Raw genomic sequence first — 57671 nt, forward strand, 5'->3', positions numbered from 1 at the left:
TGCGGTCGATCAGAAGGTCGAATTGCGCGCCGTCTTTCCCCGTATATGTCCAACTGCATGGGGCACTTTCTATTCCAGAGATTCCGAGTGCATTCAGAATTTGCGGATAATGCTGAAGAGAGGGGGTGATGGAAGACTTGGCCTGGACCCTATCCCCTATCGCTTCGCTCCAGGGTCCAGGGTGACAACAGGCCAAGGCTGCAATCAGGGGGAGGCTTCCCCCACCTATGCCTTCAAAGCATATCTTTTATGCGAAATAAGTATTTGGGTTTGTTGCGGGATTTGGTTATTTTTAGGGCATGAGGTGGTTCAGTTTCTTGTTCGTTTTCCTGTTCATGGCGTGTTCGAGCGATGCCGCGTCGCAGGCGGTGCCGAAGGTTTCGGACAAAGGAGGTTCAATCGTGCAGAATGGCAAAGGGGCGGCCCCAACGGTCAAGTTGAATTCGGGTTTCGATATGCCGGTTCTCGGGCTTGGCACTTGGACTTTGCGCGGCAAGGTGGCTGAAGATGCGGTCTATGTCGCCATCAAGAACGGGTATCGATTGATTGATTGATACGGCAAAATATTACGACAACGAAGAAGCCGTGGGTAGGGGGATTCGTCGGGCGATTGACGACGGGCTCGTGAAGCGCGAAGATTTGTTCGTGACGTCGAAACTGGTGCCGTGGAGCAACTCCTTGGACGAGGACATCGACGACTCACTCGAAAAGCTGGGGCTCGAATATATTGATTTGATGCTGTTGCACCAGCACGGGAGCGACGCCGAGGACAAGGCGGTTTACAAGGCTATGGAACGTGCTGTGAAGGCGAAGAAAATCCGTTCCATCGGCATTTCGAACTACTACACCGAAAAGACGGCGAAGCGCTTTTTTGCTGATTTCGAAATCAAGCCTGCCGTGGTGCAAAACGAGAACCATGTGTTCTACCAGAACACGGATTTCAAGGATTACGCAAAACGCTTCGGCGCTGTGGTGGAATCTTATTACCCGCTGGGCGGGCGCGGCCACACCGAAGACGTCTTGGGGAACAAGGTTGTCGCAAAGATAGCGAAGGCTCACGGGAAATCGGCCGCACAGGTGGTGTTGCGCTGGCATGTGCAATCGGGCTACATTGCCATTCCGGGCTCCAAGAACCCTGACCACATCGCAGAAAACATATCGATTTTCGACTTCGAGTTGACAGACGACGAAATGAAGCAAATCGCCGCCCTCAATACGGGACACCGCTACGAGAACTGGTGAAAATAGCCAAAATTTTAGTCAAAATGGATAAAAAAGTACATTTTTTATCCAATACAGTGCATTTATTGAATAAAAAAAGCTATTTTTATGGGTAAAGGACGGTTCATCCTATGAAGATAGCCATACAAAACCAGCGCAAGGAGCGGGACAGACTTCTCGGTCTGCCGTATATCCCCCGTCAAACCATATACAACTTTGACGAATTGCTGAAAAGTCCGAACATCAAGCTTTTGACGGGGCCGAGGCGTGTCGGAAAATCCACCCAGGCCCTTTTGATGTTGCGGGGCAAAAACTTCGCCTACCTGAATTTTGACGACAACGAACTATTGAACAAGTGGGACGAACAGCAGGCCGAGATGTTGCTTGGCGAAATTTATCCGAATTACGAGTACCTGCTGCTGGACGAAGTGCAGAACATTGACGGTTGGGACGTCTGGGTTAATAAACTTTATCGACGTGGTGTAAATTTGGTCATAACCGGCAGTAACGCCAAAATGCTTTCTGGAGAAATGGCAACCGTACTAACTGGCCGCTACCTTGAAATCAACATGCTGCCATTTAGCCTTGCCGAAGCATCGCAGTTTGCAGACCGCTTGGGTAATGCAGAAAAAATACAAGACGACTTCTTGAAAAACGGCGGTTATCCAGAGACTTTTACTCAAAGGTCTATTACCCAAAGTTATTTACAGATCCTTTTCGATTCCATTCTGTACAAGGATATTGTCAGAAGACATAAGATCAGAAACGCAACTGACTTGAACAATGTAGCCATGTTTCTTTTGTCCAATTTCACGGGAACATTTAGCTACAATGACGTGGCAGATGACCTTGGGCTCTCTAGCGTCAGCACAACAAAAAAGTTCATGGATTATTTGCACGAGCCGTTTCTGTTTTATTATCTGGACAGGTATAACAACAAACTAAAGTTGATGAAAAAAGCGCCTCGCAAGGTGTATGTGGTTGACAATGGTTTTGTTGCGTCGAAGGCTTTTAATTTGAGCGATAATCTCGGAAAACTGCTGGAAAACCAGGTCTTTGTGGAGTTGCTCCATCGCGGGTATGACACCGAAAAGACTTTGTTCTATTACCATTCCCGAAACGACAAGGAAACCGACTTTGTACTTCGTGAAGGCAACAAGGTCAAGGAACTTATCCAGGTTTGCTACGACATGTCCAAAGAAAAGACTATAAAGCGGGAAGTAGACAGCATCGTCGAATGTGCGGGAGAACTAGGCTGCGACAACCTGACTATTGTGACATGGAACGAGGAAAGGACTATCGAAAAAAAAGGCTACACCATCAAAGTTGTGCCTGTGGGTAAGTTTTAAACGTCCACTATTCACTTGGCGCATAGCGGATTTATTATATTCTCCCCAAAAGGGGCTTTTTATGTTTGTCGAGACCTACATTTTGCGATTGCTGGCCGGGTTCCTGGAATACGGGACGCTTTCGGCCGTTGCGGACAAACTCTACACTTCGCAGCCGGCGGTGAGCCGCGCGTTCAAGAAGTTGGAAGACGAAATCGGTGCTCCGCTCTTTGAGCGCAAAAAGAACCGCATCGAGCTGAACGAGAAGGGACGCACGGTCGCCGAATATGCGAAGCGCATCATGGATTTGCAAGGCGAGATGATGGAAAAGGTGAGCCCGCAGGGAGCGGGCACGCGCACGTTCTCCATCGCGTCGGTGGCCATCCTCCCCGCCATGCGGATGGTGCAGGAACTGCAGGAGAAATACCCCGGCGCGCAGGTCACCTACGAGATTATCGACAATGAGGCGGGCGTGCTGAAGGCGCTGAACGAAGGCACGGCGGATATCGGCATCACGCTTAAGGCCCCCCGTGCAAAGAAGTACCGTGCCGAAAAATATATGCAGGAGCGGCTCTCGATTGCGCTCCCGAAAAAGCACCCGCTTGCCAAGCGCAAGTCCATCCGGCTCCGGGAACTCAAGGGCGAAACCATCATCCAGCGCAGCAACGTAGGGTTCTGGGAGCAGGTCAAGCGCAAGAAGATTCCCGACGCCACCTTCATCAAGCACGACAGCACAAAGGGCATTTCAAAGCTCATCGAACAGTCTTCGCTGTTGACGTTCGTTTCGGACCAGAAGTTCGATTACGACATTCCCAAGAGCCGCAAGATTGTGCCGCTCGCCGACCGCGAAATGAACGTGGAATTTTTCAAAGTGACGCTGGCGTAGAATCTATTTCCCGCTGGTCGCCTTATCGCCAAACAGTGCGCGGGCATTGCCATCAAGAATCATATCGTAATAGGGCGCAAGGTCAGCCTCTTTTTTCAGATACGCCTTGAGCCGTTCGATGCTCGCGGTAAGCACCTTGGGCGCCACGTAGGGGTAATCGGAGCCGTAAAGCAGGTGGTCGGGCGTGGTGATGGTAAGCATCATGCGGATGGTCTCTGCGGAGTGTGCTCCGGCAAGGTCGTAATAGAGCGAGGCCAGGTTCTTTTCCCAGTCGATATTCCCGATGAGCTTGTTCTGCTGCATCACGGGAATCAGCGACTTCATGCGGGGCAACGCGAGCGGGAGATACGCGCCGCAATGGGGCACCACCACTTTCACGTTTGGGTAGCGAGCCAGCACGTTCCTAGAAATCATGTTGGTGACAGCTCGGGTCGTTTCGGAAAGGTACTCCTGCATGGCAAGCGGGGTCTGCTTCATTACGTCCTTGTTGACGGGCTCCGGCCTGTGAGGGTGCAAAATCACGACGGCGTGCTTTTTATTCAGGTAGTCAAACAGGGCGTCCAGTTCGGGCGCGCCCAGGTACTGCCCCTTTACGTTGGTCGCAAGCTTGATGCAGTCGGCCTTGAGCGTATCGAGGGCGTAAGCCGCTTCGGCGATGGACTTTTTCACGTCGGGCAGCGGGAGTGCCGCGCAGTACATGAATCGACCGGGGTGTTGCTTTTTCAGGGATGAGCCGACCTCGTTCACCTTGCGGATGATTGAGGCGCTTTCGTTCGCGTCGCCGAAATAGGGCTGCGGGGCAGCGAGCGTCAAAACAGAGGTTTGCACCTGAGCTTCGTCCATCCATTTCAGGTGGGCGCTCACGTCCCATTTGGGGAGCGGAAAACCTTCGTCCAACTGCGCGTTATGCTTTTGCAAATTGGCCAAATAATCCGCAGGAATCACATGGGAATGGACGTCGATGGCACCGCCGGCAAAGGCAGCCGCGGCCAGGGATGCGGTCAAAACAATGCTTGCAGTTAAGTAATTCTTAAAATTCATGGCAATCCCGATGATGGTCGACTATGGGTTACGGGCGCAGAACGTCTTCCAGCCATTCTTCGATTTCCTCGCGGCTGGTGCCGATGGCGAAGCGCTTGCTTTCGAGCCATGTGGAATTGGGCGTAAGTTCCTGCAGCAGCTTGGCGCTTTGGCCCAGCGGGCTTGAAGCCGACGTGCAGAAAGTGAGCAGGGTCTTGCCGGAAAAGTCGTAGCCTTCGAGGAACGTGCTTATGATGCGGGGTGCAATCCCGTGCCATATCGGGTGCGCGATGATGACGGTATCGTATTCGTCCATGTTCTCGACAGCGGTTGCGATTTCGGGGCGGGCGGATTCGTCTTTCTGTTCGCGGTCGGCGCGGCAGTCCGTATAATAGGCGATGTCTTCGTCGGTGTAGGGGATTTTCGCGGTGATTTCGAATAATGTTGCGCTTAGGTATTCCGCAGCGTATTCGGCCAGTGGCTTGGTGTTGCCCGTTCTCGAGAAGTAGGCCACGAGTGTTTTGCCACGGGACTTACTCGCCGGAGTGACCTCACCTGTCGGCGAAGACGAACTGTCGTCGGAACACGCAGCAAGGAGGCTCAAAAACAGAGCCAGGAGCAAGGTCGAAAACAACGCGGGCGATTTCATAGGGCTACTTCCTGATGAACTTTTCGTCGGTCTTGGGCATGGTGTTGTCGGGCGTGTAGCGCTCGACCGTCATTTTCAAGTCGTACTTGTCGCGGAGTTTCGCAATCGTCTTCATCATGGGCGAAGCGTGGTGCACGTCGATGGCTGCCTGGCTTTCCCACGCGTCAATCAGCAAGATAGTCTCGGGATCGTCCAGCGACTGGAAATATTCGTAGCGGATGTTGCCCTTCTCGGCACGGATTTTCGCCACCGTCCCGCTAGAGACCATCTCTTCGGCGAACTTCTTTGCCGCCCCGTTCTTACCCGTATAGCGCAGGTTTACCGTAATGTTGCTCATGGCACTCTCCGCAAACACGCTCGCAGCGAGCGCAAGGATTGAAAATAGCGTTAAAAACTTGAGTTTCACTTTGCCACTCCGAAATGTTTCGCATATAATATAAATTTTTTCGGAACATGCACAAAATGCTTAATTTTCATGCTCAGTATGCGTGAGACGCATAGTGAACGAGCTTTTGGGGAGGGGTCGTCTTCGGTTACAGAGGCAGGTCCTTGCCCATGCCGAGCTTGAGTTCTGTGCGCCTGCGTACGACCATCTCGTTGAAGAGGTCGGTGAGGCTGTCCTCGATGCTTATCATGGGTTTCCAGCCGATTTCGTTCACCTTGGTGGGGTCTCCCACAAGAAGCGGAATGTCGTTCGTGCGTTCGTAGGCGGGGTCGAAACGGAAGTCCACGCTCACGTCAGCAATCTCGACGAGCATGTCGACAAGTTCGCGGAAGGTATAGGACTTTCCGCTGCAGATGTTGTAGACTTGGCCGGAGGGGGCCGTGTTGAGAATCTGTATCATCCCGCGGGCAACGTCGCGAACGTCCACCACGTCGCGGCTGATATCAAGACTGCCCGAATAGACAACGGGTTCGGCATGGTAATACTTTATCTTTACCAGCTGGTAGGTAATGGAGGGGATTGCGAAACGCCTGCTGTGGTGCGGACCCGTGAAATGGAAGGGGCGCACGGCGACGATGTGCATGTCGTTTGCGTTGCGGAACTGGTTGCCGAGAATTTCCATGCACGCCTTCGATGTCGCGTAGGGAGTGAGCGGGTTCGGCAGGTCGGTTTCCTTGTGGAGGTAGGTGAGGTGCTGTTCCGTGCGGCCGTAAATTTCGCTTGAACTGAGCAGCATGATTTTCGCCTTCGGAACCACCTGCCTTGCGGCTTCCAGGAGCGTCTGCGTGCCGAGCAGGTTTATGTTCAGGGTCTCGTAGGGCTTCTTGTAGCTGAGCCCCACGGAGGATTGGCTTGCGAGGTGGTAGATGTGCGTAGGCTCGACCTTCTGCATCATCTCCAGCACGTCCTTGAAGTTCAGCATGTCGCCAGTGAGGTACTCCACGCCGTCCACCTTCTGCCAGGGCTGCGGCTGTTCATCGCTGAAACTGTAAAGTCCGCGGCTCGTGCCACTTAGTGCCGAGAGGATATGGAATCCGAGTCCTCCCGTTCCGCCTGTAACTAATATGCTCATATGCTATTCCTCACCTAATTGCATCCCATGCTTTCGTTACAATTTCTTTTTCGATGTTCGTCACTTTTTCGACCGCACCGATTCTGGTGGGCAGAATGTAGACGCGCGTGCCCTTTTCGGCCTTCTTGTCGACCGCCATCGCATCCCAGGCCTTTTCCGTATCCACGCCAAAGGTTTTCGGGAATCCGAGCGCATCGAGGAGCGCGTTCTGGCGGGCCTCTGCCGCGGCATCCATCATACCGAGCATTACGGCGGCCCTTGCGGCAACGCGCATCCCGAGCGAAACCGCGATGCCGTGGCTGAACATGTTGTAGCCGGTAAGTTTTTCGATGGCATGCCCGAAGGTGTGCCCGTAGTTGAGAATGGCGCGCAGGCCCGATTCCTTCTCGTCGATGCCCACGACCTCTGCCTTGATCTGGCAGCTGCGGAAAATCATGTGCTTGAGCGCATCGAAGTCACGGTTCTTGATGGCATTTACGTTGCCTTCCAGGTAGCGGAAGAATTCCTCGTCGTAGATGACGCCGTATTTGACGATTTCGGCAAGGCCCGCGAGGTATTCGGTGTCGTTGAGGGTCGAAAGTACCGAGATGTCGCAAACCACCGCGCGGGGCTGGTAGAACGCGCCTATCATGTTCTTGCCTTCGGGGTGGTTCACCGCCACCTTGCCGCCCACGGAACTGTCGACCATGCTGAGGAGGGTCGTGGGGAACTGGATGAACGGGATGCCGCGCTGGTAGGTGGCGGCTCCGAAGCCGGCCATGTCGCCAACGACACCGCCGCTGAACTGCAGAAGGCAACTCTTGCGGGTGTAGCCGCGGTGCAGCATGAACGTGAAAAGCTGGTTCAGGTTGTGGAGCGTCTTGTTGCGTTCGCCCGCCTGGAACTTGAATACGGGACACCTGCCGGCTTGGCCGCGGAGCATGTTCAGCATGTTGCCCTGCGCCTTCGCGATGGTCGTGTCGGTGCATACCAGAAATTCGTGTGAGGGGGAGAGCTGCAGGCCTTCGAGCAGGCATGCCGTCTCGGGGACGATATCCTTCCCGATAAAGATGGGGTAGCGGCCCCCGCTGCTCGGGTAAACATCGAGCGCGTGGCTCTTCCAAAACTGCAACATGCGCAGGATTCGCTCGATGATGTGGGAATCGTTCACGTCGTTCGTGCTTTCCACGCTGAAATCCGCCTGCGCGTAGTTCTTTTCGCGCTCCTTGAGCATCACCTTGATTTTCGCGAGGCGTTCCTCGTCGCTGAGGTTTGCGAGCAGCGGGCGCGTGTTCTTGCGGCCGATGCGTTCACTCAGTATTTCGGGCTTGGCCCACAGGCGGATGAGCGTTCCCGATTCGCGGATGACCTTCACGTTTTCGGGATTGTTGATGGCGCCGCCGCCGAGCGATACCACCTGGGGTGTCTCGTTGGCCGCGATTTCTGCAATCACGTCGCGTTCCATCTCGCGGAACTTCGCTTCGCCATCCTGTTCAAAGATCTCGCTGATGCTCTTGCCTGCGCGCTCGACGATAACTGCGTCGGTATCGACGAGCGGGCGGCCCAGGCGTTCGGAAAGGGTGCGGCCCGTGCGGCTCTTGCCGCTGGCCATGAATCCGGTGAGGAAAATATGCTCTTTCATGTTAGCCCTGCATCCCTTTGCGCATAATCGCAGTCAGTTCTTCGTTGGTGCGGCCCTCCGTCTCCTTCGGGAACCACTTGCGGAAACTTTCCAACCCCTGGTGTACGAGCATGCCTTCGCCCGTGACGACCTTGCAGCCCTTCGCCTCTGCCATCTGCAATAGCCTGGTGCGCGGCGGCGCGTACACGATGTCGCACACGACCTGCCCCTTGTGGAGGCATTCCGCGGGGAGCGGGCTTTCGCCTTCGTTCGGGGTCATGCCCACGGATGTCGCGTTGATGATGATGTCGAAATCGGCGGAGATGCTTTCGAAGTCGGCGAAGGTCGAAACCTTTACCCCGACCTCGACAAATACCGCATTAAGGCTGTCGGCGAGCGCCTGGCCCTTTTCTGCCGTGCGGCACACGATGGTGAGCGCGTTGCCCTGTTCCACGAGCGTAAACGCGATTGCCTTTGCGGCGCCGCCGTTCCCGAGGAGCGCCACGCGCTTGTTGCTGACGTTCACGCCGTTCTCTTCGAGGTTGCGGATGCAGCCGTACGGGTCGGTTGTCGTTCCGCGGAGGGTGCCCCCGACAATTCCGTCCTTCCAGTATAGCGTGTTCACGCTGCCGGTAAACTTGCTGATGTTGCTAAGCTCGTCTACGAGCCTGGGGGTTCCGTCGCAACCTACGAATTCGGTCTTGTACGGGATGGTGACGTTTGCCCCCCGGAAATTCATTGCCCTGAACCCGCGGATGGCGTCCGCGAATTTTTCCGGTTCTGGTGCATGGGGGAGGTAGCGTGCGTTGATTCCTAGCGCCTCGAAAAGGGCGTTGTGCATCGCGGGCGACTTGCTGTGCGCCACCGGATGCCCGAAGATACAGAGCGTCTCTGTTTTTCCGTCGATACGGTTCAATTTTACCTCTTTTGTCCGCCCACCTGGGGCTGAACTATAAATAATCCTTACAAAAGATATATAATATTTAGGGCAAAAGAGGATTTACTATGAAAAATTTTGTTGCCTTGTGTGTTTGTGCCTTTGCGCTGCTTGCTTGTGAATCGGATGAGCCGCAGAAGGCCGATAAGCAGGCGGTCGAGGCTCAGGCTTCAGTCCGGGAAAATACGGCCCAGCCGCAGAATTCCGCAGTGGATACGACAACCGACATGCAAGTTTTTGCTTACATCCTGGGCTCGGTCTACGGGTTGCCGTCGTACATGAATACGCCCCAGCGGGTCGGCGCAATGCTTGAACTCGATGCTATGATTCAGGGAATCGCCGACAACGAGAGGGCTCTGAAGGATTCAAGTTGGAAACTCCAGCTTTCGGCGGAAGAACAAAATGCGGTCAACAAGCACTACGACAAGGTGGCAAAGGAACGCAGGGAGGCGGGTGAAAACGCGTCGCCGATTGCTATTGCAGGGCCGATCACGGGCAAGAAGGTTGTCCTTGCGGACACGGCGTCCATGATAGTCAAGTATTCCTACACGCAGGGCGTGACAATCGATATTCTCTTTGATGGGATGAGAAAAAATTTCGGTGAGGATTTCGAGGCGAGATTCTTTATCCAGGGCGTGCGTGAATCCATCTACGGGATGATGGATTCGTCTTTCAAGAAGGCTTTTACGGATGAGAGGCTCAACGCGGTAAACACGAAGTACAAGGCCCGCATGGAAAAAATTCGCGAAGAACAGCGCCGTCGGTAAGATTTTTGTATTATATTTTCGCAAAACTTTAAAGGAGTAATATGAAAAACATGAAAATTCTCGTCATGGCTCTGGCTGCGGCCTTGTGCACGTCCGCCTATGCCGATACCTATTATGTTAGCAAGGAAACCGGTTCCAATCGCAAGGACGGCCTTTCTGCCGACAAGCCGATGAAGAACCTCCAGAAGGCGCTCGATGCCGCTCCGGCTGGTTCTACCATCCTCGTTGCCGAGGGTAACTACTTCGGTACGCTCGACTGCGGCAATATCCTTGTCACCAAGCCGGTGACTATCGTTGGCGGTTATTCCACCGATTTCAAGACCCGCGACGTGCTCAAGTACAAGACCCTGATCGAACCCACTGCCGAGTCCAACGGAACGGCAAAGGGCAATGGCACCATGCAGATCAAGCTGGACGGAGGCAAGGTCGTCATTGACGGTCTCCTGTTCAACCGCGGCAACTCCATCGCCTATAACGGTGACAAGGATCCGAACCGTGCGGGCAAGCCTGAAGGCGTGGAAAGCGGTATGATGCAGCCGATCGGGGCTGCCGGTGTCGGTGGTCCGGACCTGACCGGCCGCGTCCTCACGACCGAGACTTCCGAAATCTACCTCGACAACCCGACCGTCGACTTGGTCATCAAGAACTGCGCCTTCGTGAACGCTCCCAACTACGCTATCCGCGGCATGTTCAAGGGGACGGCCGAAATTTCGAACAACATATTCGTTGCGCTCCGTATGGCAGGTCTTGAACTCCGTGGTTCCAGCGCCAAGGAAAATGCCGTTGTCAAGTTCCATCACAACACCCTGCTCTTTGCATGGTCTCGTCTCAAGGACCAGGGCGACATGGGCTACGGATACCGCTACATGCCGGGTCTCAACGCCTACATCGACCACAACATTATCGGTTGCACCATCATGGCCGCCCTTGATCGTGGCCATGTCGATAGCGACAAGAAGAAGGAAGCTGCCCGCGTGACGACCGCGACCAACAACATCTTCTTCCTGAACAAGCAGGCCGACCTCATGATTCCGGGCGGTGGACAGTTCATGCGTATCTGGGCCAAGGACTTCGAGGATGTGGAACAGCTCGCCGAGGTCGAAGGCAACAAGACTCTCAAGGATCCGTCCGTGTTCAAGGGCAAGCTTGACGAAGCCTACCTGAACGGCTTCCTCAACGCAAGCTACAAGGAAAAGACCGATTACGATCCGAATTCTCCGGCGAACACCTTCCGTGCTGCGATGGGCATGAACATGGTCGGCAAGATGGAATCTTCCGCCACGATGTTCATGAACCGCTATCCGTTTGCGAAGGCGCTCGAACTGTTCGGTGCCGTGGAAGGCACTGGCGCCCAGGTTCCCAAGAACTAGAACTGCGACGGCATCCCGTCCGGTTTGAATGTGTCCCCGATTCGTTCGGGGGCTTTTTTTTATATTTGTTCCGTTAAAAACCAAAGGTTCAACTATGGAAATCCCTGAATCCTCGAATTTTGTACAGGACATCATCGTCAACGACCTCAAGACGGGCAAGCGCACCAAGGTGCATACCCGTTTCCCGCCCGAACCCAACGGCTACATCCACATCGGGCACGCCAAGTCCATCTGCCTGAATTTCGGTACCGCCATCAAGTACAAGGATTTCGGCGGCATCACGAACCTGCGCTTTGACGACACGAACCCCTCCAAGGAAGACGTGGAATACGTGGACTCCATCCGCGAAGATGTGAAGTGGCTCGGTTTTGAATGGAAGGGCGGCGAATACTTTGCCAGCGACTACTACGACCAGATTTACGCTTTTGCCGAAAAGCTTATCGAGATGGGCAAGGCCTACGTGGAAGACCTGACTCGCGACGAGATGCAGGAATACCGCGGCAACGATGCCGGCAAGCCCAGCCGCCCGAGCCCTTACCGCGACCGCAGCATCGAAGAGAACATGAAGCTCTTCCGCGAAATGCGCGACGGCAAGTACGCCGATGGCGAGAAGTGCCTCCGTGCGAAGGTGGACCTCGCTAGCCCGAACATGAACATGCGTGACCCGGTCATCTACCGCATCAAGCACTGCACCCACCACCGCACCGGCGACAAGTGGTGCATCTACCCGATGTACGACTTTGCCCACCCGCTCAGCGACTGGATCGAAGGCATCACGCACTCCATCTGTACGCTGGAATTCGAGGCGCACCGCCCGCTGTACGACTGGTTCCTGATTGAACTTGGCCTCGACAACCGCCCGCAGCAGATTGAATTTGCCCGCCTGAACCTGACCTACACCATGATGAGCAAGCGCAAGCTCTTGGAACTGGTGGAAACGAAGGCCGTGATGGGTTGGAACGACCCGCGCATGCCGACGGTTTGCGGTTACCGCCGCCGTGGCTTTACGCCCAGTTCCATCCGCGAGTTCTGCGACCGCATTGGCGTGTCGAAGGCCGACTCCATGGTCGACGTGAACCTCTTGTACTTCTGCATCCGCGAAGAACTGAACAAGACGGCGAACCGCGTGATGGCGGTTATCGACCCGGTGAAGCTCGTGATTGACAACTGGGAAGACGGCAAGGTCGAGATGATCAAGGTGGAAAACAACCCGAACGATCCCGCTGCCGGTACCCGCGAAGTCCCCTTCGGTAAGGAACTCTACATCGAGGCCGACGACTTCATGGAAGAACCGCCCAAGAAGTACTTCCGCCTCAAGCCGGATGGCGAAGTCCGCCTGAAGGGCGCCTACTTCGTGACCTGCAAGAGCGTCGAGAAGGACGAGAGCGGCAAGGTGACGGTCATCCACTGCGAATATGACCCGCAGAGCAAGGGTGGCGAGACTCCCGATGGCCGCAAGGTCAAGGGCACCATTCATTGGGTTTCTGCGGCACATGCCGTGGACGCCGAAGTGCGCCTCATCAATAACTTGTTTACGCTCGAAGATCCGGCTGCGGTTCCCGAAGGCGAAGACTGGCACGACTACCTGAATCCGGATTCCATGGTCATCAAGCAGGCCAAGGTGGAACCGAGCCTCGTCGACGCCAAGCTGGAAGACCGCTTCCAGTTCATGCGTCAGGGCTATTTCTGCCTCGATAGCGAAGATTCCAAGCCGGGCCACCTGGTGTTCAACCGCACGGTGGATCTTAAGGATTCCTTTGCGAAGCAAGTGAAGTAATTCGCCGATAAACTTCGCAATACTGTGTCACGCGAACTCTCGCTGTATGTCAATACAGCTTCGATTCGCGTTCCTTGTCTTGCTCGTTTCTAGGCGAATTACAGTTTGATTGATTACAATGTTTTTAATAAATTAAAGGGTGGCTTTTGTGTCACCTTTATCATTTTTTATATATACTTACAGTATGAAATTCAAGACACTTCTCATTTTCTGCATGTCTGCCGCAGTCGCCTTTGCGGAAGACGACAACCCCCTGAAGCGCGCGATGGAGACGCTGAACTCCTCCAAGATTGCCTATTCCGTGAAGGAACTCAAGAAACCTTTCCCGGAACCGGATCGCAGCAACTTGCTGAACATGCCCGCCTACCGCAGGTTTGTGGATGGAGGTTACAAGGTGACCGCCTTCGAGTTCAAGGGTGACGTGAAGAAGGCTTTAGACAAGGCGGAGGATCTCTTTTCCAAGAAGGAATACGCGAAAGCCCGCGATGCTTACAAGCGCGTGCTGCTGCTTGACCCGAATGCGACCATCGTGATGGCCTACATCGCGCAGACCTTCGGTATAGAGCAGAACTGGGACATGGCTGAGTCCTGGTACAAGAAGGCGATTGAGGCGAACTACATCGATTACCTTGCGCATTGGCTACTTGCCGACGTTTACCGTAACAAGGGCGACCAGAAAAAGGCCCTCGAGGAGATTTCTATCGCGAAGGTGTTGAACCGCAACAACCCGCGGCTCGAATCCCTGCGTCAGAAAATCTATGCGGCCAACGGGCTCGATTCAAGCCACTGGGCGTTCAACCCGCAGGCACGTGTCCTCCAGACACCCGATGGTTCCGTGGTGGTGGAGGCCGATACCCTCTGGATGTATTACGCGTTTATCGAGGCCGCGTGGAAGTTCGAACCCGAGTACAAGAAGCGTGCCGAGGCTAACAAGGACATGGGCGAGGCGATGATCAAGGAATGCCTTGCCGGCCTGTTGCCGAAGATTGATGAACGGAAGGCGAATTCAAAGACTCTTACCCGCCTGAACAAGGCCCTTTCGGCAGGGAAGATCAATTCCTTTATCATGTACGAAATCATTCTTCCGAATAAACCCTCGCTGGCGTACTACCTTGATAAAAAGCAGATAGAAGCCCTCGGGGATTACGTCATCTGGTCAAATCAGAAATAACTGGCGGAATTCCTTAGTCTTTTACACAACGGATGTAGTTTCCTCGATCCTTTAATTCGATTCCAACTTTCGCTATCTGGGTGTAGTGATGGAATTCCAACACATGCCCGTAATACACGCCATCTTCTGTGGGACTCCAGTAGTTGACGATTATCCCGTCAGAGATGAAAATCCCGTTTTCCTCTAGGTACCCGTCAGGAGATGCATTGAACCCGTACAAATTCGTTCCATTAGAACTGTTTCCCTCGTGATTGATTGCCCAACCTTCGGTGGATTTGAGGGCGGTTACGGCATTTTCTGCGCCGCCAACGGCTTCAATTAGCGTGTTGAATTCGCTATTATCGGGAAGGTGCCAACCGTCGGGGCATATGCCCTGTGCCGGATATTTGGGGGAGCACTTGTGCATCCAACCGCACCCGGTTTTTGCGGTGTCCATTGCGGCTGACCACAGGTAAATGCGCCCGAACTTTTCGCAGTTTTCAGGAACATTGTCAAAGCAGTAGTTCCCGTAACTTAGGGAGTCTATCTTGTAGTCGTAATTCAAGTTCTCGGCCATCCACATCTGACTCTTTATGCCTACGGTCTTGTAGGTTTTCCCGTCCCTCTTGTCTGTAAGCGTACCGAAGTTCAGGTGCTCGAAATCGAATGCCCAGCCATCATCGGTACACTTGTAGTAGGAATACTGATTCTCGAGTAGAACGTTTTCGTTTTTCAGGTAACTCACGCACCCCTTGTTCCACTTGATTTCTTCCTTTGTTGCCTGGCGAAGCGTGTCCTTGTCAAATACGTACTTGCTCCCGGAAATCGGTCCCGTCAGTATTGCGCCATCCTTGCTATTTTTCGGTTTCCATTCCAGAGTATCTTTCTCGACATTTGTGGCGAGTCTCCATTTGGAGTCGCCCACGCAGGTAAAGCGTTCCTTGGACTTGGCTGTGTCGGCGTATGTCTTGGCGAAAAATCTGGAATCACTGTTCGTAACTCTCTTTACGGTTCCTTTGGGAATGCTGTCGCTACCGCATGCGCCGAGCCCGTTTTCGATGCTCCAGTACTGGCGAATGATTTTGGCGAATGTTGCGTTTGATTTCATAAGGGTTGTGTCGGTTGCGTCAAAATCTCGGGCCCAGTCGGCTATGGTGGCTAGTTTTTTGGCGTCGTTCCATTTTCCATCTTCGCGAAAGTCCGTGGAAAAGTCGGTTAAAAGAATGCTTAAGTCGGATTCGTTTCGTTCTCCCTGCAACAATACAGATACGGCCAGCAATGCCGCATCGGCATCTGTTTTGCCGGTTACGTCAAGTTTTTCGGACTTGTCGAATTTTTCTGCATCGATATGGAAAGTCTTGAATATTTCGGATTGCGCAATTGCCTTGGCGGAATCGACACTCATCTTTTTCTGCGTAACAAGATATTGTATACGGTCGTACTCCAAATGTGTCAGGAGGTTTATGTTTGCGGTTCTATCTTTGGAAATGTCTACAAGACTCTTTAACTTTATCGTGGAAACAGTCCCCTTTCCCGTGATTTCGTTCTTGTACCGTCCATCGGCAAGGAGCATGGCGTATTGGCATTCCAAGTCGATATCTGAAAACTTGAAACGACCGTCATCGGATTCGATGGTTGTGATGTAATTCCCCTTTGTCTGTTTTAGTGTCTTGCCGTCGGTTAGTTCGTACAGGTAAACGGAAGAACCTTTTTGGAAGGGACCCTTCTGCGCAAAGCCTGTCAGCGAATCGATAGATACGGGAATCTTGTCGGAACGCCCTACGTAGAACGTGATGGAATCCGAACCACAGATAATTCGGGCGTTGATTTCGTCAATCTTTGTGATGGAACAGCCTGCACCGTCCTTACCGTCTTTGCCGTCGCGACCGTTGTACACGACGCCGACGGAATCCTCGCCACATAGGATTTTTAATCCGGTCTTGTTTTGCAGGGGTTCTGCCGTGCAACTCTTGCCATCCTTGCCGTCGGAGCCGTCTTTCCCATTCAGTAGAGTGGCGACGGAATCACCGTCACACAGGACCTTTACGCCCGATTCATCGGCGAGGGACTCCATTGAGCAACCTTCAAGTTCTTCGTCCTCTGGCGGAAAATATACATTTGGATCATCGGAGGTGGCGTTTCCGCAGGCGAAAAGCCCGAGCGAACTGATTATGCCGAATGCGGCAAGGATTCTTTGTGAAGTCATATAGGCCCTGCATTCTGTTTTACGGTAATATACATTTAAAGAAAGCAGGTGTGTATATGTTTTCGTTCTTGAACCAGCTATGTATGGGGCATATCACATAAAAAAGGGCATCCTTGCGCTGAAGATGCCCGTGCCATTAATCCGCGATCTCCGCGTTTTGCCTATTATTTGTATGCTAACAAGGATTATGCGAGCATGAGTAAGAACGTGAAACTCTTCGGTTGTTACGTTCGCTGCATAAAGGACTGATTGCCGGTCTGCTATCGAGAGAATGTGGAGAATAAGGTGGCCTTGCGCCGCCTTTTTTTGTTTCGTACTGCTCAAGGGAAAAATGAGAACATTTTGTAAAAAGTGAGAACATTCTTTATTAAATAATGGTAAAATTTTATTTAAAAACAATATATTTTATTGTAAAGATGTTATATTTTTTCCTAAAAATTGAGAACATTGTAAATGATCTCAGGGATGGATGTTATGGTGAATTGGGTAGAAAAGGCCAGGATGCTGGCCGTGGCAGCCGTCTTGACGATGGGAACGGCTCATGCCGAAAAGACGGTCGTTTTCTTTACGCCGTGGTCGAACACAAACGCGGTACTGTTCGTGGGGGGCGATTCCGTAGCCACGATGACGCCTCTCGAAAATTACTGCGGCTGGTTCAAGGCGACGGTGGATGCGCCTGCCGAGGGCTTCGGGGTCTACTTCAAGCAGACTGTCGGCCTCAACTACGTGGGTGCGGAGGGCATGGTTGCCGAGGAACCTTCGGTATCTAGCGAGATGATGCTGGATTCCGTTGCCGCCCTCTCCGATACGGTTTGGGTGCAGGGGTACAAGGCTGATGTTCCCGCGCTGTTTTCCGGTTACCCCGGCGTGCTTGGCGACTGCCCGCTCAAGAAGATTCCCGTGACCGTCTACGACTGGCTGCACGGTACCGATGGCGATGGCGACGGAAGCGGAAAAAACGGTGACCCCGCAAACGGCGTCAGCGCGGACTTCGGTTCGGGCGGGTGCTCCGGCAAGGACAAGGCTGTTACGGGTATGGTCGAATACAGGCTCGGTGCGAACGGGGTTCCCGTGCGTGCGGACCCCTTCCCGGAAAAGTGCAAGATTACGGAGCATCTCGACAGCTGGTTCCTGCCCGAAGTTGTCGCCAAGGACAGTGCGGGCAACGAATACACGAACATGACCTGCCGCGACCTGTATGTATCTATGGACGACGAGGGTTTCTGGCTTGCGGAAGTTTCGAAGGACCAGATATCGAAAGGCAACGAGGCCAATTCGGACGGTATGTTCCTGCTGGACGATTTCGAGTTTCTCGACGATGCGGAGAAGGTGCCGAACCCTTACTACGACCAGCTGAAGGGTACGAAGATAGGCAAGCACAACTTCGGGTATGCCGCAAAGATACAGGCGACGTTCGAGTATGTCCCGGGCCAGTACTTCGACTTTTATGGCGACGACGATGTTTGGGTGTTTATCGACAATCGCCTTGCGGTGGATATCGGCGGGCAGCATGGCCAGGTGGCGGGTGCCGTCGATCTCGATACCATCGGGCAGAATACCGGCGACATGCTTGTTCCGGGAAAGACGTACGACTTCCATATCTTTTACGTGGAGCGCCATACCGGTTCGTCTAATTTCCGCATGCGCACTTCCATCGACTTGCAGGTCGAGGCGTCGCTGTTCCTGACTTCGGACAGGCGCGGCTCCGGAATGAGCTACGAGGTATGGCAAATCAACAAGAAGAACAAGCTTTCCTGCAATTTCGACGCGAATTCTGCCGAGCGCGATACGACCGGTGGTGCGTCAACCTTCAAGCTTACCGGCGGTAACCTCGCGGGGCCCGAGATACTCGGGGTCGGTACCCATTACGAGGGAATCAAGATTACGAGCGATTCCACGTTCTTGATAGATTCTGCAGCGATTGTTTCGAACTACGCGCTTGCTCCCGGGCACTACTTCCTGGAAATTACCCTGAAGGCTGACCCGAGCCAGGTGACGAAGGTGGAAATTACCGTGCCGTCCTATTCCGTGCCGAGCGTCGCGTTCGCGAAGGAAGACTGGACTGTCCTCGGTACGCAGGTCTCTGGCGATACGGCGCAGATTGGCCCCTGGGCGTATGCGACTTACCAGGTGAATATCACGTTCTTCGAGGAATGGGCCGTCGTCAACAATTACAACCGCAAGATAAACCTATCGTTCTCGAATGCAGCGATAGATATCCTGGATGCGCCGGGCGGAAAGAAAATCAGCGCGGTGAACCTGGACGAGGATGGGCGTGCGACATTCTACGTGCATGCGAATGCTCCCGTGTCCGGAGCCGTGCTCACGGCGAAGGGCGCCGCGGCGGGCGTTTCGGTATGGACCGACCTGAAATTTGCCGAACCTCCCGCACCGCGCGTGGAGAAGGCTATTGCGATGGACCGGAACGGGGACGGGCGTGCCGACAGCCTGTACGTTCACTTTGAGCGCGCAGTCAATGGCAAGAGCCGTCTGGATTCTATCCAGCTGACCTTCGGTGAAACGTTCGTGGCGACGTCGAAATTCAAGATTGTGAACGAGACCGATATCGTGCTTACTGCCGAAGACCTTGGCGCGGAATGTACCGGGAAGGTTTGCGGTTTTGGTAGTAGGCAGTTTACCGGAGATGCGTCGGGAATCTATTCTGGAAGCCTGAACAACTGGTTTACCTACGAAAATGAGGGCGAGGTCAGCAACTTCTTTATCGAGAACGAGCAGGTCGCCGACGGAGTCGGGCCCATCGTGCTTTCGGCCTCGAAAAAGTTAAGCAAGGACGGGAGCAGGCTTATAGACATTACCTTCAGCGAGGCGATTTCTGAAGAGTCCCGGCACCTGTTTGCTGAAATCTTTGAATACACCTGCATGCGCTCGGGAATAAACGAGAAGCCTGAAAGGCCTCTGCAGCAGGGCGGAACGGGAGCGCGCATGACGCTCATCTATACCTCGGGCGGGAACGGGGCTGTACTGCCGACGGATGGTGACCTAATCAGGTTTGCACCCAAGGGCGGTGCGCAGGACCTTGCCGGGAATGTACCGCACAGGGACAATCCGTGGGTTGCCATTACGGGCGACCAGGAACTCGGTGTAGAGAACCCGGGCGTAGTCTCGCTGGGAGAAGACCCCTATGGCATTATCGGGAACGATACGGTTACGCAGGTGAAGCTTATTACGGACATAAGCCAGGACGTCCAGCAGATAGCGGATTCGCTCGGCGTGCAGGGCTCGCTTGTCGATTTTGATATCGCGAAGATTATGGTAGAGCAGACGAAGGATGCCGTCGAGAAGTTCGATGCCTTCGTGAAGTCTCGCGTCGGGAGCGAAACTGATTACGACACGACAATTGTCGGCATCAGCGAGCAGGAAGCCTTGACGCAGTTGTTCAACGACATTCGCGTGAACCTGGTGGATACCTCGTATGGTTTTAGCGAGCAGGCCATCAACGGGATTTTGGACGGTTCCATTACCGAGGACAATTACAGGTCCGTTGTCGGCGAGGGCGACCTGGAGCTCTTCGCGAAAATGGCGGAGGCGAATATCGAGGCGAGCCGCGATACGGTAATCACCATAGGGAACGTCCAGACCGTGACGCAGGCCGACCTCTTCGATGCCATCCGTAGCGGCAAGCTGGATGCGGAACTTGCGGAAGCGGGCGTTGCGCGTGAACTTGTCGATGCCGTAAAGGCGGGCGAGGTAACCGAATTCAATCTCGAAGAGTACCGTAGCGGCGAAAGGACGATTGTATCTGACGATGCTGTGGAACTGCACTACCGCACGTTCTATTACAGCCAGTTCGGCGAGTACGTGGGCGGAACGTCCAATACGATAAGGTGCTCCGATAAGGGCGTGTACGGCGAAGAGGGCTGCCTCAAGAACAAGGGAAATATCTTCCTTGCATGGAACATGCGTTCCAATAGCGGCCGCTTGGTCGGGACTGGCGTCTACATCTCGCGCCTAGAAATAAAAATTGTCGTGAACGGTAAAAATACACTTCACCAAGTTCACGACAGTTTCTGGGGCGTGCGCCGCGGTAAAAACTTTAGCGGCTTAGCATCTTCCCGTTGAGTGTTGCAATCCAGTGCTGGTTCTGGGCCTTTTCCGGCACCTTCAGTGTCGTGGTCCCTTTCTTGATTCTGGTCTTGAACAGCGTGACGCCGTTCAGGTCGATGAGCGCGAAGGTTCCGCCCAGATCGGTCTGGATTTCAATCTTGTCGCCGTTCACGTTGAAGAAGTTGGTCGGCGAGAGCCTGCTGAAATCGTCCAGGGCATCGGGAGGGGGCTCGACTTTAGATACGGTATCCTTCGCCCAGTCGGGAACGTGGATTACGGGCTCGGTGACGATGGGCTGCGCAGGTTCGGTAAATCCGAGCTGCTGGTCCATCCAGGCCATGCGTTCCTTCATCTTCTTGCGGAGGTGCTCGAACTCGCCATCCCAGGTATCGGCATTGTAGCCGCCCATGGGCATGTTCATGCCCCACATGCCTTGCTGACCACCGCCCTGGTTGCAGTATTTCATCGGCTGCGGGTCACTGTCACCCTGTCCACTGGATTGCCCGAGGTTCGGCCAACGCTTGAAGTTTCTGTCGGCCGCTTTGGTCAGGTACGTCTTCATGGAGTCGAGATACACGTCCATGGTCTTGGTGTGCCATACGCCGCTGCGGAGTTCTGCCCAGCGCTTCTTGAGTTCACTCTGGTAATGGCTGTCTTTCCACATGCCAAGCAGCCAGTTGGGAATCTTGAGCCCGCTCATGCCGGTTTTCATGGTACTTTCGATTTGCCAGCCGGTGGTGCCGGAACTTCCCATTCCGCCACCGCCCATTCCGCCACCGCCCCACATGTTCCAGTTGAAGCCGTTGTTGCCGCCGTTGTTGTTGCCACCGTTCTCGGGCTGGCTTCCGTTGCTCATGGCGAGGTTAAAGTCCCAAGCCGGGCCAAGCGTCACCTTGCCGCCCTTGCTTTCTTTGGGCTTGTGCAAGAAGAAACTGCACCAGTAGGAGTCGGAGTTGTTGGTCACTTCTTCGTGCAGCACGTAGTCGAGCGCGGAAGTCATGTCCACATAGTTCTCGTACCCGCTGCCGTTCTTGCCGTTCTTGAACAGGTTCTCGAGATCTTCCAGGTACTTTTTCAGGTAGGCCTGTTGCTGTTGCTGGAGGTTCTCCTTTTTGGGATAGTGCATGATGACGTTCAGACCGTCGGCGGTCTTGAAGCCTTCCTTGTTGATGTCTTCGGTGCCCATGCCGCCGGTATTGGTGCCGGTCTTGTCGAATGCCCAGATGTAGCCGCCGGTCACGTCGTCGCCGCTGACATCGGTTTCTTTGAGCTTGCTTACATTCACGCGATATTTGCCGCGCTTGATTTTTTCGATGAGCACGTACACACCGCGGTACACGCCGTTGATGTAGAGGTCAAAGTGCTTGGTACGGGGGCTGTAGTGGCCAGCCTGCCTAAACAGCCAGTGGGCGAGTGCGTTGCGCATCAGGCTTTTGTCCACGTAGGGGCCGTGGAAAACCCAGTCGTCGGCAGGGGGCAGCCCGAACATGCTCACGTCCATGCCTTCGCCCTTGTCGTCGCGGATTTCTACGCTGTAGCCGGGTTTGGGGAACTTGGCCGAGGATTGCCCGCGGACCTTGATGCCGATATTGTAGTGCGTGCCCTTGGCGCTGTCGGCTACGTTGTTCGTTGCCGCGTCCAGCACGCTCATCGTGGCGGGTATTTTCTCGGTGACGTTCTGGTCTAGACACTTGTTCTTGGTGTCGATGAATACGATTGGCAAATCGTAGGTCTGCGCGAAAGCGGCTGTCGCTATGCAGAAGAACAGTGCGGATGTGATTTTTTTACTGGACATGGGTGACTCCTTAACCATACCACCATAAAATAAATGTCGGAGATGTTTATATAATGTTAAATGTGTTTTACGTGTTGTTTTCGCTTACAACTTAATTTTTTGCTAAAAAACGATAATTTCATGTTTTTTTGCAACGTCACGATGGTTTCGAACATCAAAAAGTTGTAATTTGAAAAACAGAGGAGGTACTTTATGTTCCGTTTTTTGCGAAAACAGTCGAAAACGATCCGTGGAATCCTGATCCTAGCATCGGCGCTGCTATTCCTGCCGTCCCAGGGACTGGCGCAGGAATTTACGCCGTCGGAGCTGGATACGCTAGTTGCAAACATCGCTTTATACCCGGACCCGCTTCTGGTGCAGGTACTTGCTGCTTCCACATACGGAGATCAGATTGCCCCTGCGAATTCGTGGGCACAATCGCATCGTCACCTTTCAGGGAAGGATCTTTCAAACGCAATGGCGTGGGCGAAACTGCCCTACGATGCTAGCGTGCAGGCCCTGATTCCCTTCCCGTCTGTTCTTGCCATGATGGCGAAGTATCCGGCCTGGACCGACCAGCTCGGTGATGCGGTCTTCATGCAAAAAGACGACGTGATGTCTGCTATCCAGCGTTTGCGTCGTTCGGCCGCGAAGTACGGACACTTGAAGAGTGATGACCGAGTAAAGGTCTCGAAAGGAGACAACATAACGATTCTGCCGGTCCGTACGGAGTATGTTTACGTGCCTGTGTATAATCCGCATTACGTATACTACCGCTATTATGATGGCTACACGCGCATCACGTATGCACCGGGCATCTGGATAGGTGGTTTTACCTACTGGGGATGGGGCTCTTGCTGGTTCGATTGGGGGCCGCGCGTCATCTACGTGCGCGATACCCGTTGGCACGCGCCCAGGCGTCATTACCATCACCATCGCCATTACGCGCCTCCTCCGCGCAAGCCGCACCATGTTGGCCCGAACCTTGGCGATGGCCACCGCAACCCGCCTCCGCAGCCTAGGCATTCGCAGCCGAAGCAGTTGCGCAAGGACCCGCCTCCTCCGCCACCTTCTAGGACAAAGGCGGAACCCGCATCGGGCAATGTTCGCGTATACCCGCACAGGAGCCAGGAGGAAGAAGAACCTCGCAGGCTAGAAGACAGGCCCCGCTCCAGGGATGAACGCCGGGATGACCGCTCGTCGTTCGGAAGGGATGTACCGTCTCAGTCGGGAACTTCTTATCCGCCTCCGCGTAGGTCCGATGACGACGACCGCCGCGGAGGAAGCGTTGGCCATGGTTCTGGCATCAAGCCGTTCAACCGTCGCTAGAATGCGTTCAGGATTGTCTTGATTGCATCGGCTGGGTCTTTTCCGCTAAGGCTAGGGAACAGGTCGAGAACCTGCTGATGCGTTTCGGGGTAAGTTCCTGTTTGTATAAAGGACATCCCATAGAGAATGAAGAGAATTTCTTCGAAGGTTTCCTTTTGGGAAACCTTTTTTGCAGGTCCCTTTTGCAACTGTTCAAGGATGTTGCGGAGCTTGTGTTCGCATTCAGACTTGAGCGCATCCTTGCGGGGTTCAAATCCGTCGAGAGGCTTGATTCCGCAGAGGGGGGCGTTCCTGTTTGCGATGTGCAGGTATTCAAGCGCATTCGTATCGAGCGTGCGAACGATTTCAGCGGGGCTGTAGAAGTGTCCGAACTCAATGTTGTCCCTGCGGGCGCGTTTGTCATGAACGTGAATTTTGGCAACTTCCTCGGAAGAGTTGTCCTTGAGGATAAAGTTCACCGTCCAGGGCTTTGCGAGCGCGTCGAAGCCTTCCGTAAGGCACTTGCCGGAGATGAAGGCCGAAATGAGGTTGTCTCCAAACGTGTCCTCGAAAATTTTTGGCCACTGTGAATTCTCGACCTCGCGGACGCTGAGCAGTTTTTTCATGTTGTCGAAGAATCCGAATCTACGCCCCTTGCTCCCGAATGCGATAAGCAGGCCGAAAACGGCCGCGATGAATATCCATCCGCGTATGGTTAAGCCTTCTTCGGAGGGTTGTTCCTGCATGTCGATGTCGAACTTTTTTCCGGTGCTGTCGCTGATGGCGAAAGTGAGCCACCCGGCAAGTGAAAGGATGCCGTCGCCGTAGTGTTCCATGCGAAAGGAGGGGACAAGGAGATCCTGTTCTGCCTTCCGGATGGAGACTCTGTCAAGAATTTCGCTTGCGGTTCCCTTGGTCACGACCAGTTTTCGTCTTTGCTTCTGGACGACAAAAATAAGGACCTCGCCCTTGACGCCTGCATCTGCTTGCCATTTGTCTGCAATATCTGAAGCGTATTGAGTGACATCCCTCTCTCCGGTGTCGTCTAGAAGGACCGCATCGATGCTGATGCCGGTTTCTTTTGCAACTTCATCCGAGAGACGGTCGAAAAATTCAAGCTGCTGGGCGGAAACCAGGCGGTTCTCGTCGTAAACGTGGCTCTTTTCGGGACGGGTGGGAAGCCCGAACGTAGCGGAATAAAAAACGAGAAAAAACGCAGAGAGTATTTTGGCGTGCGGAATCACCTATTCGACATCCATCAGGATGAATTTCCGGGTGACGTTCACTTTCTTGGTGTCCGCCTTTCCCTTGAGCATGTTGCGGATAAAACTATAGACGCTCTGCGAGTCGGGGAATTCTGCAGGATCGGCGTAGACGATCATGTCGATGGTCTTTGCCGTCATCACGTTCACGTTCACCCGCTTGAAGGTCTTTTTGAGCCCGGAGGCGATGTAGTCATGGAGGTTTTCGATCTGTTCTTCGTCGAAATCCCCTTTGAGGTTCATGACAATCTTGTATTGTGTCCCCTGGTTGAGGTCCTGCTGCCAGTAGGCGAGAATCTTCTTTTCGAGCAGGGGCAAGCCGCGTTTAGCCGCGTCATGGAGACAGGTCTTAATCGTCGTCTGGTCGGAAGCGCCGCAGTCGGGATCCTGAATGGTTTCGCTGCCGAGAAGCCTTGCCGTGGAGGATTCGTAGGCGTTCAGTTCCACGGTGATGGATTTCATTTTTGCATTTCCGGCGAACTTGATGTAGACATCGGCACCGAGGGAGAGGCTGGCGAGATACGACAGGTCTTCGTCCGTTTCTGCAATGTCGTTTTGCATCTGGACCAGGTTGTCGAGATCGGCTTGGCCTTCAAGGGATTTTACGTCGTATTTCTTCTTGGTGAGGTATTCGTTGATGGATTCCATCAAGGCACGGGCGAAGGGGTTGTTCTGCACGACCTGGAATTCGGAAATCCCGTTTCCGTTGTGGGTGGGAGTAACGAGGATGGTCGGTTGCGGCAGTTCTGCTGTTGCGCCTTGCTCGGGGGCCGCCTGTTCGACAATCTCGACCGATTGTACCTGGGGCTCGGTTTCGGGGGCGTCTCCTCCGGCGCAGGCCACGAGGATGAACGGAATTGAGAGCAGGATAGAGGTATATCGCATAAAAACCGCCTATTTAGATTTTTTTCTGTTATTTTTACAAAAAAAATCAGAGATTACTATTCCAAAATATAGTATCTCGAAAAAATGTTTGTTTTTTTCTTTAAAAATGTTTCCTTTTTTTGATTTGCATATATACATTTAGATTTGAAGATGTAAAGAGGTGTGCTTTTTGAATTTGTGTTTGGAGTATTGTTATGAAGGAAAAATGGATTTGGTTGCCGGACTGGGCTTCGGAACTGTCCCTCTGGGAAGATGATTTGACGGATGCCTGCGCATCTGCCTCCCATACCTTTGTGCCTTACGAGAAAATGTCTCAATCCCTCGAAGACGTCTATGAGATAGACGGGCTCTCGAAGGCCGACACGGTGGTTGGCTGGGGAATGGCTTGCCTCCTGCTCATGCTGGGTGCGTCGAAGCGCCCGAAAGGACAAAACTGGATTTTTCTTTCGCCCTACGCGGACTTTTGTGATGACGATGGCCCCTGGAATTCGGAAAACCTGCTGTTCAAGTCCCGCGAAATTTTCCAGACCCCGGATGTGGTTCTCGATGCCTTCAAGGAACAGTTTGGCGAGGAGTATAGCGAATGGCCCGACGAATGGGCCGATGCTGCGCGGAAAATGGACGCGGCAAGCCTCTCGGAGGGGTTAAAGTTCCTTGCTTCCCATCGGATTGAATGTCCGATTGCAAGTGGTGAAGGTATCCAGGTCCTCTATGGTCGCATGGACCAGGACGTGACGCCCTCCATGACGCTCAAGCTAAGGGAACTTTTGCCGGGCGCGACATTCAAGGAGCGGCCCAAGTCGGGCCATTGGCCTCCGATGATGCTATTCTAGTTTTCTGTTCGACCCCGGTCTTTTTTTTGCTTCGCTAAATACTATATTAGCGGAGCATTTTTAGTGTTTTTAGCGGAGCTTTTTGCGGAGCTTCCTTAATTGTCTGGAGATTTTGATGGCGCGCATTGTTGACGAAGAAGTTTTGGACAGGGAGCTGAATCCGGAGCAGGCGGCTGCCGCAAAGAAGATCGATGGCCCGATGCTTATTCTGGCTGGTGCAGGTTCGGGAAAGACCCGCGCTATAACCTACAAGATTGCGCATCTTGTGTCACGCCACCATGTTGAGCCGGGTCGCGTTCTTGCGGTGACGTTCACGAACAAGGCTGCCCGCGAGATGACCGGGCGTATCCAGAAGCTGCTCGATTGCGATATGCGGTTCCCTTGGATGGGGACGTTCCATTCGGTTTGCCTTCGATTGCTGAAACGTTGCCTGAACATGGAAGCGGTGCTCAGGGCTTTTGGTGGAAAGTGGTATGATGCAAATTTTTCTATCTACGATGACGACGACCAGAAGCGCATCCTGAAGCAGATTCTCAAGGAAGACCTGGGGGACGAATGTGATGCCGCCGAAATCAAGCGTGTGCATGGTGCGATTTCGCGCTACAAGAATACGGTGCTCTATGTGGGCGGCTGTGCAGAACTGCAAACTCCGGATGTGGCGCTCTCACGGGCCGAATTCGCAGATGAGGAACGCTACGCCCGCTATTATGCCGAATACCAGAAACGTCTCCTGGAATCGAATGCGATGGATTTCGACGACCTGCTGTTCAATACGGTTCTCATGCTCCAGAGAGTTTCGAACCTGGCTGAACAGCTCCAGTCGCATTTTGATTTTGTGGTGGTGGACGAATACCAGGATACGAACGATGTGCAGTATGAACTCTTGAAGTTGCTGATTAATGACCAGCGTAACGTGACCGTGGTCGGCGATGACGACCAGAGCATTTACGGTTGGCGTGGCGCGAATATCAAGATTATCCGCAACTTCCACCGCGACTTTGCGCCGGTGACGATTGTGAAACTCGAACGCAACTACCGTTCCACGTCTAATATTGTGAAGGGAGCGGGTTCCGTAATTGCACATAACATTCGACCCGCCGAAATGGAGAAGAACGTGTTCTCGAAAGAAGAAGCGGGCGACCCTATCCGCGTGCGGCATTTGGTGGATGACCGTTCGGAAGCGCAGCAGATTGCGGAAAATATCAGTGTAGCGGGCGAGGCGAACTTTTCGAAGACGGCAATCTTCTACCGCACTAATGCTCAATCCCGCGTGATAGAAAAGGCTTTGAATGACTTGCGTATTCCCTCGGTTATTTTCGGGGGAACGCGCTTCTGGGATAGAAAGGAAATCAAGGATATACTGGCCTACTTGCGTCTCCTTGCAAACGAGAAGGACGATGCAGCCCACTTGCGCGTTATCAATACGCCGCCACGCGCCATTGGTAAGACCACGGTGGAAACGGTGCTGGAACGAGTCCGTAATGGCGATGGTACATTCTGGCAGGTGCTTGTTTCCGAGGCGAACGGAACGGGTCGTTCTGCTCCGAAACTCAAGGGCTTTACGGATCTGGTCCAGGGCTGGAAGAATCTTGTTGCGGCGGGAGAGACTCCGCTTCCGATTCTTGCGGAACACATCATCGCCGATACGGGATACAAGGAATTTTTACGCAAGGAAGATGAGCTTACGGCGGACGAACGCATTGCGAACATCGACGAAATGGTGAACGCCATCCGCGAATTCGACGAGGAACATCCCGATGCGACCCTGGATGCGTTCTTGCAGGACATCTCGCTATTGACGGATGCCGACAAGAAGGTGGATGATTCGAAGGGCGCCGTGACGCTCATGACCATCCACATGGCGAAGGGACTTGAATTCAATACGGTTCACATTGCCGGTTGTGACGAAGAAATCTTCCCGCTGGTGCGAGGTTCATCGTTTGCGACGGACAAGGAAATGCGCGAGCAGATGGAAGAGGAACGCCGCCTGTTCTACGTGGGCTGCACCCGCGCCGAAAAGAAACTTTATCTGTACCACGCCGAAAGACGCTTCTACCAGGGAACCGTCAGGCCGTTTTTGCCGTCGAGGTTCCTCAAGGAGCTTGATTCGTCGGTGGTCGAGTTTACGCCGTGTGTTGATACGCGCCCGGCATTCGGCTCTGAATTTGGCTATTCGCCAGCCGCACCACGCTACAACAAGGCGCCCGATTTTGCCCTGAAGGGAGGGCGTCCTTCGCCATCGGGCTCTTTCGGTTCCGGATCCCGAGGTGGGTTCAGTCGTCCGGGCTCGGTTCCTGCTTCTGTCCGTAAGAACGACCAGCGTATTGTTTACCGCAATCCAATCAAGGTGACTCCTGTTGCAAAACCGGCAGCTCCGAGCGGTCCGCGCGTTGTCTACGATGAATATAGCGAGAATCCGTATCATCCGGGAGCCCGCGTGCGTCATTCCAAGTACGGGGTGGGCACGATAACCAAATGCTATGGCACGGGAGATAGCGCCCGTGTGGATGTCCGCTTCAACAGCGACAACGTGGTTCGGACCATCATTCTTAAGTATGCCGCGCTCGAAATTATGGGTTAGGGCGTATTTTGCAAACGATTGTTGCTCTCCTCGGGAAAATAAATTGCTATTTTAGGAATGAAAATAAAGAGGTCCTATGCTTGAACGTGAAGAAGTTCTGAAATTGGCGAAGCTTTCGAGGCTCGAAGTCGCGGAAGGCGACATCGATTCTGTGAAGGCGCATCTGGATGGAATGCTCGACCACATGGAAGCCCTCAAGGCGCTCGACTTGTCCAATGTGGAACCGATGACTGCCGTCGAAAACGGCGCTACGATTCTCCGCGAGGATGTCCCTGTGCAGGGATTCTCCCTGGACCAGGCTTTTGCGAACGCTCCGGCGGTGGAGAACGACCATTTCGCCATTCCGAAGGTTATCGGCGGCTAGACTCCCGAATTAGACTTCCATGACCCCAGTCCATTGCATCGTGCCGGCGCGCATGGGTTCTTCCCGTTTTCCTGGAAAACCGCTTTTTAAGCTCTGTGGAACGGAAATGATCGTGAGGACGCTCAAACGGGCTGCCCTTGCGGAATGTTTTGACCGTATCGTCTGCGCTACGGATTCCGAACAGATTGCCGAGGTCGTGTCTGGGGCGGGGTTCGAGTTCGTCTTGACGGGGAAGGCCGCTACCGGTTCCGACCGCGTTGCCGAGGCCGCGAGCGCCTTGGACCTTGACCTGGTCGTGAATCTCCAGGGGGACGAACCCCTTGTAGAGCCTTCCGTACTTGAAGATGTGGCCTGTGAATTGGCGGCCCATCCGGATTTCTGGGTGACTGTTGCGTGTCCGCTGTCGCCTTCGGATGCCGAGGTCGCGACTGTCGTCAAGGTCAAGGTCGAAAACGGTTTCGCTGTAGATTTTACCCGCCACGTGGAGCCTTCCGAGGCGCCCCGATGGTTCCAGCACCAGGGGATATATGCGTATTCCCGTGCTTCGCGGGATGAGTTTTCCAGGCTTCCCCAAAGCGGGGTCGAGCTGGAGCGCTCGCTGGAACAGATGCGGATATTGGGGAAACGCCCGATCCGCATCGTGCAGAGTCCTTTCCCGTCCGTTTCGGTGGATGTGCCCGCCGATGCGGCTGCGGTGGAGGCTCTCATAAGAAGACATATGTAAATACGCTTTCAACAAGGTGAGGGGACCGGATGAACGCTGCAGAAAAGAAAATTCTGTATATAGCAATGGCATTTTTCGTGGTTGGGGTTGCTGTTAGGGTCTTGCCCTGGGAGCCGCCGTCTATCGAGACTGTGGAGATTTCGGAGCGGGTCCGCCCTGAAGAAACTCCTGTCCCATATTCCAAGGTGGAATATGGGGCGCCGCGTCCGTCCGAAGAGTCGGTGACTTTGGATAAAGTAACGAAAAAGGAGCCGTCGGAAGGTGCCCGTAAGGGGCGCCCGAAGAAGCAAACGGTGCATTTGCCCCTAAAAATCAACGCAGCGACGGAGGAGGAGCTTTGTGCCCTGAAAGGGGTGGGGCCCAAGCTTGCACAGCGGATTGTCGCCTTCCGGGAGGCCCACGGCCCCTTCAAAACCCCCGCAAGTCTCGAAAAAGTGCCCGGAATCGGGAAGAAAAAGTTGGAAGGTATACTCCAGGGGGTGATTTTTGATTAGTTTTAGGGTATTAAAATCTTCATAAGTCGTTGAGTATATGAGTGATACGAAACTGTACCTAGGTATTGAGGTTGGCGATGTTTCCTTGAAAGTCGCCCTCTTGGACTCCGCCGAAAAGCGGGTGCTCAAGACTGCGGTCCTCCAGACGGAGACGAGTCCGATTGATGACATCTTCACCTTCGAGACCGTCCTGCAGGGGTGGATGGAAGAAAACGAACTCGATGGCATCGAGTCGATTTCGGTGACCGTCCCGGCATTCCGGTCCATTGTCCGGCAGGTGTTTGTGCCGGCGGAGGCGGTTCCCAACTTGGATGACTACCTCCAGTGGTATCTCGGCCTCATTACCAATGCCGACAAGGGCGCCTATATCGTAGACTACAAGATCTTGAGCGGCGACGAGAACCTCGGAAAGACCGTTCTGCTGATTGCGGTCCGCCGTGAATGGGTGGATGCCCTGCGCAAGGGCTTCCGTAGCAAGAGCCTCGTGCCGAAGTCCATGGAAGTGGATGTGCTTTCGCTCATGAACCTTATGGACGTGGGGGATGGAATCAAGGACCTTGAATGCGTCATCAAGGCGGATTATGCCGGTGTCACCATGCTCTGGCTCAACAAGGACAACCTGCAGGCGCTCCGCTGCGTCTCGACTCTGTCTCTCGTGAATACTTCGACGGAACAGGCCTACGAGCTCCTTGCCAATGCCATCTGCGACCAGATGAAGGAAGCTCGCGAACAGAATACCATGCCCGAAATGAAGCAGGTGCATATCTGTGGCGAAATGGCTATGGATCCGCTTTTCGTGCAGAAACTGCGTGCTAAACTCACCGACGATTGTCAGCTTATTCTGATGGATTCGTTCTCGAAACTCAGGCTTCCTGTGGACGAGGTCGATTCTGCTGCCGTGCTCAACTGCGCGGGTGCCATCGGTACGGCGCTTAGCGTGATGGAGGGTGTATGATTCGTTTGAACCTTATTGAAGCTGCCGAACGTGCTTCGGTCGCGGACGAAACCGTAACTCCGGTCCACGTGACCGACGTTGCCGCCCAGGTAAAGACATCCAAGAAGAAAACTTTGGTTGGCCTGCTCGCCGCACTATTCGTGTTTGTGGCGTTCAGCTGCTTCTTGAGCGTATTTGGCGTTCCCAAGCCGTTGCAGGGGGTTCTGCCTGGACCGTATCTCTCGCTGATAGGCGCCGAGGACCCGAGCCGCACCGCGTTGACGCTCGCTTCCGGGCAGACGACCTCCGCCGGTGGTTCGCTCCAGGCCCAGGCCGCCGCTGCCGATGCCGCCATCAAGAAACGCGAATCACTGACGGTTCGCCAGGTGGTGGGCGAAATCAATCCGAAGGTGCTGTTCAACAACAAGCGTGATGACTACGCCTCGCTCCTCCCGATGGAAAAGGTGTCGTACCAGAGGTCGGCCATCAACCAGTTCTTCACCTTCCTTACTACGGCGACTCCCGATGATGTCGGTTTCTCCGACTGCGTGTTCCAGTCCCCGAACTACTTCTATGTCCGCGGTGTTTCGGTCAAGCCGACTTCGCAGCGCAGCTTCTTGGAAAGGGTCAAGTCCGTGAGTTCTGATTTCAGGACTCCTCCTCTGCCGGAAAACGCTCCCGCGACCGACATTACCGCGTTTGGTCAGTTCAACGTGAACAACGTGAACAAGGCGGCGGTGTCGAGGTTCGTGCCCGTGTCCGAGATGTCCGAAGAAATCAAGGCGTTCAAGTCTCTTGCTTCTTCGAACAAGGTGAACCTTTCCGGGCTCGACAAGCCTGTGGTCGAGGAATTCGGTGTCTACAAGCGCTTCACTTACCAGGTGACGACTTCTGCAGACTTCCCGGAACTTCAGTCCCTGATGGCAGCCCTGGATGCGTCTCCGGTGCGCATTGGCGTGACCAAGGCAGAACTTAAGTTCGCGAAGAAATCCCTTGCTGCGGCATTCACGCTTGTGATGTTCGTGGCTCCGTAATATGCCCATCCGCATTACTGGTGGTCTGTTGCGGGGGAGGAATGTCCCCTCTCCCGATTCATCGAAAACAAGGCCCACGGGCTCCCGCACGAGGGAAGCCCTCTTCAATATATTGCAGGGCGTTGAAGGTTTCCGGGTGCTCGACCTCTTTGCAGGAACGGGAATCATGGGAATCGAAGCTGTTAGTCGTGGCGCCTCTAGCGTCGTCGCCGTTGAAATGGCTCATTCCCAGGCGAGGCTCGTGTATCAGGCCTACATGGCTCTCTCGTTGGAATCGAAACTTACTTTGTTAGAAAAGAACGCGCTGACTCTTGAAAAAGAATTACTTTGTTCTGAATCTGGGTTCGACTTGATTTATGCGGACCCGCCGTTCAAGAACATGGACTATCCGGACCTGCGTCCTTTTTGGCAGTGGCTGAATCCGGGGGGAACGGCTGTGTTCGAAGCGCCGAGCCGGGACTTGCCGGCATGGGCCAAGGCCGCCGAAGAAGCGGGAACTGTGCAAATCCGCCGCTACGGCGAATCCTCCTTGGTGGTCTACAGGGGATAATTTCTATATTTGCGGCATGAAAAAAATCGCCGTATTCGCAGGGTCCTTCGATCCTTTCACTGTGGGGCACCTAGATGTTGTGAAGCGCGCCTCGGCGCTCTTTGATGAATTGTGGGTGCTCCTGGCGGTAAATGTTTCCAAGAAATACTTGTTGCCGGAATCGACTAGGGTCGAAATCGTCAAGACGGCGGTCAAGGACATTCCGAACGTGAAGGTGGATTGTTTTGACGGCTTGACTGTCGATTTCGCGAAACGCGTTGGCGCTAGGTTTCTGGTGCGCGGCATTCGCGGTGCAGGCGATATTGAATACGAGCAGACGGTTGCCTGGAATAACAAGATGCTTTATCCTGAATGCGAGACGGTTTTCTTGTCGAGCGCTCCCGAGCACCTGATGGTTTCCAGTACCGTGGTGCGCGAGCTCCTGAAGTGCGGAATCGTTCGCCACGTCCCCGAAGAAATTATCCCTCTGTTGAAGAAGTAAGTAGGAAAAACTATGCGTCCTTTTGCCTTTCTCCCTAAAGTTATAAGAGTGCTGCTGATTTCGAATGCGGTTGTCTTTTTGCTTGCTTTCGTGGTCGGTAGGTTGCTTGGCCTGCATCTGAACTTGCCGGGCCTTGGATATGGGAACCTTGCCGAATACATTTCGTACTTCGGCGCTTTTTGGCCTTTTGCCCCGGAGCAGGCATGGCGTTTCGTGACGTACATGTTCGTGCATGTCGACTTCTGGCATTTCCTTTTTAACATGCTTATGCTCTGGATGTTCGGTTGCGACGTTGCCGACATGATGGGTTCTAAGCATTTCATGGGAATGTATTTCTTTTGCGGTATTTTTGCTGCCGTGTTCAGCATGGTCATGTACTGGTTCGGCATGACGAACGCCCCGATAATCGGTGCTTCGGGAGCTCTGATGGGGATTTTTGTTGCCTACTACAAGTTCTTCCCGAATCGCATGCTGTTGCTGTTCATGTTTTTCCCGATGCGCATAAAGTATGCCATGTGGTTCATGGTGGCAATCGATGTTTTTATGGCGGGATCGGGAGACCATGTAGCTCACCTTGCTCACTTGGGTGGCGTCGTGGGCGGATTCCTTTACATGCACTTGTTTGAACGGGGTTTTGGTGGTTTCGGCCATGCTTTTGAAAAAATGCGAGGCCCGAAATTCAAGGTGTATCCGGGAGGCCGTTCTGAGAGGGAATCTCGCGACGAGTCGGATAGGGATGCCGAAGATGCAAAGGCCCCTCTCGAAGGCGAAGTTTTCTATGTAGATGAACAAAAGCGCGTAGATGAAATCCTGAAAAAGGTAAATAGCGAAGGCATAGATTCGCTGACGGATTCTGAACGCAGATTTTTACTGCAGGCTAGCGACAAGTTGCGTCGCCGCAGGGGCGGCCTGTAGTTTTGGACATTTTTAGAGGAAGCATTATGAAGAAAGTTCTTGGTATGGGCGCGGCCCTCGTTGATATTCTCGCGAATGTGGATGACGCATGGATTGAATCTCAGGGCGTGCAGAAGGGCGGCATGAACATGGTGGACTGGCCGCAGATGGAAAAGTTCCTTGCGGCGCTCAAGAACCCGCTGCGCGTGCCGGGTGGCTCTACCTGCAATACGATGGTCGGGCTCTCACGCCTGGGCGGCAAGGCTGCGTTTATCTCGAAGGTCGGCGATGACGAACTCGGGAAGATTTTCCGCGAGCACCTGGAACGCAACGGCGTGGAATCGAAGCTCGGGATGAGCGATGCGGCTACGGGTTGCGTGTTCTCTGCGGTAACGCCCGATGCCCAGCGCTCCATGTGGACGTACCTCGGCGCTTCTGACTTCCTTGTGAGTGAGGACTTTGTGCCGGCGCTCTACGACGGCGTGGGCCTGCTCTATGCGGAAGGCTACCGCGCGTTCAATGCGGATTGCTTCAAGAAATCATTTACGCTGGCGCGTAGCCTGGGCGTGGAAACCGCGCTTGACTTCAGTAGCTTTGGCGTGGTGGAAGCCTGCCGCAAGCTGTTTGATGAACTCTTTGCCGAAAAGATGATTGATATCATCATCGCGAACGAGGACGAGGCGTATGCGTATGCGGGCGTGAAGGAAGAGGCTGCACTTGATGTTCTTGCACAGAAGGCGAAGGTTGCCGTGGTGAAGATTGGCAAGCGTGGAGCCCTTATCGCCAAGGACGGCAAGGTGACCCGCGTGCAGGCTGGCCCCGCGAAGGCCATCGATACGACTGGTGCCGGCGACCTGTGGGCATCGGGATTCCTGTACGGCTACATGAACGGCTGGGACATGGAACGCAGCGGCAACCTCGGGAGCGTAGTGAGCAACGAGGTGGTGCAGGTGATGGGCGCGCAGATTCCCGAAGACGGCTGGGAGCGCATTTTGGCGGCCTGCGGGTAGTATGCCCGGTAACGCTTTGCACGAAAACGATATATATTTAGGAGAAAAGGGAGGCTTTATGAAATTATCCACTCTGAAGAACAGCCTGATGGCTCTCGCGGTTTTCGCAATGGCTTCGGTTGCCTATGCTCAGGATACGGCTTCTGTATTCATTCGCAATGCATGCGACTCGCTTCATTCCGAGATTGAACTCGTCCCTGCTTATATCGAAGAGACTAACTGGTACGGCAATCCGCATACAATGGCGAAGGATTCCTCGAACGTTACGCGGCACGAAACCTACGAGACGCTGAGCATGAATTATTCCACGAGTCAAACCATGCAGATTCCCGTGTCCATCAAGGCTTCTTGCCGCGAGATGCAGGGGACGACTGTGGGTTATGCCAAGTGGACAACAAGCCAGAAGTGGCAAAATGTTACGGAAGACGATTACTCGACGTATATTTACGACATTCACGCTTTGAAGATGAATGGTCATGATTCCTCGAATACTTATAACATTTTGGCGTATGTCTCGGGGTTGATTCCCGATGACTATTCGTTTACGGCCTCGAACCTGTTGTTCTCTACGACCTTTGAATTTGCTTTTGAGTGGTGGTTTGCTTCCGTAAAATATCAGTACAATAAAGATGCAACGCATATAGGTATTAGGTTTGGATCCGCGGCCAGCAATGATTCCCTGAAGGCAGTGAATGCCGCTGTTAAAGCGTTGACTGTTCCCGATACGATAAAGAGCGTCCGCCTTCAGGTAATCAAGGTGGTGCTTGGCGATTCCCGCAAGCCGCTGTCGAGTTCTTCGTTTGAGGCGTCTTCTTCAAGTGAAAATAGCTCTTCGAGCTTCTCTCCTGTCTCCTGCTCGTCCGAAGAGGCTAGTTCCAGCTCGAGCGCCGCGACAAGTTCCTCGTCGCAGAAGGTCAGCAGTTCTTCTGCGGATCCCGTTTCTTGTTCTAGCGTAGAATCCAGCAGCACTGCCGAACAGTCGTCTTCGAGCAAGGAAGCCGAGTCTTCATCGAGCGGAACATCGTCTTCGAGTGAGGCATCCTCGTCCGCTTCCGCCGAGTCGAGTTCCGGCACGGAGGCAAGTTCTTCTTCTGATGCAGAAAGCAGCTCCTCCGATGTTGAAAGTTCTTCGTCCGAAGGCCCGACGCGTCTAGCTACGATGTCTGCTCCTGAAGCCGCAGTTCATGTGGTGCAGGTGCGTAGCCTTGATGGATCTGTCGTTAAGAATGCCGGCAAGCTTGCTCCAGGCGTGTACTATATGAAGTATTCGAACGGAGTTTGGCGTAAAACGGCAGTTATGCCTAGGTAGGTTGTTTTTATAATGCGAGTGTTAAAGTCTTTTCTTGCCATTCTTTTTTGTTCGGTCGCGATTGCATTTGCGGCCGAGGACGCTCAGCCTGCGGATCCCGTCAGTACGGAAGCCGTAGGCCAGATCGCCGTTGCCGAAGTCCAGGCTGAACTTGCCATGCGCGATAGCGTGATGCAGGAACGTGATAGCCTTTGTGCTGTGGAAAAGGACTCGCTTCGCAAGGCTGTTGTCGTTGAAGAGGCGAAGTGTGCCAACTGGGAACAGAGCTACCAGACAATGAAGCAAAACAACGAAGTCTGCGCTCAGGCTCTGGGTATTGCACTTGAAGTGAACGAAAAAACCAAGGATAAGGCCGAAGAAGAACGTAAGAAGATGACCATGATGGGAGGCTCTTCTTTTTTGGGTGGAATTGGAATTGGCCTGCTGATAATGTGGCTGATAATGAAGTAGGAATTCGGTATGAAGTTTTTTGCCCCCGTTGCTCTTAGCCTGCTTTTGACGACAGGCTTTTGTTTTGCAAAGCAGAACGCCCAGTTGGCGGGCCCGTTCCAGTTGGGGAATGTGCTCACTCCGCTTGCGACCTTGCCGATGAAGACTGCCGAGATTTCGGACTTTATGCCAGGCAAGAACATGCTGTTCGTGGTGGGTGGAGAAAAGATTATCGAGGTGGTGGACATGAACAATCCTGGCCTCCCCAAGAAGGTTGCTGAAGTGCAGGTTCTCGGGAATGCGTCTAGCGTGACGGTGCATGGCGACTTGGTGGCGGTATCCCTGCTCGAAGACGAGGAATGGCGCGACGGCCAGGTGCAGGTGATGCGCTATACGGATAGCCTCGAGGTCGTGGGGCTTTACAAGGTGTGTAGTCAGCCCGACATGCTCAAGTTTACACCCGATGGCAAGAACCTGCTGGTGGCCTGCGAGGGTTCACCGAGCGCGGATTTTTCGGAAGACCCGGAAGGCGGCGTTGCTATTTTGTCCGTAGCGCAGGCGGGCGAGGCGGACTTGTGGAAGAATGCGGAATATACGGTGGCGCGCTTCGACCATCTTGATTCAAATACTCTCAGGAAGGCGGGTGTACGCGCTCCGGGAACGCAGGGCTTCTTGAAGTCTCTGGAGCCGGAATACATCACCGTGTCTGCCGATTCCAGGTGGGCTTGGGTCTCGCTGCAAGAGAACAATGCCATCGCGAAGGTAGATGTAAAGGCCCGCAAGGTGAAGGATGTTTTCGCTCTCGGGCACGTTGACTACGTGAAATCCGGTGCCACGATTGATGCGGTGAGCGACGGCGTAATCGAAATGAAGAAATACCCACTGCGCGGCCTGCGCCAGCCCGACGGTATCGCTTCCTTTTCTATCGGCGACAAGTATTACGTGCTGACGGCAAACGAGGGCGCTCCGGTCAATGATTACAAGGCGTGGACGGACGTGACGACCCCGATGATGCTTGCTGATCAGGAACGGCTCGACCGTCGCGTGTTCACGGATTCGCTCCTGAACGAACTGAAGGACTTGAGCGTGAGTGGGCTCGAACGCACGTGCGACGGGGAACGCGACAAGAGGGCTGCCTGCCCCTACATGTACACGTTCGGCACGCGTTCCATGAGCATTTTCAACGGCGAGACAGGAAGGCTTGTGTGGGATTCTTTCGATGCGTTCGAACGTATTCTTGCAAAAAGCGCACCGGACTACTTTAACTGGAATTCCAAGAAGAACAAGCTCAAGATGGATAAACGCAGTAGCGACAAGGGCTGCGAACCCGAGAACGTGACTGTGGGCGAGGTCGGCTACAGGCGCTATGCGTTTGTCGGCCTGGAACGCACCAGCGGGATAATGGTCATCGACGTGACGGAAGCCGAAACACCCCGCTACATCAAGGCTCCGAAACACGGAGAGTACAAGGGCCCCAAGGTGGTCGGTTTTTACCTGGACCCGCTGGATCGTGGCCCGGAAGGAGTGCTGTTTATTCCGGCGGACAAGAGCCCGCTCGAAGGCCAGGCCTTGCTTGTTGTCGGTTACGAATACAGCAAGACTCTCACGATTTATACGGTGAAATAAGACTGCTGTTGGTTTTCACGTAAAAAACGCCGGGCTTTCGCTCGGCGTTTGAAATTTTTGGATCCCCGCTTCTCCCCAAAGAGGATAACTCTACTATGGCAACAAGTTGCCAAGTATCGTATAGCGGGGATGACAACTAAGGTCGCGGGGATGACAATCCGGGTTACCCCAGCAGTTCTTCCTTGCTGATGGCCTTGAAGTTCGTGGCCTTCAGGGCTTCGATGGCCTTGTCCGTGTCCTGGAAACGGAGAATCATGATGTTAGAGCCGTTCAGGGTGGAGGGGTAGGCGTACATGTAGTCAATCTGCTGGCTACCTACCGCAGTGGAGAGCAGTTCGGCGAGGCCACCGATGGCGGCGTTCACGGGGCAGGCGACCACGTCGGTGATGGTGGCGCTGAGGCCTGCCTTGGCGAGCACGTCTACGGCCTTTTCCGGGTCACTCACGATAAGGCGGATGAGCCCGAATTCGCCGGAGTCGGCAAGTGTGAGCGAAAGGAGGTTCACGCCCGCATCGGCAAGGGACTTGCAGACTGCATGAAGGCGGCCCGGGCGATTGGAAACGAAAACTGAAACCTGTGGAATTTTCATAGTGCATTCTCCTTACATCTTTTTCCTGTTGTCGACAACTCTCTTGGCTTTGCCTTCGCTACGCGGCAGCGAATCGGGTTCGCACAGCGTGACGATGACGGAAATGCCGAGAATCTGTTCGATGGAGTGCTTGAACTTCTTGTTCAGCTGTTCCATGTCGCTCATGGAGTCGCTCACCATATCGCGGGAGACTTCCACCTTGACCTCGAGCGTGTCCATGTTGTTCTTGGTGTCGAGCACAATCTGGTAGTGCGGCAGTGCCTTCTCTGCACGGAGGAGGGCCGTCTCGATTTGGCTCGGGAACACGTTCACGCCGCGCATGATAATCATGTCGTCGCTACGGCGGCCAATGCGGCGGATGCGGCGGATGGTGCGGCCGCACTTGCACTTGGTCTTCTCGATGGCGGTAATGTCGCGGGTGCGGTAGCGGATGATGGGCATGGCCTTCTTGCTGAGCGTAGAAAGCACGAGTTCGCCCTCTTCGCCGTCCGGCAGCGGTTCAAGCGTTTCGGGGTCGACGATTTCGGGGTAGAAGTGGTCTTCGAAGATGTGGATGCCGTCGCGGCAATCGCATTCGCAGCCCACGCCCGGGCCCACGATTTCGGAAAGGCCGTAGATGTCGTACGCCTTGATGCCGGTCTTTTCTTCGATGTAGTCGCGCATGCCGTCGCTCCACGGTTCAGCACCGAAGATGCCGCGCTTGACCTTGAGGTCGCGCAGGTCGACGCCCATCTTTTCGGCAACGTCGATGATGCGGACAAAGTAACTGGGCGTTCCCCCCACCGCGGTGACGCCGAAATCCTTCATGAGCATCACCTGGCGTTCGGTATTGCCGCCACTGATGGGGATGACGGTTGCACCGAGGGCTTCAAAGCCGCCGTGGATGCCGAGACCGCCGGTAAACAGGCCGTAGCCGAAGAAGTTTTGCACGATGTCTGTGCTCCTGAACCCGCAGGCGAGGAGGCCGCGCTTCACGACCTGGGCCCACACTTCCATGTCTTCCTTGGTGTAGCCGACCACGATGGGCTTGCCGGTGGTGCCCGAACTTGCGTGCAGGCGCACGACTTCGCTCAGGTCTACGGCGAACAGGCCATACGGGTAGGTGTCGCGCAGGTCCTTCTTCATGGTGAAGGGGAGTTTCGCCACGTCCTTGAGGGTCTTGATGTCTTCGGGCTTGAGTCCCTTCTCGTCCATGCGTTCACGGAAGAGCGGGACCTTCTCGTAGGCAAGTTTCACGGTGGCGCGCATACGCTGCAGCTGCAGGTCGCGGAGTTTTTCTTCGGGCATGAAGTCGAGTGCCATTTCGGGCAGGACTCTATTTTCTTCGTCATTCCAGGCGGTTGAACGCATATAATCCTCAGTTGCCGGTCTTTGGGACCGCGGTTAAAAAATTACAGCCTAGAATTTATCTTTTTTTCCGATGAAAAATCAGGGAAAAGACGAAAATTCTTTTCGAAAAAACACGTTTGCGAGTTTAACAAAAAGTGTAAAACCGTTGATTTGTTTTTCTAATTGCTTTTGGATGCGTTTTTGACTTTCTTTTGTGGGCTAATTGCCGTTTTTTTTGTATTTTTGGGCATGAATTTTGTTTTAAATGCAATTATAGGTAGGTTTATTCTGCGTCCTCGTTTGCTCTTTATCGTTTTAGCTTTGGTTGGACTTGTTCAGGCTCAGTTGTTGGACATGTCCCAGATGCCCACGGATTATATGGCTGAAAATAAGGTCCGCAAGGTTCTTGTGGAAGGTAACGTTCACATGGACCAGCGATCCGTGCTGGGTCGAATTGGTATTCGGGATGGCCAGACCTATTCTCCGGCCGCCCTTTCCGACAAGGTCCAGGAGGCCGTGACTGCTCTTTACAAGTCGGGACTTTTTGACGACGTGTCCGCCTGGGTGGATTATGTGGATAACTCGACCGAGGTTGACCTTATCTTCAAGATCAAGGAACTGCCCGCTCTTGATACGGCGATTATCGATGGCTGCGACGAAATCTCCGAAGATGACTTGCGCCTCAAGCTTCGCTTGATTCCGGGTCAGGTCTACAGCAAGAGCCAGCTTGAACGCGACCGCCAGGCTTTAATCGACTATTACCATTCGGAAGGTTTCCTGCTTGCCGAAGTGGGCTACCGTGAGACCGCCATCGACGAAAACAAGAACCAGGTGACGTTCATTATCCGAGAAGGCGAAAAAGTCAAGGTTCGCCGCATTGAAATCGAAGGTAACGACAATGTGCCCGCAATTGACATTACCGACCATATGCTCACGAAGGTGGATCAGTGGTATGGTGGCGGCGAGTTCAAGGAAAACGTTTTTGAGGCCGACCGCGATTCCGTGCTCAATGCCATCCGCCATTTTGGCTTCCTGGATGCGGAACTCACGGATTACCGTGCTGAATACTTGCCGGATTCCAGCTGCCTGTTCTACCTTGGACGTATGGTGCCGGTTGGGGAGAGCCTCCAGCCCCTTTACGACCAGTTGAACCGCGCCATGGGCGATTCTGCGACTGCAATCTACAAGATGGCAGGAAAGCCTACGATGCAGGTTTCCCATTATTTCCGCCAAAACCACAATGCGGCAAGCCATAACTACGTGACCCGTCCTAAACCGAAGGTCATGGACGAAGAAGAAGCGCTCAAGCTTTTGAACGACATCATCCGCTACGAGAATTCTCGCCGTGAATGGCTCAAGATTGTGGATGGTCGCAAGTTCAACAATCCTAAGATCGATTCGCTCAAGGCGCTCCCGAAACTTTCTGCCTACGACGAGAAACTCTTGGTCCGTTACATGCTCGAAGACATGTTCCCCGTGCTGAACAAGTACGATAATATCAAGACTTCTAGCGCCATTTGCATTCATATCGGCATGGTCGAGGGCCGTCGTTACTACATGGGTAGTGTCCACTTCTCCGGCAACGAGGTCCTGAACGATAAGATTCTGGGCTACGCATTCCGCCTCGACAGTGGCAAGGTCTTTGACCAGTACCTCTACGACGCATCCCGGAAGGCCCTGATCGAAGTGTACCGCGAAGACGGTTACCTGTTTGCCCAGTTTGACGAGGAACGCACGTTCGAAAACGATTCCGTGGTGAACCTCACGTACCGCATGCGCGAAGGCCTCCCGGCGTCCATTCACAAGGTCTATATCCATGGCAACACGAAGACCAACGAGAAGGTCATTCGCCGCGAGGTGCGCCTGTATCCGGGTGATACCTACCGCCAGTCCGCCCTGGAACGTAGCTTCCGCGATATCATGCAGCTCAACTACTTCGACATGGTCCTTCCGGATATCAAGGTTTACGGAGAACAGGAAGTCGACCTCGACTTTACGGTTCAGGAGAAGGAAGCGGGCACGGGGCAGTTCAGCCTGGGCGTCTCCTATAGCGAAAGCGACGGTCTCGTCGGAACGGCTAGCATTTCTATCCCGAACTGCTGTATGGGTGATGGCCAGGCGGCTAGCTTGAGTGTTGAGTACGGTGCCGACAAGAAGAGCGCCTCGATCAGTTTCCAGGAACCGTGGCTGCTGGACAAGCCGATTACCCTTGGTGCAAGCCTCAGCTACACCTGGTGGAACATGGAAGATTACGGAGATCCGGACATTACCCGTTACGGTGGCTCCGTCTACGTGGGTAAGCGTCTCAAGTGGCCCGACGACTACTTCTACGGTCAGGTGGGCTATAGCTGGCTCATGAATAAGCAGGGCCCGAACATCGATGGCAGCTACGTGGTTTATACCGGTAAGGAATCGGCAATCAACTTCCGCTTGCTGCGTGATGATAAGAACCTTCCGCAGTTCCCCACCGACGGTTCCCGCTATGTGCTTGACGTCCAGGTCGCAAACGACCTCCTGTTCAGTGACTTCAGCTTTGTGAAGACGGAACTGACCATCAAGTGGTGGTTCCCGCTGTTCCGCGATCGTCTGGCGATTGCCCTTACGAATGAATACGGCGTTATTTTCGGCGACCAGCTGCAATACCGCACGCTCTACACGATGGGTGGCGTGATGGGTTACGAAGGCACCATGCGCGGTTACAGCGCAGGTTCCATCGGCTACCGTCGCCTGGGGCGCAGTTTCCAGTATATTGGTGCTGAACTCCAGCTTGGTATTGTGCCGCAGACATTCTACCTGCTTCCGTTCTTCTTCGACGCAGGTAACGTGTTCGGCGAACGCTACGACCCCAAGACGAAGGTCGCGAAGCCGAGCAGGAACCCGCTTAGCGAATGGGATCCGACCAGTCTCAAGAAGGACATCGGTTTCGGATTCCGCGTAGTGGTGCCGATGCTCGGTATTATCGGATTCGACTTCGCTTGGCCGCTGGACGTGGGCGAGACCTACTCCGGCTTGAAGCGTAGCGAAGTGGGCGACATGGAATTCAACTTTGTCATTGGCCAGGGATTCTAACAGGAGGCTCTATGATGCGCAGACTTATACTTCTAGTGGTGATGGCTCTTGCTTGTGCCGGATTTGCCGAGGACGGCCTGCGCATTGCCCATGTGGATTCCAAGCTCATCTTTGACGGTTACAAGGGCACGAAGAAGGCCCAGGAAGAGTATGACCGCCAGGTGGCCAAGTGGGAACAGCAGGCGAACCTGTTGCAGAAGGAACTTTCCGCTATCAAGGAAAAACTTGACAAGCAGGTGCTGATGCTCAGCGATGAAAAGAAACGTGAGCTTGAAGCCGAATATAACAAGAAGGATACTGAACTCAAGACATTCATCGACCGTGTCTACGGGCGCAAGGGAGAACTCATCAGCGAAAACGAAAAAGTGAGTGCCCCGATTATTCAGCTCATCCGCAAGGCGATTAACGAAATTGCCTTGCAGGAAGGTTACGACATGGTTGTGGACCGTGCCACGGGTGCCGTTCTCTTCTGGAAGAAAGAAAACGACCTCACGAACAAAGTTCTGGACTACCTGAATAGCCGCTAGTGAATCGGGATTTCTCTCGGTCTAACTTACACCTTACACAACCTGAACGAGCAATCCCTTGAGGTACTGCCCTTCGGGGAATGCTGTATTCACGGGATGGTCGGCAGGTTGGCCGAAGCGTTCAATGATTTGAACGTGGCGCTTGGCATCGGCGGCGGCATCCGCGATAATCTTCTGGAACAGGTCCATTTCCATGAGCCCGGAGCAACTGAAGGTCGCAAGCATTCCGCTCTCGGCTAAAAGCTTCATGGCGAGCAGGTTGATGTCCTTGTAGCCGCGGGCTCCCTTTTGCAGGTTGTCCTTGCTTTCCACGAACTTGGGCGGGTCGAGCACGATGAGGTCAAAAGTTTCGGCCTTGTCGCGGCACTTGCGCAAGTACTGGAACACGTCCGCTTCTACATGGGTGGCGTGTGCGGTGCTGAGCTTGTTACGTATGATGCCTTCCTTGGCGAGCTTGAGCGCGTCCTTGGAAACATCCACCTGATAAACTTTTTCGCAACCGCCGCGGAGAGCGTAGAGCCCGAATCCGCCGGTATAGCAGAAGCAGTTTAGCACCTTCCTGCCCTTGGAAAGTTCTCCGATGCGGCGGCGGGCGTCGCGCTGGTCCAAATAGTAGCCGGTCTTGTGACCGTTCTTCACGTCGATGGGGAAGAGGATTCCGTTCTCGTTGATGATGACGGGCTCGTCGCCCACTTCGCCATAGACGACACCCGTGCGCAGTTGCAGGCCTTCCTTGCGGCGCACTTCGGAATCGCAGCGTTCGTAGATTCCCTTGCAGTGCGTCTTTTCGGCGAGCAGCTCGTAAATCGTTTTGCGGTGGACTTCCGCACCGGCTGCAAGGATTTCGACAGAATAGATGTCGGCGTACTTGTCGATGATGCAGCCCGGAATGCCGTCGTTCTCGGCGTTAATCAGGCGGAAAGCGGATTCCTTGTCTTCGATGTCAAAACCGCGGCTTTTGCGGGCCGCAATCGCGCGGTCAAGAATATCGCTGAAGAATTCGCGGTCGATGTTTGCCTTCTCGCCGAACGTCCAGAAACGCCCGCGGATCTGGGACTTGGGCGAGTACGCCGCAAGACCCAGAAAATCGCTCTTGTAGCTGTAAACTTCAACGGTGTCGCCAAGTTCCGGGTCGCCGATAACTTCGTCAACGGCTCCGCTAAAAATCCAAGGGTGGTAACGCAATGCGGACTTCTCGCGTCCGGCTTTCAGAGTAATCGCTTTCATGGGTGTAAATGTAGAAAAAGGGAATGCATTTTTCTACATTTGGCGTCGATATGTTCGAAAGCATTTTTGAAAAGTATCCGTTTTTCAGGTCTGTTCCTTGCATTCTCTGCATGGCCATTATTTTTAAACTGTCGTCGATGACGATGGAGCAGTTGGAGGGCTTGCCCCACGTTTGGGACAAGCTTGCCCATTTTTGCGAGTACGCGACCCTTGCTGGCTGCTATGCCATGCTCTGGAGCCGAAACGAATGGTCTAAGCGCCAGTGGTTGCGTGTGCTGGTAGTTGGCGGCCTTGCTCTTGCTTACGGATGTACCGATGAATATCACCAGAGTTTTACCGAGGGCCGTGACAGTAGCGTGTTGGATCTTGTGGCCGATTTGACCGGAGGTCTTTTTGGCGGTGTTGTATATGCGGTGATTACCTGCATCCTGAACCGATTTGATCCGGTACCCGAGAAGGTGGAATCCAAGGCTGAAGAATAAAACTAGAATTCTCCGAGCAGAATAATCTCGCGCTTTAGTTGAATACCGAATTTTTCGGCAACTTTTTTTTGCACGAGTTCGCTTAAATTCATGATGTCTGCGGCCGTTGCGCCACCCGCGTTTACGATGAAGTTCGCATGGAGCGTGCTGACTTCGGCGCCACCGATGCGGAAACCCTTGAGTCCGGCCTGCTCGATGTAGTAGCCGGGGGCGACTTGCGTGGGCGTGTCTTTGGCCCCGGTTTGTAACCGCTTGAAGGTGGAACCCGCATTGGGCATGTTGAGCGGCTGGCTTGCTTTGCGCTTGGCCATGCATTCGGCAAGTTCTGCTTCGAGGTCGGCAACGGATTTACCTTGTGCATTGGCTGTGGGTAGCTGGAATGTTGCAGAAAGGATTGTGGCCTTGTCCTTCTGGAAGATACTTTGTCTGTACCCAAAGGCGCAGTCGGTGGACGAAACCGTGCGGATGTTGCCGTCGCAATCAAGGATGGTCACTTGTGTGCAGCAGGTTCCGATTTCTTGCCCGTAGGCGCCTGCATTCATGTAAATCGCGCCGCCCATGGTACCCGGTATTCCTGCGAGTTTGTGGATGCCCGCGAAGCCAAGTTTCATTGCTGTCCGCGCGAACCTGCCGAGCGGGGTGGCCGCTCCGACTTTGAACGAACCATTTCCTGAATCCTCGATGGCCGAAAATTCACCTGCAAGCGTAATGACAACACCGTCGTAGCCCTTGTCAGAAACAAGCAGGTTTGTCCCGTTTCCGAGAATGAAGTGGGGAAGCCTCTTTTCGCGGGCTTGAGCGATGGCCGTCTTTAGTTCATCGTTGTCTTCGACTTTTATAAAATAACGTGCTGCACCGCCAACCTTGAAGGAGGTGTGCTTGCTCATAGGCTCGTTTTCATTGACAATCATAGTCAAAATATAGCTTAGCTTCAAACATTTTTCCTATTATTTCATTCGAAATGACCGACGACGAACTGAAACAATTCAAGGCTTCGCTTTCCATCACCGCGGTGGCCCAGGCTCTGGGAATCAAGGTCGAACGTGGAAAGTTCAAGTGCTTCTATCCGCAGCGCCATGTCCATGGCGACCGCACGCCGTCGGTCTCTATATCGGAAGAACGCGGAATGTTTCGCTGCTGGGTCTGCGACGATGTCCGTGGCGATGTGTTTTCGCTGGTGCAGCAGTATCGCGGATGCTCGTTTCCGGAGGCCTTGAACCTGCTCAAGGATATGTTCCCGTTCCTGGTTGCGGGAGGCAAGCGTGCCGTACCGACTTCGCCCGCCGTTTCGTCATCGACGCTTCAACCGGTGATTTCGCGTGATGAACACCGCGAGGTCGTTGCTCCCCCCGAACGTGAAATTTTGTCGGAAGAACCTAAGGCGCTCATTCCTGACGAAGAACGAAAGAAAGTCGTGCTTTCTTTCTTGAAGATGCTTTCGCCCATAGACGGAACTCCTGCTGCAGCCTACCTTTCAAAACGAAGAATCTACAAGCCTGTTTGGGATCGGATGCTGCTTCGCTGCATTACGGATTACGATAGCCTGAACCGGCATTTGAGGGAATCCTTCAGCATGGACGTCCTTCGCTACGTTGGACTCTTCAATGACCGGGGAAACTTGCGTTATTACAAGCATCCGCTGATATTCCCGTATCTCGATACGCAGAATCGCGCGTTCCATTTTCAGGCGCGAGCCATCGATAGAACCGTCGAACCCAAGGAACTCCACCTGAAGGGGTCGGTTCCGTTCCCGTATAATTTATCTGCATTGAACCAAAAGACGGGATGGATTTACCTGTGCGAGGGGGTTGTCGATACGCTCACATTCTTGCAACAGAATATCGAGGCGGTTGGAATCCCGGGCGTTCGCAGCTTCAAGATTGAATGGCTCCCGCTTTTCAAGAACAAGAATATCGTGCTTTGCCTAGACCACGACGAGGCTGGGCGCAAGGGGATGGAATACCTTCAGGGTGTTTTTGGTAATGCTGGCATCCGAACCATTATTTTAGGAGATGGTTTGGAGGGGCTTTCCTCAAATATCAAGGAAGGCGAAGATGTCAATGATTGGTTTGGAGGAAAAAAGTAATACGATTATGAAAAAATTTGCGATTGTAGGCCAGATTCTCTTGGTGGCCTTGCTGATTTATTCAGTGCTGTTCTCAATTGTGGGGACAATCTTTATCATTAAGGCACACTCGATTATCTTTGATCCTATTAACGATATCGGCTCGATGAAAGAGGAACCTCCGGCCATGAGCCGCTTTATGCAGGACTTGCTGGATTCCAATCCGAAGGTGCAGATGAAACATCGTTACGTGCCGCTGGATTCCATTAGTCGCAACCTCCAGAGGGCGGCGATTGCTGCCGAGGATCCGGGATTCTATTATCATCCAGGTTTTGATGTGAAAAGCATCGCGTGGGCGATGGATGCGAACGTGTCTGCCGGTAAAATCCTTTATGGCGGTTCGACAATCACGCAGCAGCTGGCGAAAAACCTTTTCTTGACGGGCGAACGCACTTGGGAACGCAAGGCGAAGGAATTGGGCTATGCGGTGGTGATGGAATGGAAATTGGGTAAAGACCGAATCCTCGAATTATACTTGAACTATGCCCAGTGGGGCAAGACCATTTTTGGATGCGAGGCGGCGAGCGAAGTCTATTATGGAATCCATTGCTCTGAACTCGACATGCAGCAGGCAATAAACCTGGCCGCGATGCTAGCGAGTCCGGGGAACCACATGCCGGACGAAGATTCTGAATTTATGCGTAACCGCCGGCGCAATATCAAGTTCCATCTGGAAAAACCACAGTAATCATGCCAGTACGCGGTTGACTTCGTCTAGGTCCGTGATTCCAGAATGAACGAGTGATTCTGCGTATTCGCGGATGTTTCCTTCGACGTAGCTGCCGTCTGGTTTCAGGATTTCGGTGGCGGCGATTCGCCCCCGGTAACCGCCTGAACCTGTTTTCTTCCGCAACAATCTTTGAGCGGCAACACCGAGGAGCACGTCTTCGAGAACGTTTGCCGAAATTCCCAAATCCAAAAGCCTGTCCCTTGCCGCTTTTGCGCTGTTCGTATGGAGTGTGGAAAGTACGAGGTGGCCCGTTTCTGCCGCCCTTACGGCTATGCGGGCGGTTTCCTCGTCGCGGATTTCGCCCACGAGGATTACGTCAGGGTCCTGGCGTAGAATCGAACGCAATGCAGCCGCGAAGGTGAGCCCACATTTTTCGTTCACCTGGACCTGGTTCGCTCCGTCGAGCGGATATTCCACCGGATCCTCGATGGTTGTCACGTTTACCTTTCGCTTGATGATCTCGCGAAGCCCGGCATAGAGCGTTGTCGTCTTTCCGCTGCCCGTGGGCCCCGTAACGAGGAAAAGTCCCTGTGGCTTGGCGAAGATGTTTCTCAGTTGCCTCAGGGTGGCTTCATGGAATCCGAGGGCGACGAGCCCGGTTCCGCCATCATGCGCAGGAAGCAGCCTCAGGACGCATTTCTCGCCCCGGTGTGTCGGAAGCGTACTCAACCGCACGTTCGATTCGTGGCATCCCTGAAAATGGAACGAACCGTCGTGGGGCAGGCGTTTTTCGGTAATGTCTACGTCGGCGAGCAGCTTGAAACGGATCAGTAGCGGGTCGCAAATCCACTCGGGCAGGGTGCGGTAGATTTCGAGCATCCCGTCGCGTCGAAATCTGATTCTCATGCCTTCTTTGCAGGGTTCTAGATGGATGTCCGTGGCGCCTCGTTCAAGGGCTGCTTCCAGAAGCGAGTCTGCGAGGTTGATGATGGGCTCTGATTCCCAGGAATGAGCCTTGCCGCTTGGCGGAGGTGCTGCTTCTAGCCCTGCAAGGGTGTCGCCGACATCCTTAACTGCGGCAGCTCGGATCATCTGCTGGATTTCTGCTTCGGTGTGCTGCTCGGGTTCTAGCCTGCAACCTGATTCCACCCGAATGCGTTCGAGCGAGAACTCATTGTAAATGTCGGGAACGGCTACGCGCAAGATATGGCCTTCGCGTGCCTCTCCCCAGTAAATATTTTCGGTCATGCCCCGCAATATACAAAAAAGGCGGGTTTGCAGACCATAAAAAAATCCCGCCAAACTGGCGGGATTCCTGAAACATTGCTTGTGCGGGCTTATGTTTTCGCGTGCCTGTTCATCTTGTTCTTAACCTTCTTCACGCCCTTCTTGACCTTGTGGAACAAGGCGTTCGGGAGCCAGAATGCTGTCGGAATGAGGTACATCGTGAGGAACGCGGACACGGCGAGGCCGCCCACGCATGCGATACCCATGGGCTGGTTCATCTTCGCGACGTCACCACCGATGGCGAGAGCAAGCGGCATCTGGGCCACTATGGATGCGAATGTCGCAAGTACGATGGCCTGGAATTTTTCTTTTGCGGCCGTCAGCATGGCGCTGCGCCTGCCCATGGCTCCGCTTCGGAGCAGTCGGTTCGCTTCGTCCAGAAGTAGAATTGCGTTGTTGACCACCACGCCGATAAGCATGACGATTGCCATGAGGGAAACCATCGAGAGCGAAGTCCCCGTGAACACGAGCGCGAGGATAACGCCAATGGCGCCCATCGGGATAGTGAACATGATGATGAAGGGCTGCAAGAAGCTTTCGAGCAGGGCCACCAGCAAGATGTAGGTGAGGAGAATGGCCATGAGGATAGCCGCGATGAATTCTTCCACCATGTCGTTCTGCATGTCGGCGTTTCCACCGAAACTGAACGTGATGCCGTCGGGCACCTCATCCTTCATGGAGTCAGTGATAACCTTAATCGAGTCCATGATTTCGCCGGTCGTGTGGCCGGGGAGAAGGTTCATGTAGACGTCTACATGGTTGTGTTTGCGCTTGCGCTCGATCTTGGTCGGGCCTGCGCCGTCGACAATGTCGAACAGCGTGCTTGCCGGGACAAAACCCTTGGGCGTGAGCATCGGCAGGTCTTCAATATCGGCGTGATCCTTGCGGTCTTTCTCTTCCATGCGGACAAACACCTTGTATTCTTCACCGTCTTCGGTGTAGGTGCTGGTTTCAAGGCCGCTTACAGCGATGTAGTTCATGACAGCCACGGACTGCAGGGCGACTCCGTAGTCGGCGAGCGCCTGGCGGTTGGGAACAAGCTTGATTTCGGGCTTGCCGGCTTCGTAGCTCAGCTTTACGTCGACGACGCCGGGAATGTCCTGAATCTTGTCCATGAGGATTTCTGCAGCCTTGAGGGCGGAATCGACAACGAGACTGTTCACTTCGAGCACGACGTCTCCACCCTGGCCGTTGCTCATTTCGGTGACAGAGGCCATCTTGATAGAGATGTATGCGTCGGGAATGTCGGCGAGGTAGGGGCGCAACGAGTCGACAATGTCTTCGGAACTGCGGTCACGGCCTTCGCCGCGCTTGAACAGTTTCAGACGAATTTTGGAGGTGTTCGTGCCCGTAAAGCCGTTTTCACCACCGACGGTAGCGTTGTAGCGCTCCATATCGGGAATGTCCTTGATGCGGCTTTCGATAATCTTCGTTACGCTATCCGTAGTTTCGATGTTCGTACCGATAGGCATTTCGACGGAAATGAGGATTTGACCCTGATCCTGCTTGGGCATGAGTTCGACGGAGAGGAAGTTGAATCCCATGAAGGCGACGAATGCAAGCAGTGCGCCCATGCCGAGCAGCTGCGCGAAAAACCCTGGCACGGAAAGGCAAAAGCCGAGAGTCTTTAGGTAGACAAAGCGGATGCCGTTGAGGACCCACGGGAAGAAGCTCGTGAGGCGTTCCACTATTCCGGGCTTTTCGTCGATAATGTTGCCGTTCTCGTCTTTCTTTTTGCCCTTGAACAGGTAGGCCGCCATGAGCGGGGTGAGCGTGAACGTCACCAACAGCGACACGACTGTTGCAAACACCATGGTCATACCGTAGGTCTTGAAGAAAATGCCTACGATGGACTTCATGAACGCGATAGGCACGAACACGCACACGTTGGTGAGGGTCGATGCCATGATGGCGACCATGATTTCGCTTGTGCCCTTGTAGGCCGCTTCCTTGGGATCGAGGCCATCCTGCAACTTGGAGTTGATATTCTCGAGCACCACGATGGAGTTAGTGACCAACAAGCCCACCGCCGAAGATAGCGCCATGAGAGACATCATGTTGATGCCGAAGTCGGCGAAGTACATGAACGTGAACGCACCGATGACGGAAATCGGCATCGTGAGGGCTGCGATAAGCGTGGTGGAAAGCTTGCCCAGGAAGAGGAGCAAGAGCACCGACGTAAGCACGATGGCAAGGAGGATGTTCTGGATAACGTTGTCTACGGATTCCTGAATTGCTTCGGACTTGTCGTAAATCAGGTGAATTTTGAAACCTTCGGGAAGCGTACTGTTGATCTGTTCCACGCGGGCGAGTGTACCCTTGGCGACGTCGACCACGTTAGCATCAGAACGCTTCTTGATGTCGAGCGAGACGGAGTTGATACCATTGTAGCGCGATGCGGAGGTGACTGTCTTGACGGTGTCCTTGACCTTCGCTATTTCGCCGAGCTTGATGACGCCAGTACCAGTCGGGATATCCATGTCGCGCATCTGGTCCAGGTTCTCGAACTTGCCTGCGGTACGCACGGAGGTGTTCTTGCGGCTGCCGCGAACTTCACCGACGGGGTAGTTGATGTTCGACGCCTGGAACACGCCCATGATGGTCGATATGTCTACGCCGCGAGACTTGAGCATTTCCTTGTCGAGTTCGATGGAGATTTCGCGGGTCGTACCACCGAAAATATCCACGCTTGCAACACCGGAAACAGAAGTAAGCAGGGGCTCGATCTCGTCTTCGGCCTTCTTACGCAGTTCGGTCGAACTGACCGGGCCGGTGAAGGAGAAGCTCATGATTGCCTGGGCGTTGATGTCTAGTTTCGAAATAATCGGCGCTTCGACGGCATCGGGGAAGGTTGCCGCCGTCTGCTCGATTTTCGCGCGCACGTCGTTTGCTGCCACGTCCACGTTCGTTCCCATGTTGAACATGGCAATGAGGATGCCGTAGTTCTCCATGCATATTGCCTGCACGTAGTCGATACCGTCAACGAGTTCGACGGCGTCTTCGACAGGCTTGATGACGGTTGTCTCGATTTCTTCGGGGTTTGCGCCCGAATAGACGATGACCGCCGTTACCACGGGCACTTCGAATTTCGGCAACAGGTCTACCACCATCATGCGGTAGGTGTAGATACCGAAAACCACCACGGTCAAGATGACCATGAGCATGGTAATCGGTTTATAGATACTCGCCTTAATCATTCAAAAATCTCCGTAGCCTTATTCGATGATGAGCACCTTGTCGCCATCGTTCATGCGGAACTGACCTTCAACCATGACCTGGTCGCCATCTTCAAGGCCCTCGAGAATCTGGACATCGCCCTTGGTCTGCACACCGAGTTTCACGACCTTGCGCTTTGCCTTGCCTTCGGCGGTAACGGTCCAGACGGTGTTTACGCCGTTGCGGTAGACGATTGCCTCGATGGGGACGATGATTCCCTTCACGTTGCGGGCGTCAAGTTCGGCAGTCACATACATGCCGGGCAACAGCTGCTTCTTCTTGTTCGGGAATGTCACTTCGACAGGGAAGAAACGCGTTAGGGAATTGGCGGCGAGCGGGATGAGCGTCACCTTGCCCTTGACCTTTTCTCCGCCCACATCGACAGTCGCTGTCGCGCCCTTCTTGAAGAACCCGATATCCTTGCTCGTGACGTTCAGCTTGAGGATGACCTGGTCGAGTTTTGCGATGGTGCAGAAGACCCCGATTCCGGGAGTCTGTCCTTCCTTGAAGTGCAGCTCCGTGACAACGCCTGCCGCCGGGGCGAGAATCTTCGATGCGCGGCGGACGGTTTCAAGGTTCATCTTCGCAACCTTGAGCTGCATTTCCTGGGTGTCCATGTCCTGCTGGCTGATGCCGCCCTTGGCGTGCAGTTCGCGCATGCGTTCGGTCGCCTTTTCGAGGAGGGCGATTTGTTCTTGCGCCTGTTGGTACTGCGTGTTGTCGCCGGTGAAAAGGTACTCGGCAAGAACCTGGTCCTTCTTTACGCTAGAACCGACCTGCACGTGGATCTTGGCAAGCGGATCGCTCATCTTCGAAAGGGCGTAGGTCTGCTGCATGCCTTCGATGGTGCCGCTGAACTTTCGCACGTCGGTGATTTCTGCCGTGGTGGCCTTTACGACCTTGGCGGGCTTGCCCTTTTCGGCCTGGATTTGTTCGATGGTGGCGGCCTTCTGTTCGGCGCCTTCATCTTTCTTCTTGAACATGTCGCAACCCGTGAGAAGAAGCGAGAATGCGGTTGCAGTGATGATTGCTTTGGTAATCTGGTTCATATCTTCTTCCTATTAATATTCTCCGGTGGCCTGCAGGAGCGCGTTGTAGGCCTTGTTCCATTCGACGATGGCCTTCATGTAGTCTATTTTTGCGGTGCGCAGGCTGTTTTCGGCGCTGAGCACGTGCAATTGCGTTTCGCGCCCGAGCTTGTAGGCTTCGTTCGTGAGGTCGTAGTTCTTTTGCGCGAGGTCGATCTGGCGCTTTGCGATTTCAATCTGGCTGTTCGCATCCTCGAGCGTATTCACGCACGACTCGATCTGCACGCGGAACCCGCGCTCGGCGGTTTCCTTCTGGATTTGCGTGCTGCGGAGGCTCGACCTGGCCTGGGCCACGCCTTCGCGGGTCTTCATGCCGTTGAAGAGGTTCATCGACACGTTCAGCGCGATGTACTTGTTCAGCTTGTCCCACGTGGGGGCGTCCCAGTCGAAAAATTCGTTCTTGTTGTTTGCATACTTGATGCCGCCGAGGAGCACCACGGTCGGCTTGTAGCCGCCCTGCTCGATTTCGATGTTCAGGTTTTTCATGTTCTCGGTTTCTTCGAGCATCACGAGTTCCTTGCGGCGCTTCTTCACGTTCGCCATGGAGGTGTCGGGGAAGCTGTAGCCTGCGGCGGGGTCGCGGAGTTCGCCCTGGAACTGCACGTCGGTTTCCCATTCGAGGCCCATCGTGTTGAGGAGCGAGTTGCGGGCGAGGACGCGCATCTTTTCGGCGCTCGCAATGGTGGAGTTCAGCTGGTCCATCGAGAGCTGCACGCGGATAAGGTCAAGTTCGGTGGCCATTCCGCTCTTGAGCGACTGTTCGACGAAATTCAGGTTCTCCTGGAGCAGTTCCTTGGAGGCGTACATGATCTTGATGGCGGAATCGAGGTAGATGAGCTGGTCGAAGGCGTTTTCCACGTCGTAGCGGACCTGGGCCTTCGTGTTTTCGAGCTTCACTTCGTTGATGCGCTTGTAGGCCTTCGCGATTTCAATCCCGACGCCAACCTTGCCTTCGGCGTAAAGAATCTGGGTGGCGGTGATGCCTACGCTGGACTGCCAGCGGTAACCCTGGGATTTCATGCCGTAGATGAGCCCGTCGAGCGCGGGGCCGAGGACCTGCTGGTCGTAGGCGTTTGCCATGGGGTGGCCTTCCGCATCCTTTCCCATGGCCATCTGCGTGGCGGCATCGGTCAGGTCGGTGCTCTTTTCGACATCGTCGAGGCCGAAAATACGGGTCACGGTGGCGTTCAGGTCGATGGAGGGGTAGGCGTTGCCGTAGCCTGCCGTCACCTGGGAAGTAGCGCTTTTGAGGTCTTCTTCGGCGGATTTCACGTCGGAGGAGTTTTCGAGGGCTGTATTGACGGCCTCTTCGCGGGTATAGGTCTTCCCGGCCCAGCTAGGGGCTACACAGAGGAACGAAAGTATGGCGGGGATTGCAAATTGCCTGAGCATCTGATCTCCATAAAATTTGACCCGCCAAATGTAAAAATATATTATATAATGTTAAAGGTGCCGAGAGGGAAAAAGTGACAGAATGCACGATTTTTAGGACAGAAGGTAATTCCCCTCCTTTTCGGGCTGTTTCGGGCGATAAAAAGCACCCTTCCGCCGGGGGGCGGAAGGGTGTCAAAACAGGGGTCGGATTCTCATATCCGGGGCTACATCAGACCGGGGATTTTCATGCCGCCGGTGATGTTGGAAAGGCTTGATTGTGCCGCCTCGTCTTTTTTCTTGATGGCTGAATTGACGGCTGCCATGACGAGGTCTTCGAGGGCTTCAACGTCGTCCTTGTCCACGGCGTCCGGATTGATCTTGATCATCGTCAGCACACCCTGACCGTTGATGGCGACCTTGACCATGCCGCCGCCGGCTTCGGCGTCGAAACTTTGGGTTTTGAGGTCGTTCTGGGCCTTCAGCATCTTGCTCTGCATCTTCTGGAGGTCCTTAAGCATTTTACTCATGTCCATAGCGGTTTTTCCTTTTAGCGGTTTTCTTTATTAGTTGTCGTTCATTTCTTCGGGCTGTTCGCCAGCCGGGGCTTCGGTAACCTTTTCTAGCGACCTAGAATATACCAATTCTCCCATGAATTTTTCTACGAGTTCCTTCAATCCGCCTATGCTTTCGCAGTCCTTTTCGAAGGGGCTCTTGAGGGCGTTTTCCCTGGAAACTCGTTCTTCTTGCGTGTAGGCGCGGGTCTTTATCGAGAGGGAAACCTTCGTCTGCAACTTGTCTTCCAGGATAGTCTGTACGCGCTTCGCGAATTCCGGGTTCTCGCAAATCTGCTGGTAGCCCCAGGAGGTGTTGTTCTCCGTTTCGCCGATATAGGTGAGAAATAGCGGGAAGGGGTTCGCCTTGATGTCGCCCGCTTCCAGGATGGTCCCTGTGATGGCAGCGGAAAACTTGTAGTCTCCGCAGTCGGCGAGGCCAGCCACGATGGAGGGCCAGGCGGCGGTGATTTCGTAGCGCGAGAATGCGACCGGGCTGTCAAAGTCGGAGCTGCCGACGAAATCCATGCTTGCCCCCTGGGAAGATTCCTGGGTGTCGAGCATCTGCTGGACGTCAGCTACTTTTTTTTTTGTCGCCTCGTCTGAGGCGCTTTTCGGGTCGTTTATAGCGGCAAGTGCTCGCCGGAGGTCGGTGAGCCTGTCGAGCCAAGCCATGCGGGCGAATGTCGTCTCGACAAGGAGCCGCGGGTTGGAACTGTAGCGGATTTGCGCCTGCAGGTCGATGAGCATCTTGGATATGCGTAGCAGGTCCCCGTTGGAAAGGCCTGTCGCGGTTTCCTTGAGCTTCGTGTAGAGTTCCGTAGAGATGTTCAAAGCGTCAGGCGAAAACGCGTCGAGGCGGCCGTAAAGGAGGTTGCGGAGGAACTTGCCGAATCCGTCCAGGAGCGGCGCGAACTCGATGCCGCGGCTTACGGCCTTGTCGACCATCAGGAAGCAACCCTTGAGATTATGGCTTTCGATGGCGTTGATGAGGTCGAAGAAAAGCTCGACGGGCGGGATTCCCAGAACGGACCGGACAGATTCGTCCGTCATCTCGTTTCCCGTGAAGGCGTAGGCCTGGTCGAAGTAGGTGAGGCCGTCGCGCATGGAGCCGTCCGCCTTCTCGGCAAAGATGTTCAGGGCCTCGTCGCT

The 57671-nt window shown here is 54.1% G+C and carries 49 protein-coding genes (1 of these 49 running past the window's edge); 29 read left to right on the forward strand and 20 right to left on the reverse strand.

Annotation, left to right across the window (positions count from 1 at the left end; genetic code table 11):
- Nucleotides 1-299 precede the first annotated feature (299 nt).
- From B2310_RS04905 to B2310_RS04920, 4 genes are all read left to right on the forward strand, one after another.
- A complete protein-coding gene (locus B2310_RS04905; RefSeq protein ID WP_290729106.1) occupies nucleotides 300-554 on the forward strand; it encodes a hypothetical protein in 255 nt (84 codons plus the stop codon).
- Entirely contained in the window at nucleotides 547-1242 is a 696-nt protein-coding gene (locus B2310_RS04910; RefSeq protein ID WP_290729107.1) for an aldo/keto reductase, read from the forward strand. Before B2310_RS04905 ends, B2310_RS04910 begins: the two co-directional genes overlap by 8 nt.
- Nucleotides 1243-1352: 110 nt before the next feature.
- The gene (locus B2310_RS04915) at nucleotides 1353-2570 is read left to right on the forward strand and encodes an ATP-binding protein (RefSeq protein WP_290729109.1); all 1218 of its coding nucleotides are present in this window, start codon (nucleotides 1353-1355) and stop codon (nucleotides 2568-2570) included.
- 61 nt (nucleotides 2571-2631) lie between these two features.
- A complete protein-coding gene (locus B2310_RS04920) occupies nucleotides 2632-3435 on the forward strand; it encodes a LysR family transcriptional regulator (RefSeq protein WP_290729111.1) in 804 nt (267 codons plus the stop codon).
- 3 nt (nucleotides 3436-3438) lie between these two features.
- Here B2310_RS04920 and B2310_RS04925 read toward each other — a convergent pair whose 3' ends face one another.
- The 6 genes from B2310_RS04925 to aroE form a co-directional block, all read right to left on the reverse strand.
- Nucleotides 3439-4476, reverse strand: coding sequence for an amidohydrolase family protein (locus B2310_RS04925; protein ID WP_290729113.1), 1038 nt, complete (start codon nucleotides 4474-4476; stop codon nucleotides 3439-3441).
- A gap of 28 nt (nucleotides 4477-4504) precedes the next feature.
- A complete protein-coding gene (locus tag B2310_RS04930) occupies nucleotides 4505-5104 on the reverse strand; it encodes a flavodoxin (protein WP_290729115.1) in 600 nt (199 codons plus the stop codon).
- Nucleotides 5105-5108: 4 nt separating this feature from the next.
- Nucleotides 5109-5441: a putative quinol monooxygenase gene (locus tag B2310_RS04935; RefSeq protein WP_072980505.1), complete on the reverse strand. Its 333-nt coding sequence runs from the start codon at nucleotides 5439-5441 to the stop codon at nucleotides 5109-5111.
- Between the two features lie 196 nt (nucleotides 5442-5637).
- Complete coding sequence (locus tag B2310_RS04940) at nucleotides 5638-6621, reverse strand: GDP-mannose 4,6-dehydratase (protein WP_173366634.1); 984 nt, start codon at nucleotides 6619-6621, stop codon at nucleotides 5638-5640.
- 10 nt (nucleotides 6622-6631) lie between these two features.
- A complete protein-coding gene (aroB, locus tag B2310_RS04945) occupies nucleotides 6632-8242 on the reverse strand; it encodes a 3-dehydroquinate synthase (RefSeq protein ID WP_290729118.1) in 1611 nt (536 codons plus the stop codon).
- 1 nt (nucleotide 8243) lies between these two features.
- Nucleotides 8244-9137 (reverse strand): shikimate dehydrogenase, encoded by an 894-nt coding sequence (gene aroE / locus B2310_RS04950; protein WP_290726966.1) that lies wholly within the window; start codon nucleotides 9135-9137, stop codon nucleotides 8244-8246.
- Nucleotides 9138-9226: 89 nt separating this feature from the next.
- Between aroE and B2310_RS04955 the strand changes: the two genes are divergently transcribed.
- The 4 genes from B2310_RS04955 (at nucleotide 9227) to B2310_RS04970 (ending at nucleotide 14243) form a co-directional block, all read left to right on the forward strand.
- On the forward strand, nucleotides 9227-9925 hold the full coding sequence (locus tag B2310_RS04955; protein ID WP_290726965.1) for a hypothetical protein: 699 nt from the start codon (nucleotides 9227-9229) through the stop codon (nucleotides 9923-9925).
- Between the two features lie 41 nt (nucleotides 9926-9966).
- A complete protein-coding gene (locus B2310_RS04960; RefSeq protein ID WP_173381839.1) occupies nucleotides 9967-11295 on the forward strand; it encodes a hypothetical protein in 1329 nt (442 codons plus the stop codon).
- 94 nt (nucleotides 11296-11389) lie between these two features.
- Entirely contained in the window at nucleotides 11390-13072 is a 1683-nt protein-coding gene (locus B2310_RS04965; RefSeq protein WP_290729120.1) for a glutamine--tRNA ligase/YqeY domain fusion protein, read from the forward strand.
- Between the two features lie 184 nt (nucleotides 13073-13256).
- Complete coding sequence (locus tag B2310_RS04970) at nucleotides 13257-14243, forward strand: tetratricopeptide repeat protein (protein ID WP_290729122.1); 987 nt, start codon at nucleotides 13257-13259, stop codon at nucleotides 14241-14243.
- A gap of 13 nt (nucleotides 14244-14256) precedes the next feature.
- On the opposite strand, the gene B2310_RS04975 is transcribed toward B2310_RS04970, so the two are convergent.
- Entirely contained in the window at nucleotides 14257-16428 is a 2172-nt protein-coding gene (locus tag B2310_RS04975) for a fibrobacter succinogenes major paralogous domain-containing protein (RefSeq protein ID WP_290729124.1), read from the reverse strand.
- 474 nt (nucleotides 16429-16902) lie between these two features.
- Between B2310_RS04975 and B2310_RS04980 the strand changes: the two genes are divergently transcribed.
- On the forward strand, nucleotides 16903-20508 hold the full coding sequence (locus tag B2310_RS04980; protein ID WP_290729126.1) for a fibro-slime domain-containing protein: 3606 nt from the start codon (nucleotides 16903-16905) through the stop codon (nucleotides 20506-20508).
- On the opposite strand, the gene B2310_RS04985 is transcribed toward B2310_RS04980, so the two are convergent.
- Entirely contained in the window at nucleotides 20483-22288 is a 1806-nt protein-coding gene (locus tag B2310_RS04985; protein ID WP_290729128.1) for a CotH kinase family protein, read from the reverse strand. The genes B2310_RS04980 and B2310_RS04985 overlap by 26 nt on opposite strands.
- 192 nt (nucleotides 22289-22480) lie before the next feature.
- Between B2310_RS04985 and B2310_RS04990 the strand changes: the two genes are divergently transcribed.
- Nucleotides 22481-23596, forward strand: a complete 1116-nt coding sequence (locus B2310_RS04990) for a DUF3300 domain-containing protein (RefSeq protein ID WP_173381836.1) — start codon at nucleotides 22481-22483, stop codon at nucleotides 23594-23596.
- Here the strand turns inward: B2310_RS04990 and B2310_RS04995 are convergent.
- Nucleotides 23593-24819 carry a TPM domain-containing protein gene (locus B2310_RS04995; protein WP_290729130.1) on the reverse strand — a complete coding sequence of 409 codons (1227 nt, stop codon included), beginning with the start codon at nucleotides 24817-24819 and terminating at the stop codon, nucleotides 23593-23595. The genes B2310_RS04990 and B2310_RS04995 overlap by 4 nt on opposite strands.
- A complete protein-coding gene (locus B2310_RS05000) occupies nucleotides 24820-25722 on the reverse strand; it encodes a DUF6175 family protein (RefSeq protein WP_290729132.1) in 903 nt (300 codons plus the stop codon).
- A gap of 194 nt (nucleotides 25723-25916) precedes the next feature.
- Between B2310_RS05000 and B2310_RS05005 the strand changes: the two genes are divergently transcribed.
- The 14 genes from B2310_RS05005 (at nucleotide 25917) to B2310_RS05070 (ending at nucleotide 38985) form a co-directional block, all read left to right on the forward strand.
- A complete protein-coding gene (locus B2310_RS05005; protein WP_290729134.1) occupies nucleotides 25917-26555 on the forward strand; it encodes an alpha/beta fold hydrolase in 639 nt (212 codons plus the stop codon).
- A 115-nt stretch (nucleotides 26556-26670) separates the two neighbouring features.
- Complete coding sequence (locus B2310_RS05010; RefSeq protein WP_290729136.1) at nucleotides 26671-29136, forward strand: ATP-dependent helicase; 2466 nt, start codon at nucleotides 26671-26673, stop codon at nucleotides 29134-29136.
- A 76-nt stretch (nucleotides 29137-29212) separates the two neighbouring features.
- Nucleotides 29213-29500, forward strand: a complete 288-nt coding sequence (gene gatC, locus B2310_RS05015; RefSeq protein WP_173365816.1) for an Asp-tRNA(Asn)/Glu-tRNA(Gln) amidotransferase subunit GatC — start codon at nucleotides 29213-29215, stop codon at nucleotides 29498-29500.
- 19 nt (nucleotides 29501-29519) lie between these two features.
- Complete coding sequence (locus B2310_RS05020) at nucleotides 29520-30224, forward strand: 3-deoxy-manno-octulosonate cytidylyltransferase (RefSeq protein ID WP_290726956.1); 705 nt, start codon at nucleotides 29520-29522, stop codon at nucleotides 30222-30224.
- 29 nt (nucleotides 30225-30253) lie between these two features.
- Nucleotides 30254-30718, forward strand: coding sequence for a ComEA family DNA-binding protein (locus B2310_RS05025; RefSeq protein WP_173381830.1), 465 nt, complete (start codon nucleotides 30254-30256; stop codon nucleotides 30716-30718).
- 37 nt (nucleotides 30719-30755) lie between these two features.
- Entirely contained in the window at nucleotides 30756-31673 is a 918-nt protein-coding gene (locus tag B2310_RS05030) for a hypothetical protein (protein ID WP_173365819.1), read from the forward strand.
- A complete protein-coding gene (locus B2310_RS05035; RefSeq protein ID WP_290726954.1) occupies nucleotides 31670-32686 on the forward strand; it encodes a hypothetical protein in 1017 nt (338 codons plus the stop codon). Before B2310_RS05030 ends, B2310_RS05035 begins: the two co-directional genes overlap by 4 nt.
- A 1-nt stretch (nucleotide 32687) precedes the next feature.
- The gene (rsmD, locus tag B2310_RS05040; protein ID WP_290729138.1) at nucleotides 32688-33236 is read left to right on the forward strand and encodes a 16S rRNA (guanine(966)-N(2))-methyltransferase RsmD; all 549 of its coding nucleotides are present in this window, start codon (nucleotides 32688-32690) and stop codon (nucleotides 33234-33236) included.
- A gap of 16 nt (nucleotides 33237-33252) precedes the next feature.
- Complete coding sequence (gene coaD / locus B2310_RS05045) at nucleotides 33253-33717, forward strand: pantetheine-phosphate adenylyltransferase (protein ID WP_290729140.1); 465 nt, start codon at nucleotides 33253-33255, stop codon at nucleotides 33715-33717.
- A 48-nt stretch (nucleotides 33718-33765) separates the two neighbouring features.
- Entirely contained in the window at nucleotides 33766-34632 is an 867-nt protein-coding gene (locus tag B2310_RS05050; RefSeq protein ID WP_290729143.1) for a rhomboid family intramembrane serine protease, read from the forward strand.
- A 26-nt stretch (nucleotides 34633-34658) separates the two neighbouring features.
- Entirely contained in the window at nucleotides 34659-35621 is a 963-nt protein-coding gene (locus B2310_RS05055) for an adenosine kinase (protein ID WP_290729145.1), read from the forward strand.
- Between the two features lie 58 nt (nucleotides 35622-35679).
- Nucleotides 35680-36930, forward strand: a complete 1251-nt coding sequence (locus tag B2310_RS05060) for a hypothetical protein (RefSeq protein ID WP_290729147.1) — start codon at nucleotides 35680-35682, stop codon at nucleotides 36928-36930.
- A gap of 18 nt (nucleotides 36931-36948) precedes the next feature.
- Nucleotides 36949-37380 carry a hypothetical protein gene (locus tag B2310_RS05065; RefSeq protein ID WP_290729149.1) on the forward strand — a complete coding sequence of 144 codons (432 nt, stop codon included), beginning with the start codon at nucleotides 36949-36951 and terminating at the stop codon, nucleotides 37378-37380.
- A 9-nt stretch (nucleotides 37381-37389) separates the two neighbouring features.
- Nucleotides 37390-38985: a choice-of-anchor I family protein gene (locus B2310_RS05070; RefSeq protein WP_290729151.1), complete on the forward strand. Its 1596-nt coding sequence runs from the start codon at nucleotides 37390-37392 to the stop codon at nucleotides 38983-38985.
- 163 nt (nucleotides 38986-39148) lie between these two features.
- On the opposite strand, the gene B2310_RS05075 is transcribed toward B2310_RS05070, so the two are convergent.
- Complete coding sequence (locus tag B2310_RS05075) at nucleotides 39149-39574, reverse strand: ACT domain-containing protein (protein WP_173382230.1); 426 nt, start codon at nucleotides 39572-39574, stop codon at nucleotides 39149-39151.
- Between the two features lie 12 nt (nucleotides 39575-39586).
- Nucleotides 39587-40924: a phenylacetate--CoA ligase family protein gene (locus B2310_RS05080; protein ID WP_290729153.1), complete on the reverse strand. Its 1338-nt coding sequence runs from the start codon at nucleotides 40922-40924 to the stop codon at nucleotides 39587-39589.
- Nucleotides 40925-41281: 357 nt separating this feature from the next.
- On the opposite strand from B2310_RS05080, the gene B2310_RS05085 reads away from it, so the two are divergent.
- Both B2310_RS05085 and B2310_RS05090 read left to right on the forward strand, forming a co-directional pair.
- Nucleotides 41282-43972 carry a BamA/OMP85 family outer membrane protein gene (locus B2310_RS05085; RefSeq protein ID WP_290729155.1) on the forward strand — a complete coding sequence of 897 codons (2691 nt, stop codon included), beginning with the start codon at nucleotides 41282-41284 and terminating at the stop codon, nucleotides 43970-43972.
- Between the two features lie 11 nt (nucleotides 43973-43983).
- A complete protein-coding gene (locus B2310_RS05090) occupies nucleotides 43984-44499 on the forward strand; it encodes an OmpH family outer membrane protein (protein WP_173365831.1) in 516 nt (171 codons plus the stop codon).
- Between the two features lie 33 nt (nucleotides 44500-44532).
- Here the strand turns inward: B2310_RS05090 and B2310_RS05095 are convergent, their stop codons facing one another.
- Nucleotides 44533-45726, reverse strand: coding sequence for a class I SAM-dependent rRNA methyltransferase (locus B2310_RS05095; RefSeq protein WP_290729158.1), 1194 nt, complete (start codon nucleotides 45724-45726; stop codon nucleotides 44533-44535).
- Nucleotides 45727-45776: 50 nt separating this feature from the next.
- On the opposite strand from B2310_RS05095, the gene B2310_RS05100 reads away from it, so the two are divergent.
- Entirely contained in the window at nucleotides 45777-46208 is a 432-nt protein-coding gene (locus B2310_RS05100; protein ID WP_173382227.1) for a VanZ family protein, read from the forward strand.
- A 2-nt stretch (nucleotides 46209-46210) separates the two neighbouring features.
- Here B2310_RS05100 and murB read toward each other — a convergent pair whose 3' ends face one another.
- On the reverse strand, nucleotides 46211-47119 hold the full coding sequence (gene murB, locus B2310_RS05105; RefSeq protein ID WP_290729162.1) for a UDP-N-acetylmuramate dehydrogenase: 909 nt from the start codon (nucleotides 47117-47119) through the stop codon (nucleotides 46211-46213).
- Nucleotides 47120-47169: 50 nt separating this feature from the next.
- Between murB and B2310_RS05110 the strand changes: the two genes are divergently transcribed.
- Together B2310_RS05110 and mtgA are read left to right on the forward strand one after the other, a co-directional pair.
- Nucleotides 47170-48294: a CHC2 zinc finger domain-containing protein gene (locus B2310_RS05110; RefSeq protein WP_173382225.1), complete on the forward strand. Its 1125-nt coding sequence runs from the start codon at nucleotides 47170-47172 to the stop codon at nucleotides 48292-48294.
- Nucleotides 48295-48301: 7 nt separating this feature from the next.
- Nucleotides 48302-49021, forward strand: a complete 720-nt coding sequence (gene mtgA / locus B2310_RS05115; RefSeq protein WP_173365836.1) for a monofunctional biosynthetic peptidoglycan transglycosylase — start codon at nucleotides 48302-48304, stop codon at nucleotides 49019-49021.
- Here mtgA and B2310_RS05120 read toward each other — a convergent pair whose 3' ends face one another.
- The 6 genes from B2310_RS05120 to dnaX form a co-directional block, all read right to left on the reverse strand.
- The gene (locus tag B2310_RS05120; protein ID WP_290729164.1) at nucleotides 49022-50251 is read right to left on the reverse strand and encodes a GspE/PulE family protein; all 1230 of its coding nucleotides are present in this window, start codon (nucleotides 50249-50251) and stop codon (nucleotides 49022-49024) included. It abuts the gene before it with no gap.
- Between the two features lie 89 nt (nucleotides 50252-50340).
- Complete coding sequence (locus B2310_RS05125) at nucleotides 50341-53487, reverse strand: efflux RND transporter permease subunit (RefSeq protein WP_173382223.1); 3147 nt, start codon at nucleotides 53485-53487, stop codon at nucleotides 50341-50343.
- 18 nt (nucleotides 53488-53505) lie between these two features.
- Nucleotides 53506-54555 carry an efflux RND transporter periplasmic adaptor subunit gene (locus B2310_RS05130; protein WP_173382222.1) on the reverse strand — a complete coding sequence of 350 codons (1050 nt, stop codon included), beginning with the start codon at nucleotides 54553-54555 and terminating at the stop codon, nucleotides 53506-53508.
- A gap of 12 nt (nucleotides 54556-54567) precedes the next feature.
- Nucleotides 54568-55986: a TolC family protein gene (locus tag B2310_RS05135; RefSeq protein WP_290729168.1), complete on the reverse strand. Its 1419-nt coding sequence runs from the start codon at nucleotides 55984-55986 to the stop codon at nucleotides 54568-54570.
- Between the two features lie 206 nt (nucleotides 55987-56192).
- Nucleotides 56193-56495 (reverse strand): YbaB/EbfC family nucleoid-associated protein, encoded by a 303-nt coding sequence (locus tag B2310_RS05140; RefSeq protein WP_290726939.1) that lies wholly within the window; start codon nucleotides 56493-56495, stop codon nucleotides 56193-56195.
- A gap of 36 nt (nucleotides 56496-56531) precedes the next feature.
- Nucleotides 56532-57671, reverse strand: the 3' portion of a protein-coding gene (gene dnaX / locus B2310_RS05145; RefSeq protein WP_173366679.1) for a DNA polymerase III subunit gamma/tau. 594 nt of this gene lie beyond the right edge of the window; only the last 1140 of its 1734 coding nucleotides appear in the window; its start codon lies off the right edge, out of view; its stop codon occupies nucleotides 56532-56534.

The organism is Fibrobacter sp. UBA3629 (assembly GCF_002374005.1).
GTDB lineage: Bacteria > Fibrobacterota > Fibrobacteria > Fibrobacterales > Fibrobacteraceae > Fibrobacter.

What these genes read in the sequence shown, in the direction of transcription:
- B2310_RS05140 (WP_290726939.1), bottom strand. Translation starts at nt 56,495, where the DNA reads ATGAGTAAAATGCTTAAGGACCTCCAGAAGATGCAGAGCAAGATGCTG.
- B2310_RS04925 (WP_290729113.1), bottom strand. Translation starts at nt 4,476, where the DNA reads ATGAATTTTAAGAATTACTTAACTGCAAGCATTGTTTTGACCGCATCC.
- B2310_RS05095 (WP_290729158.1), bottom strand. Translation starts at nt 45,726, where the DNA reads ATGAAAGCGATTACTCTGAAAGCCGGACGCGAGAAGTCCGCATTGCGT.
- B2310_RS05135 (WP_290729168.1), bottom strand. Translation starts at nt 55,986, where the DNA reads ATGCTCAGGCAATTTGCAATCCCCGCCATACTTTCGTTCCTCTGTGTA.
- B2310_RS05075 (WP_173382230.1), bottom strand. Translation starts at nt 39,574, where the DNA reads ATGAAAATTCCACAGGTTTCAGTTTTCGTTTCCAATCGCCCGGGCCGC.
- B2310_RS04975 (WP_290729124.1), bottom strand. Translation starts at nt 16,428, where the DNA reads ATGACTTCACAAAGAATCCTTGCCGCATTCGGCATAATCAGTTCGCTC.
- mtgA (WP_173365836.1), top strand. Translation starts at nt 48,302, where the DNA reads ATGAAAAAATTTGCGATTGTAGGCCAGATTCTCTTGGTGGCCTTGCTG.
- aroB (WP_290729118.1), bottom strand. Translation starts at nt 8,242, where the DNA reads ATGAAAGAGCATATTTTCCTCACCGGATTCATGGCCAGCGGCAAGAGC.
- B2310_RS04985 (WP_290729128.1), bottom strand. Translation starts at nt 22,288, where the DNA reads ATGTCCAGTAAAAAAATCACATCCGCACTGTTCTTCTGCATAGCGACA.
- B2310_RS05025 (WP_173381830.1), top strand. Translation starts at nt 30,254, where the DNA reads ATGAACGCTGCAGAAAAGAAAATTCTGTATATAGCAATGGCATTTTTC.
- B2310_RS05060 (WP_290729147.1), top strand. Translation starts at nt 35,680, where the DNA reads ATGAAATTATCCACTCTGAAGAACAGCCTGATGGCTCTCGCGGTTTTC.
- B2310_RS05010 (WP_290729136.1), top strand. Translation starts at nt 26,671, where the DNA reads ATGGCGCGCATTGTTGACGAAGAAGTTTTGGACAGGGAGCTGAATCCG.
- B2310_RS04940 (WP_173366634.1), bottom strand. Translation starts at nt 6,621, where the DNA reads ATGAGCATATTAGTTACAGGCGGAACGGGAGGACTCGGATTCCATATC.
- B2310_RS04930 (WP_290729115.1), bottom strand. Translation starts at nt 5,104, where the DNA reads ATGAAATCGCCCGCGTTGTTTTCGACCTTGCTCCTGGCTCTGTTTTTG.
- B2310_RS04980 (WP_290729126.1), top strand. Translation starts at nt 16,903, where the DNA reads ATGGTGAATTGGGTAGAAAAGGCCAGGATGCTGGCCGTGGCAGCCGTC.
- B2310_RS05020 (WP_290726956.1), top strand. Translation starts at nt 29,520, where the DNA reads ATGACCCCAGTCCATTGCATCGTGCCGGCGCGCATGGGTTCTTCCCGT.
- B2310_RS04935 (WP_072980505.1), bottom strand. Translation starts at nt 5,441, where the DNA reads ATGAGCAACATTACGGTAAACCTGCGCTATACGGGTAAGAACGGGGCG.
- B2310_RS04970 (WP_290729122.1), top strand. Translation starts at nt 13,257, where the DNA reads ATGAAATTCAAGACACTTCTCATTTTCTGCATGTCTGCCGCAGTCGCC.
- B2310_RS05085 (WP_290729155.1), top strand. Translation starts at nt 41,282, where the DNA reads ATGGCTGAAAATAAGGTCCGCAAGGTTCTTGTGGAAGGTAACGTTCAC.
- coaD (WP_290729140.1), top strand. Translation starts at nt 33,253, where the DNA reads ATGAAAAAAATCGCCGTATTCGCAGGGTCCTTCGATCCTTTCACTGTG.
- B2310_RS05130 (WP_173382222.1), bottom strand. Translation starts at nt 54,555, where the DNA reads ATGAACCAGATTACCAAAGCAATCATCACTGCAACCGCATTCTCGCTT.
- B2310_RS04955 (WP_290726965.1), top strand. Translation starts at nt 9,227, where the DNA reads ATGAAAAATTTTGTTGCCTTGTGTGTTTGTGCCTTTGCGCTGCTTGCT.
- B2310_RS04905 (WP_290729106.1), top strand. Translation starts at nt 300, where the DNA reads ATGAGGTGGTTCAGTTTCTTGTTCGTTTTCCTGTTCATGGCGTGTTCG.
- B2310_RS05100 (WP_173382227.1), top strand. Translation starts at nt 45,777, where the DNA reads ATGTTCGAAAGCATTTTTGAAAAGTATCCGTTTTTCAGGTCTGTTCCT.
- B2310_RS04915 (WP_290729109.1), top strand. Translation starts at nt 1,353, where the DNA reads ATGAAGATAGCCATACAAAACCAGCGCAAGGAGCGGGACAGACTTCTC.
- B2310_RS05120 (WP_290729164.1), bottom strand. Translation starts at nt 50,251, where the DNA reads ATGACCGAAAATATTTACTGGGGAGAGGCACGCGAAGGCCATATCTTG.
- B2310_RS05000 (WP_290729132.1), bottom strand. Translation starts at nt 25,722, where the DNA reads ATGCGATATACCTCTATCCTGCTCTCAATTCCGTTCATCCTCGTGGCC.
- B2310_RS05030 (WP_173365819.1), top strand. Translation starts at nt 30,756, where the DNA reads ATGAGTGATACGAAACTGTACCTAGGTATTGAGGTTGGCGATGTTTCC.
- B2310_RS05055 (WP_290729145.1), top strand. Translation starts at nt 34,659, where the DNA reads ATGAAGAAAGTTCTTGGTATGGGCGCGGCCCTCGTTGATATTCTCGCG.
- B2310_RS05090 (WP_173365831.1), top strand. Translation starts at nt 43,984, where the DNA reads ATGATGCGCAGACTTATACTTCTAGTGGTGATGGCTCTTGCTTGTGCC.
- B2310_RS04960 (WP_173381839.1), top strand. Translation starts at nt 9,967, where the DNA reads ATGAAAAACATGAAAATTCTCGTCATGGCTCTGGCTGCGGCCTTGTGC.
- rsmD (WP_290729138.1), top strand. Translation starts at nt 32,688, where the DNA reads ATGCCCATCCGCATTACTGGTGGTCTGTTGCGGGGGAGGAATGTCCCC.
- B2310_RS05035 (WP_290726954.1), top strand. Translation starts at nt 31,670, where the DNA reads ATGATTCGTTTGAACCTTATTGAAGCTGCCGAACGTGCTTCGGTCGCG.
- B2310_RS04990 (WP_173381836.1), top strand. Translation starts at nt 22,481, where the DNA reads ATGTTCCGTTTTTTGCGAAAACAGTCGAAAACGATCCGTGGAATCCTG.
- B2310_RS05070 (WP_290729151.1), top strand. Translation starts at nt 37,390, where the DNA reads ATGAAGTTTTTTGCCCCCGTTGCTCTTAGCCTGCTTTTGACGACAGGC.
- B2310_RS04965 (WP_290729120.1), top strand. Translation starts at nt 11,390, where the DNA reads ATGGAAATCCCTGAATCCTCGAATTTTGTACAGGACATCATCGTCAAC.
- gatC (WP_173365816.1), top strand. Translation starts at nt 29,213, where the DNA reads ATGCTTGAACGTGAAGAAGTTCTGAAATTGGCGAAGCTTTCGAGGCTC.
- murB (WP_290729162.1), bottom strand. Translation starts at nt 47,119, where the DNA reads ATGATTGTCAATGAAAACGAGCCTATGAGCAAGCACACCTCCTTCAAG.
- B2310_RS05125 (WP_173382223.1), bottom strand. Translation starts at nt 53,487, where the DNA reads ATGATTAAGGCGAGTATCTATAAACCGATTACCATGCTCATGGTCATC.
- B2310_RS05005 (WP_290729134.1), top strand. Translation starts at nt 25,917, where the DNA reads ATGAAGGAAAAATGGATTTGGTTGCCGGACTGGGCTTCGGAACTGTCC.
- B2310_RS05080 (WP_290729153.1), bottom strand. Translation starts at nt 40,924, where the DNA reads ATGCGTTCAACCGCCTGGAATGACGAAGAAAATAGAGTCCTGCCCGAA.
- B2310_RS04920 (WP_290729111.1), top strand. Translation starts at nt 2,632, where the DNA reads ATGTTTGTCGAGACCTACATTTTGCGATTGCTGGCCGGGTTCCTGGAA.
- B2310_RS05110 (WP_173382225.1), top strand. Translation starts at nt 47,170, where the DNA reads ATGACCGACGACGAACTGAAACAATTCAAGGCTTCGCTTTCCATCACC.